The sequence below is a fragment of the Intestinimonas sp. UBA1698 genome (assembly GCF_002320075.1).
Lineage (GTDB): Bacteria > Bacillota > Clostridia > Oscillospirales > Oscillospiraceae > Intestinimonas > Intestinimonas massiliensis.
Genome location: NZ_DCJO01000041.1, coordinates 18,595 through 74,857, shown reverse-complemented (window position 1 = coordinate 74,857; position 56,263 = coordinate 18,595). Strand labels below are relative to the sequence as shown.

Genomic DNA, 56,263 nt, shown 5'->3' with positions numbered 1-56,263 from the left:
CCCAGCAGATGGCCCAGCCTCATCAGGGGCTTCCGGAACACCTTGGTGATGACGAAGACCAGCGGGAAGGCGCCCGCCAGCACGATGGCGATGCCGCCCACGGTGGCATAGCCCTCCTCGATGGGGTTCATGCCGGGGATGAGGGTGATGCCGGTGAGGGCCTCTACGATGGCGGCGGCCAGGCCCACGGTGATGACGATGATGACGAACCTGCCAAAGACCTGGAAGCCCTTCACCATTCCGTTGGGAATAAAGGCCAGGCCCAACGCGATGAGGACGGCGATGAGGACGATGGGGATCAGGTTTTTCAACACCATCATCAGGGGGAAGCCCGCCGCGATGCCGCCCACCAGGCCGCCGATGGGGATGGTGATGACCCCGGCCAGCACGCCCCTTGCCAAGAACTCTTGGTCCTCCGGCCGGATGATGCCCAGGGCCACGGGGATGGTGAATACCACCGTGGGCCCCAGCATGGAGCCCACGATCAGGCCGCCGAACTGGCCCGCCTCGGGGGTGAGGGCAAGCTCCTTGGCTAGGGGCGCTCCCCCCATGTCGTTGGCCAGGATGGTCCCGGCGAACATGGCCGGGTCGGCCCCCAGGAAGGAGTAGAGGGGCACCACCACCGGCCGCAGGAGCCCGGCCAGCACCGGCGCCAGACAGATGATGCCGATCATGGACAGGGCCAGCGACCCCATGGCGATGATGCCCTCTTCAAATTTTTCCCCCAGGCCGAAGCGGTTGCCGATGATCCGGTCCACCGCTCCCAGGGCCATGAAGAGGACCATGATATAGACGATAATTTCATTGACGGACAAAGGATTGCCCCCTTTGGATTTGGTTTTTGGGCGGGCCCAACCCGCCCGGCGCCGGCGGGCGGCCGCTACCGCTCCACGTGGTCCACGATCCCCACGATGGCGGCGTCCACGGGCACATGGGCTCCGGCGGCCACCCGGGCCCCGCCGCCGGATACCACCAGCACCTGGTCGCCGGGCCCGGCCCCGGCCTGATCGGCGCACACCAGGGGCGGACCCTGGTGCCCCTCCGGAGCCACCAGCAGGAAAGCCTGCCCGGTGAGGCTCTGGAGCTTTTTGGTGCACCACACATTACCAATGACGGTCCCTAATAACACAGACGCCCATCTCCCGCAGCTCCCGTTCCAGAGCCACAAATTTCTGAAAGACCCCCATGGGGGCCGTCTTCTTGTACTGCTTGTACTCCAGTCCGGACTCCAGGACCCGGACCTTCCGGCCGGAGAGAAGGGCCTCCAGCACCTGTTTTTCCTCCCGCTCCAGGGCCAGGCCCAGGGCGAGTATGCCCATCTGCTCCACGGGCAGCCGGGTGATGACCAGCTCACTGCCCCGCTCCTCCACCGTCATTTCACGATCATCCCCCGGTCGCCCTTTCGGAAGCCGCAGGCGTTGGCCTCGTCATAGTCCAGGTGGACCACGGTGGTAAACTTGTCGCTGACCCGGACCTCGGTGTCCCCGAAGACCAGCGGCCGGGCGGTGAAGGTGCGGAAGCTGACGTTCTGCTTGTCGGCCACGCCGAACAGGGCGGCGTCCGCCGGGGTCATGTGGATGTGGCGCTTGGCCACGATGAGCCCCCGCTGGAGCCGCAGCTCTCGGTCCCCGTGGCGCACGGTGATGCCGGGGGTGTCCCGGATGTCGCCGGAGATGCGCACCGGGGGCGCCACCCCCAGGGCCACCGCGTCGGTGAGGGACAGCTCCACCTGGCTCTCGCCCCGCTCGGGGCCCAGGATGACCACGTTCTGGAAGCTCCCCTTGGGGCCCGTCAGGGTCACCCGCTCGGCGCAGGCGAACTGTCCGGGCTGGCTCAGGTCCTTAACCCGGTTGAGCCGGTAGCCCACGCCGAACAGCGCGTCCACATCCGCCCGGGACAGATGGACATGACGGCCTGAGGCCTCGATTTCGATGGTGACCCGGCGGACGATCTCCTCCGCCAGCCGCTCCATGCCCACGGTATTGACGCTGTGCATCTGTTCACCCGCTCTCTCTGGGATACTTTCCCGCCTTTAATTTGATCATCATAATCCACATCAGGGAGGACAGCCGGTTGAGCCCCAGCAGGATATCCTCCCGGGTCACCGCCCCGTTCTCGTCCCGGAAGGCCTTATAGGCCGCCAGCTCGGTCTGCCGCACCACGGTGCGCAGCTTGTTCACCGCCAGGATGGCGGCTCCGTCGGTCCAGTGCACCAGGAAGTGGGGCTGGCCGAAGTATTTTTCCGGGTAGTGGGACTGCTCCCGCAGCTCCTCCGGCCCCAGGGAGCACACTCGCACCTCCCCCACCGGCTCGGAGAGCACATCGAAGCGGATGAAGCGCCGGACGAAGCCCAGCACCTCCTCCAGCTCTCCGCACAGGGTCCGGTATCCCTCCTGGGCGGCGGCCTGCTGGGCCAGAGTGATCTCAGCCTCCAGCAGGTCGATGTACCCCCGGAACGCGATGCGGGGGTGGTCCTTGAAGACCAGCACGTTGCCCCGGAGGTGGGTCATATGCTCCGGCTTGTGGTCCAGGGCGGCTCCGAACAGGGTCTGATACCGGGCCCGATCCCCCGCGGGAGCGGAGGTCTCGCCCTCCGCCGCCCGCCCCTGGGGATAGACCACCTCCACCCGGTGCTCCCGGAGCCAGCTCCGGGCGGAGGGGGTCAGCACGTCGTCCCGGGAGACCACCACGGGGCCCCGGGTCCCGCCGTTGGACATCTGCCGGACGACCTCTTCCGTCAGCAGGGCCATGGCTTATCCCTGATTGTACTCGCCGCTGCGGTGGGGCAGGATGCCGTCCACCTCGGCGTGGGGCCGGGGGATGACGTGTACGGAGATGAGCTCGCCCACCTTCTCGGCGGCGGCGGCTCCGGCGTCGGTGGCGGCCTTGACGGCCCCCACGTCGCCCCGGACCATGACGGTGACCAGGCCGCCGCCCACCTGCTCCTTGCCTACCAACTGGACGTTGGCGGCCTTGACCATGGCGTCGGCGGCCTCGATGGCCCCCACCAGTCCTCTCGTCTCCACCATGCCCAGCGCGTTTGTGTTTGCCATTTTTGTACTCCTCCTCATATCGTTGTCCGCCCGCCGCTCCCCTTCTGCTTTTGGGGCGGGGGCCTCGGTCTTTTTGGTTCGGCCGGCGGCCGCAGCCGGGGCCTTGGCCTTTCTTTTGGGCTCCGGCGCGCCCGCGTTCATGCCCGACCCGGCGCCCTTATGCCCGCCGGGCGGCGCCGCCATGGCCGTGGGCATGTGGGGGATGCCCCCCACGGTCCCAGCCGGCTCGCCGTTGGCGGCGTAGACGGTGTGCTCCTTGTCGTCCTCCATCCCCTCCGGCTTTTCGGCCATTAGGGAGTTGGACAGGGCCTGCACCTCCTGCAGGAGGGCCTCATGGGGATTCAGCAGGACGCCGTCGGCGTTGACCTCGCTCATACGTTCAGCCTCCTCATGATCTGCCGGACCAGCTCATCCAGGGTGCCCGCATCCACCTGCCAGCCGCCCGGAGCGGTGTTCTCCCAGGGGGAAGAGGCGTTCCCGGCCCGGATGTCCTCCAGCTCCCGGACGCCCCAGGCCACCCGCTTGATGTTGATGAGGTCCAGGGGACCAATGTTGTTGGAGCTGGAGGAGCCGCCCACCGCGCCGCAGCCCAGGGTGAGGGCGGGGAACAGACAGGTGCTGGCCCCGATGCCGCCCAGGGCGGCGGGGGTGTTCACCAGCACCCGGCTGGCGGGGACGGCGGCGGCGAAGCGCTTGACCACGCTCTCGTCCTGGGCGTGGATGGAGAAGGTATGCCCCGCCCCCTCCCACTCCAGGATCTCCACGCAGCGGCGGAGGACGGATTCCTCGTCGGGCTCCACGTAGTAGGCCAGGATGAGGCCCAGCTTCTCGTTGGAGTAGGGGTAGCCCCGGCCCACGCCGGTCTCCCGGGCCACCAGGACCCGGGCGGAGGCGGGCACATGGGTGAGCCCGGCCAGCTTGGCCACGGTCTCCACGCTTTTGCCCACGATGGCGGGGTTCATGGTGCCGTTGGAGCGCAGGATGAACTGGGACAGGCGGGCGTGCTCCTCGTCGCTGAGGAGATAGGCCCCCTGGGTTTTCAGCTCGGCGGTGACGGCGCTCTCCATCTCCCGGGCCACGATGACGGACTGCTCGCTGGCGCAGATGGTGCCGTTGTCGAAGGTCTTGGAGTCCAGGATGCGCTTGACCGCCAAGCGCACGTCGGCGGTGCGGTGGATATAGGCCGGGCCGTTGCCAGCGCCCACGCCGATGGCTGGGGTTCCGGAGGAATAGGCCGCCTTGACCATGGCCCCGCCGCCGGTGGCCAGGATGAGCCGGGTGTTGTCGTGGCGCATCAGCTCGTTGGTGGCCTCCAGGGTGGGGGTGGAGATGCACCCCACGGCCCCGGCGGGGGCTCCGGCGGCCTCCGCCGCCCTGCGCACCACGTTCACCGTCTCCAGAATGCAGTTCACAGCGCTGGGATGGGGGGAAAAGACGATGGGGTTGCCCGCTTTCATGCAGATCATGGTCTTGTAGATGACGGTGGAGGTGGGGTTGGTGGAGGGCACCAGCCCGGCCACCACGCCCGTGGGCACGCCGATGTCGATGGTCTTTTTCACATGGTCCCGGGCCAGGATGCCGTGGGTCTTCTCGTCCTTGATGGCGTCATAGAGGGTGAGGGCGGCAAAGCGGTTTTTGAGCTCCTTGTCCGCCTTGATGCCGAAGCCGGTCTCCTCCACCGCCATGTCGGCCAGCCTTCGGGCCTGTTCGGCGGCGGCGGCGGAGACGGCCGCTGTTATTTTGTCTAATTGCTCCTGTGTCATACCTGCCAGGATGCGCTGGGCCTCCCGGGCTTGCTTCAGCAGGTCCCGGACCTCCTGGATGGAGCGCAGATCCTTGTCCAAATGCTCCGTCTCCTTTCTCATACTTCGCGGGGCCGGGCCGCCACCGCTTTGACCGCCTCGGCAAACGCCTCGCAGGCGGCCTTGCAGGCGCTTTGGGTCCCGGTGAGGAGCCCGCCGCCGAAGTTGGTCTCGCTGGGTGGCTCGAAGAGGGCCACAAGCTCCACGTCGGCGGCCTTCATGGCCTCGTCCAGGCCCACCACCGCCTCCAGGGGCGGGGCGATGAGGTAGGCCAGGGCCTCCCCCTCCCGCACACCGGAGGTCTTGGACAGGTAGGTGCCCGTGCGGGACACGGTGTGGGCGAAGTAGACGATGGAATCGTCCTCGTTGGCGGAGCGGAAGCCCACGCCGCTGTCCATGAATTCCACCGCCGCCCGCAGGCCGGAGCTGACCTCCGCCGGGTTGGGTCCGGCCAGGATGCCGATGACCTCGCCGGCCAGCTTGGTGTTGGCGTTGGCCGCCCCGGCGTAGAGGCTCCGGCCGTAGACCACCTCCACGGCGGCGGCCTTGGTGGCCTCGTCCAGGGCGCAGTAGGTGACGTCGTCGCTGTCGGCGGTGAGGATGCCGATGGAGCGGTAGCGCTCCGGCAGCTCCAGCTTCCTGGCCAGGGTCTCGGACACGTTAGCGATGGTGTGGGTGGCCAGCACATTGCATTTCAAGAGATCTCCCGTCATGCGCCCCTCCCCCTTTCCATCTGCGCCAGCGCCACGCCGGAGGCTTTTTTCTCCAGCATGGTGTGGATGAGTTCGGCGATGTGGGCCCCGGCCTCCACGGCGGTGGTGCCCTGCCGGTGGATGTTGGAGATGACCGTCCGCTGGGACTCGGGCACTCCGATGCGCGCGGCGTAGGTGAGATAGGCGGACATGCTCTCGGCGGTGACCAGGCCCGGCCGCTCGCCCACCAGCATGCAGACCACCTGGGCGCCGGTGAGCTCCCCGATGTGGTCGGAGGCTCCCACCCGGCAGTATTTGACGAAGAGGGCGGGTCCGGGGTCGATGCCGAAGGTCTTCAGGCCCGCCCGGATGGCCTCCAGGCAGTCGGCGGCGTTGGCCTCGATGGCGGCGGAGGACAGCCCGTCCCCCACCACCAGAGCCACCTTGGGGTTCTGGCCCAGGGTCTTTTGGATGACGTCCTGGTTGGCCTCGTCGAACCGGCGGCCCTTGTCGGGCCGGGTCAGGTATTCGTCCTTGTCCTTGCACAGGGTCTGGACGAAGACGTAGCGGTTGCGCTGGACGAAGTCCTCGTCCACCAGGGAGAACACCGAGTCCTGGGCGGCGGCGTGGTCGGCCCGCATGCGCAGCATGGTCTCGGTTTTGTACCGGGCTCCGGCCCGGCCGAAGCCCAGCCGGGCGGGGGTCTTGGCCTTTAGGTCCAGGAAGGCGGGGCCGTTCTGGGGGTGCTCCACCAGATAGAGCTTCCGCAGGTCCACCTCGGTGATGTCGGGGAGGCTCTCCCCGGTCCCGGCGGCCGGAGCGTCCTCCAGGGGCTTGTAATCGGCGGCCTTGACCTGGGGCGTGGGGGCCTGACCCATCAGGTCGGCCACCATGCGCTCCACCAGGGCCCGCAGTTCTGTTTCATTCAACGTGTGAAACCTCCTTTACGCCAGTAAGATCGAGCCGTCTCCCGCCAGAGCGGTGAGGGCTCCGTTCTCCACAAAGCCCATCTGCTCCAGCCACTGCTGGAAGGGCTTGATGGCGGTGAGCCCGAACAGCTCCCGCAGGGCCGCCGTCTCGTGATACCCGGTGGTCTGGTAGTTGAGCATCACGTCGTCGCCGTGGGGGATGCCCATGAAGTAGTTGCACCCGGCGGTGGTCAGCAGGACGGCCAGGTCCTCGATGTCGGACTGGTCGGACTTCATGTGGTTGGTGTAGCAGGCGTCGCACCCCATGGGGATGCCGGTGAGCTTGCCCATGAAGTGGTCCTCCAGGCCCGCCCGGATGACCTGCTTGGAGTTGTAAAGATACTCCGGCCCGATGAAGCCCACCACCGTGTTCACCAGGAAGGGCTGATACCGCTTGGCAAAGCCGTAGCACCGGGCCTCCATGGTCACCTGGTCCCAGTCGTTGTGGGCCTCGGAGGAGAGCTCGGAGCCCTGGCCGGTCTCAAAATACAGCACGTTGGGGCCAGTGGCGGTGCCCTCCCGGAGCGCCAGGTCCCGGGCCTCGGCGAGGGTCTCGGCGGTGAAGCCAAAGGCCTCGTTGCCCTTCTGCGATCCGGCGATGGACTGGAAGATGAGGTCGGCGGGGGCCCCCTTGCGGATGCACTCCATCTGGGTGGTGACGTGGGCCAGCACGCAGGTCTGGGTGGGGATGGCCCAGCGGGTCTTGATGTCGTGGAAGCGCTCCAGCACCCGGGTGACGCTCTCCACGCTGTCGTCCACCGGGTTCAGGCCCAGCACCGCGTCCCCGATGCCGAAGGAGAGGCCCTCGAGCAGGGAGGCCATGATGCCGTCCGGGTCGTCGGTGGGGTGGTTGGGCTGGAGCCGGGCGGACAGGGTACCGGGCTCGCCGATGGTGGTGTTGCAGGTGGCGGTGACCCGGATCTTTTTGGCGGCGTAGATGAGGTCCAGGTTGCTCATCAGCTTGGCCACGGCGGCCACCATCTCGCTGGTGAGGCCCCGGGAGATGCGCCGGATGGCGGCCCCGTCGTGCTTTTCGTCCAGAATCCACTCCCGCAGCTCGGACACCGACCAGTTCTTGATTTCTCCATAAATTTTCTCGTTCACGTCGTCCTGGATGATGCGGGTGACCTCGTCGGTCTCGTAGGGGACGGCGGGGGAATTGCGCAGGTCGGCCAGGGTCAGGTTGGCCAGCACCACCTTGGCGGCCACCCGCTCCTCGGCGTTCTCGGCGGCGATGCCCGCCAGCCGGTCGCCCGACTTCTCCTCATTGGCCTTGGCCATGACCTCACGGACCGACTTGAAGTCATAGACGTGGCCCAGCAGCTTGGTTTTTAAGATCAATTGTGTCAGCTCCTCCAGTTTTTACTTCTTTTCAAAGGCTAAGGTCTTGACCACCACCGGCAGGACGGTCCCCCCGGCCACGGGGGCGCCGATGTCGATGTAATCTCCGTTGCTCACACCGACGCCGTCCAGGCACAGCAGGGGGCCCGGCAGCCGGGGGGCCAGGGCCTGGCCCAGCACCTTGGCCAGGTCGGCCTCCACCGCCACGACGGGAAAAAAGCCTTGGTCCAGAAGGGGTTCCAGCCCTTTTTGGATGTGCTCGGCCAGCTCCTGCACCCGGCGGTAGGGCGGGGAGTTCTCCCCGGCAAAGGCCAGGGCCACCTGCGTGAGCCCCCCCTCGTCGGCGTACCAGCCCAGCTTGGAGCGGATGGCGGCGGCCAGATCCCCCCGCTCCTCCTCCGGCTCCAGCCGGAGAACCGGCAGGTTTTTCAGCGGGAACTCCACCCCGCGGTAGAAGATGGTGGAGCCGGACACCTCCATGGAGTGGGCCCCCGCTCCCACCACCGTGGCCCGGATGGTCTCCGCCCCCTGGATGGGGGCCACGCCCTTGGCCTGCAGAGCCTTGCGGATGGTTTGCCCCAGCAGGGGCCCCATGTCGCCGTAGGCCAGCTCGTCCGCCGGAGGCGAAAACAGGCAGTCGGCCACGCCGCCGGAGAAGGAGAGCGCCGCGCCCCGGGCCCGCATGGGGGACACCCCGGCGGTGGTGTAGAATTCCAGCAGAGGTCCGGGGGGCTCCAGCCCCGCCGCCTGCAAAAGGGCGGCCGTCATCTCCTCCGCCACGGGGGCCAAAAGGGCCGAAGAGGCCTCCGCGCCCCGTACAACTCCGGGAAAACGCCCCTCCAGTTTGGGGGAAAGATAGGTGATTTTTTCTGTTTTCGGCTCGATTTTTACCAATCTTCCGCCGATATCGAGACACGAGGTTGCACACAGCCGTCCACGGTTGTACAGGGCCAGGTTGGAGGTGCCGCCGCCGATGTCATAGTGTAATACCTGGGTATGATTCTCCTTTGAGTATTCATCCGCCCCGGCCCCCCGGGCGGCCAGGATGGACTCCAGGTCGGGGCCGGCGGTAGCCACCACGAAGTCCCCGGCAAATTCCGAGAGCGCGGCGAGGACCTCCCGGGCGTTCTCCTTCCGGGCGGTCTCGCCGGTGATGATGACCGCCCCGGTCTGGACCTGGTCCCTCCGGAGCCCCGCCCGGCGGTACTCCTCCGCCACGATGTCCCGGACGCCCCGGGCGTCGATGACCGTGTCGGACAGCAGGGGGGTAAAGTGGATGCCGCTGCGGTAGACGATCTCCTTGTCCGTGATGGCGATGCGGGGCACCGAGAAGGGGTTGGCCCGGTTCTCCAGGGTCAGGTCGGAGACCACCAGTTGAGTCGTACTTGTTCCTATATCAATACCCACGGATTTCAGCGTCTCCGTCATACCAGCGCCTCCATCATGGCCTCCACGTCGGCCGCGGCGACCGGCCTGGGGTTGCCGGGCAGGCACACATCGGACAGGGCGGCGGCGGACAGGGCGGGCAGGGCGGCCTTCAGCTCCGCCGGGGGCAGGTCCAGCCGGGCGGGGATACCCAGGCCGGTGCGCAGGCGGACCAGAGCGGCGGACAGAGCCCGTGGGTTGGCGGCCAGGCCGCACCGGCGGGCCAGGCGGGCGTATTTCTCCGCCGCCCGGGCGTCGGCGGCGTTGAAGGCGACGACCTGGGGCAGCAGCAGAGCGTTGAGCCGGCCGTGGGCCACGTGAAAGCGGCCCCCCAGGGCGTGGGCCATGGAGTGGCAGACCCCCAGCCCGGCGGCGTTGAAGGCCACCCCCGCCATACAGGAGGCGTAGAGCATCTCCGCCTTGGCCGCCCGGTCCCCCTGGTAAGCCCTGGGGAGGGCCCGCCAGGCCAGAGCGAAGGCCGACTCGGCCAGGGCGTCGGTGAAGGGATTGGCCCCCACGGCGGCGGCGGCCTCGGCGGCGTGGGTGAGCACGTCCATGCCGGTGTCGGCGGTCACCTTGGGGGGCACCCCGTCCAGGAAGGCGGGCTCCAAAATGGCCCCCTCCGGCAGAAGGCCGTCCTCCACCAGCGGGTATTTCACCCCCTGGTCGGTGTCGGTAAGGACCGCGAAGGAGGTGACCTCGCTGCCGGTGCCCGCGGTGGTGGGGATACAGTAGAGCGGCAGGTCCCGGTCGCCGGAAAACCAGCACATGGCCTTGGCGCAGTCCATGGGGGAGCCGCCGCCGAAGGCCACCACCGCCTCGGGCCGGAAGGTCCGCACGGCCCGCACCCCCTCCGCCACCAGGCGCAGGGAGGGGTCGGGCTCCACCCGGTCGAACACCGACACCTCGCCGGTGAGCCTGGCCTTCACCCGGTCCAGCAGGCCGGAGGAGGCCAGAAAAGCGTCGGTGACGATGAGCACCCGCTTCCCCGCCAGAGCCGACAGGGCCTCCAGCGGCTCGGGGCCAAAATAGAGCTTGGGCTTGATCCAAAAGGTTTCCATGGCATTCCCCTGCTTTTTCCTTGATGGGCTTAGTATGGCAAGGAAGGGAAAAAATATAGCCGGAGCGGAAAATTTTCCGCTCCGGCCATTTCCTCTAATAGACGATTCCGGTACTGTCCATCAGACTGCGCATCAGACGGGCCCCCACCCGGAGGCCGGAACAAAAGCCCACCCGCTGGTGGTCGGCGCCCAGAGCCCCGGCGGCCCGGCGGATGGGTTCGGCGGCCGGCTCCCCCAGGCCGGCCAGGCTGGCCTCCAGGCGGCCATAGGCGCGGTCCAAAAGCTGTTTTTCCGTCTCGCTGCGGGACAGGGCCTCCGGTCCCGGCGCGCCCCCGCTCATCAGGTACTCCCCCAGATACTTCAGCTCTGTGCGTTTTAACATGTCCTCATTGTAACCCACGGCTCTTCCCCCTTATAAAAATTTATGAATTGTTCATAATATACCTGTTGTTTTTAATCCAAAATTTATTATTTTCTATTTTAAACTTTATGGTTGTATATGTCAAGGTAAAATTAACTCTTTCGCGTATTTTTGAGTTGCTAGAATTTATTTTTGAAATATAATAGTTGAAAAAAGGAGTGGTGCCCCCATGAGTATGGCCATGAAAGTGCGTATGCTGCTGGCCGCCAGAGACATCAGCATGACCGAGCTGGGGAAACGGCTGGAGCCGCCCACCACCGGCCAGAATATCAGTGCCAAACTTCGGCGGGACAACTTTTCGGAAAAAGAGCTGGCCGCCATCGCAAAGGCCTGCGACGCCGAATTCGAGGGCTCTTTCATCCTGAACGATTCCAAAAAAGTGATTTAACGCCTCCGGAGCACTCGGAGGGGACGCGAGAGGCAAAAACCCCGCGGCCATTCGGAAGAACGGCCGCGGGGTTCCCTTTTCTGTTTTCACTTTACGGCGGGGAACTCCAGCGTCAGGGTGGTGCCCTGACCGGGTTCGCTCTCCAGGGTGACGGCGCCGCCGTAGAGCTGGGTGATGTGCTTGACGATGGCCAGCCCCAGACCGGTCCCCCCCGTCTTGCGGGCGCGGCCCTTATCCACCCGATAAAACCGCTCGAACACCCGCTCCTGGGCCTCCTTGGGGATGCCGATACCGGTGTCCGCCACGGTGATGAATACCCTGCCGTCGGTCTGGCGGACCCCTACGTCCACCCGGCCGCCGGGCTCGTTGTACTTGATGCCGTTCTCCATCAGGTTGGTCAGCAGCTCCCGCAGGCGGCCGGGCGCCATGGCCACCTGGGTCTCCACCCCGGCCAGGGACACCGTCACCCCCGCCCGCTCGGCCATGGGCTTCAAAAACTCCCGGGCCTCCCCCGCCACGGCCAGCACCGACGCCCGGTCGTCCGGCTGGGGCATTGCCACCGACTCCAGCTCAGACAGCTTGAGCACGTCGTTGATCAGCTCCACCAGCCGGTCCACCTCCACGCCGATCATGGTGATGAACCGCTTCTGGTCCTCCGGGTCCTTCACCATGCCGGAGGAGAGCATGTCGGTAAAGCCCTTGATACTGGTCAGGGGGGTCTTGAGCTCATGAGAGACATTGGCGGCAAACTCCGAGCGGACGGTCTGGAGCTTCTCCCCCTCCTGATCGAGCTCCTCCTGCTTCAATTCCAGGGGCTGCGCCGTACTGATGGCCAGCTTGCGGGCCAGCAGCAGGGTGAGGACCAGGGCCACCGCCGCCGCCGCCAAAAAGCCCGCCACTCCCTGGAGCACCAGGGCGTTCACCGACGAGATGGGCATGGAAACCCGGCCGATGTTGCCGTCGGTGAAGCGGCGGGCCTCATAGAGCATGGTGGTGCGGGTGGTGTCCGAGGGCCGGATGGCCTCCCCGCTCCCCTTCGCCAGCGCGTCCTGGAACTCCGGCCGGTCGGCGTGGCTGGCGGTCACCTCCCCCCAGGTGTCGGACAGCACCGAGCCGTCCGGGGCGATGATGGTCAGGCGCTTATCCGGCGCCGCCACGGCAAACTGGGCCGACCAGGCCGCCGCGTCGGTATAGTAGCTCTGGGCGTCCATCAGGTTCAGCAGCTCCACCAGCGTCTGGCGGGCGGCGGTCAGCTCCCGGTTCCGGTACGCCCACACGCCGAACACGCTGGACAGGGCGATGCCCAGGGCGGCGATCAGAAAAATGTAGGTGGTCAGGCGTTTTTTCATGGCGGCTCCCCCTTACGGCATCTTATAGCCCACGCCGCGGACCGTCTGTATGTACCCCTCGCCCAGCTTCTGGCGCAGGGTCTTGACGTGCATGTCCACGGTGCGGGTCTCCCCGGCAAAATCGTAGTCCCAGACGGCGTGGAGGATGTCGTCCCGGGTCAGGACGGTCCCCCGGTTCTCACACAAGAGCTTCAAAAGCTCAAATTCCTTATAGGTCAGCTCCACCGGAATGCCGTCCCGGCGGACCTCCCGGGCGGCGGGGTCGATCTCCAGCCCGTCGCACTTCAGAATGGCCGGGGTCTGGGGCCGACCCGTCCGGCGGAGCACCGCCTTCACCCGGGCCTGGAGCTCCATGATGCCGAAGGGCTTCACCACATAGTCGTCCGCCCCCTGCTCCAAGCCCTTCACCCGGTCCAGCTCGGCGGTGCGGGCGGTGAGCATGATGACGGGAATATGGGCCGTATCCGGCGCCCCCCGCAGACGGCGCAGAATCTCCAGCCCGTCCATCCCCGGCAGCATGATGTCCAGGATGTAGAGGTCGGGCTGCACGTCGTGGACCGCCTGAAAGTAGTCCTCCCCGGATTCAAAGTCCTCCACTCCGTACCCCACCGAGTGAAAATAATAGCGGAGCATTTCGCGGATGCTCTCGTCATCCTCGATGATCGTAATCAGGTCCGGCACGCGGCATCTTCCTTTCCATATGGCTTTATCCCCCGGGGAAGCCCCGGGGGACACGCAATGCGCTGGGGGTGCGGCCTCAGAGCTGGCCCGTCACGCAGAAGATCGCCCACTGGGCGATGTTCACCGCGTGGTCCGCGATGCGCTCCAGGTACTTGGCGATGATGATGAAGTCGATGGACAGGTCGGCCTCGTCCCGGTTGGCCGCCACCTGGTCGATGAGCTCGCCCTTCACCTGCCGGAACAGATCGTCCACCTCGTCGTCCAGGTTGATCACCGCGTGGGCCGTCTCCACGTCCCGGCCGGTATAGGCCGAAATGGCCTGGCGGACCATCAGTCCTGCCTTGCAGGCCATGACCCCGATGTCCTGAGGCACCTTCACCTCCCCGTGATTGCTCAGCAGCAGGGAGATCTCCGCGATGTTGGCCGCCTGGTCCCCGATGCGCTGCAGGTCGGTGACCATCTTCATGGCCGCCGAGATGGCCCGCAGGTCCCGGGCCACCGGCTGCTGCCGCAGCAGCAGGTTCAGGCAGCGGTTCTCAATGTCCCGCTCCATCTGGTCCAGGGAGGCCGTCATGTCGATGGCCGCCTTGGCCGTCTGCTCGTCGTCGGTGGACAGGCTCTCCGTGACCACGTCGATGGCGTCCTGGGCCTGACGGGCCATGGCCGTCAGCTCCTCGTTGAGCTCCAGCAGCTCCGCGTCAAATGTCTTGCGCATGGTGACCCTCCTTTAACCAAACCGGCCGGTGATGTAATCCTCCGTCCGCTTGTCCCGGGGCACGGAGAAGATCTGGGTGGTATCCCCATACTCAATGAGCTCGCCCAGCAGGAAGAAGGCGCACTTGTCCGAGATGCGGGTGGCCTGCTGCATGTTGTGGGTCACAATCACTATTGTATAGGAATTTTTCAAATCTGCAATCAAATCTTCAATCTTTGACGTAGAAATTGGGTCCAGGGCCGAGGTGGCCTCGTCCATCAGCAGAACGTCCGGCTCCACCGCCAGAGCTCGGGCGATGCAGATGCGCTGCTGCTGGCCGCCGGACAGGCCCAGCGCCGACTTCTTCAGCCGGTCCTTTACCTCGTCCCAGATGGCCGCCCCCCGCAGCGATTTTTCCACGATCTCATCCAGCTTGGCCTTGCTCTTGATGCCGTGGGTCCGGGGGCCGTAGGCGATGTTGTCGTAAATGGACATGGGGAAAGGATTGGGCTTCTGGAACACCATGCCGATCTGACGGCGGATCCAGGTCACGTCCACGTCCGGGGCGTAGATGTTCCTGCCCCGGTACTCCACCCGGCCCCGGATCGTCACGCCGGGCACCAGGTCGTTCATCCGGTCCAGGGTCTTCAAAAAGGTGGACTTGCCGCAGCCCGAGGGGCCGATCAGGGCGGTGACCTGCTTTTCCGGGATATCCATATTCACCGATTTCAACGCCTGGTTCTCTCCGTAAAAGAGGTCCAGGTCCTTGGCGGAGAGGATGGGAGTCTGGTTCATAGCTGCCGCTCCTTCTTACTTTTTGAGCTTTTTGCCCACCAGCTTGGCGCACAGGTTGATGAGCAGAGTGATGATCATCAGGATGGCCCCGATGGCAAAGGCGATGTCAAACTGGGCCCGCTCCTTGGCAAAGACGTACAGGGCCACGGTGAGGGTGGCGCCGGAGCTCTGGGTCAGGCCCAGCCAGGTCTGGGCCAGGCTGGCGCCCAAGTCGCCGTTCCAGACGAAAAAGCGGTTGAGCGTGGTGGACATGCCGGCGGTGAACATCAGCACCGCCGACTCCCCCACGATGCGCCCCACCGCCAGGATGCAGCCGGTGACGATGCCGTCGATGGAGTTGGGCAGCACCACGGTGCGGATCATGTGCCACTTGCCCGAGCCCAGGCCCAGCGAACCCTCCCGGTAGGACTGGGGCACCGTCTTGAGCGACTCCTGTGTGGTGCGGATAATGGTGGGCAGAGTCAGGATGACCAGAGTCAGGGAGGCCGCCAGCAGAGTCTTGCCCAGGCTCATAAACTGACTGAAGATCAGCACCCCCACCATGGCATAGATGATGGAGGGGATGCCCGCCAGGGTCTCGGTGGCAAACTCGATGGCCGCGACCAGCCGGCGGTTGGAGGCGTACTCCGTCAGGTAGACCGCCGCCCCCACGCCCAGCGGCAGCACCACCAGCATGGTCACCACCACCACGTACACCGTGTTCAAAATGCTGGGCAGGATGCCGGTGGTGTCGTTGAGGATGCTCTCCTGGGTGGAGACCAGCTCCCAGGTGATGTGGGGCAGGCCCCGGTAAAAGATGTAGCCGATCAAAAACAGCAGCAGGGCGCAGGTCAGCCCCGCGCACAGGTACAGCAGCCCCCGGAGGGTCCGGTCATAGACCCGGCGGCTGAGAGAGAGGGGATGTTGCTCTTTCACGGTATCCCTCCGTTCGGCAGTTTTGGGCCTGACGCCTTCCTTGACTTCGTCCATAGCTTACCCCTCCTTCTCCCGTTTTAAGACCAGATTGAGCAGGATATTGATGAGCATGATGAACAGGAACAGCACCAGGCCGATGGAAAACAGGGCCTGCCGCTGCAGGCCGGAGGAATAGGACATCTCGCTGGCCACGGCGGTGGTGAGAAACTTGACGCTTTTGAGCAAAGAGGGCATATTGGCCACGTTGCCCGCCACCATCAGGATGGCCATGGCCTCGCCGATGGCCCGGCCGATGCCCAGCACCACCGAGGCGGCGATGCCGCTTTTGGCCGCCGGGACGGAGACCCGGAAATAGGTCTCGATCTCGGTGGCGCCCAGGGCCAGGGATGCCTCCTCATACTCCCTGGGCACCGCCTTGAGGGCGGTCTCGGACACCGAGATGATGGAGGGCAGGATCATCACGGCCAGCACGATGATGGCGGCCAGCAGGCTGTCGCCGGCGGGCAGGCCGAACAGGTTGCGAATGGCGGGCAGCAGCACCACCATGCCCACCAGGCCGTAGACCAGGGAGGGGATGCCCGCCAGCAGGTCCACCGCCGGGCGGACCACCGCCGCCACCTTGGGGGGCGCCACCTTCGCCAAAAACACCGCCGTCATAAAGCCGATGGGCACTCCGATGAGAATGGCCCCGGCCGTGCCGTAGATGGAGGTGAGGATGAAGGGTAGGATGCCGAACTGCGGGTCGGTCTTGTTGGTGGAATCCCACGTCTTGCCAAACAGGAAATCCACCAGGCCGATTTCCCGGATGGCGGGCAGCCCGGAGAGGATCAGATAGACCGTGATCAGCAGCACAAAGGCCACCGCGATGAAGCCGCAGACAAAAAAGAGGGTGTGCATGGCCGTCTCCGCAGGGCTCATGCGACGAGTCAGTTTCAACGGGATCAACCTTTCCATTCCACTCTGGAATCTCTTTGATAGGGCGGAAACCCAAGACACGCACCGGGCCGGCGCGCGCCTTGAGTATCCGTTTCGATTGCGCTTGTTTACGTCGCGGGGGGCACCGCGCCGGCCTTCACGATCAGTTCGGCCACATCGCCGCTCATAGCGTAGTCCAGGAAGGCCTGGGCCGCGTCGGAGAGCTGGGCGCCGTCCTTGGTGACGATGAGGAAGGGGCGCTGGATGGCGTAGGTGCCGTCCTGGACCGTGGCCTCGGTGCACTCCACGCCCCCCACGTTCACCGCCTTGACGGTGTCGTTCAGAGCGGACAGGGAGGCGTAGCCGATGGCGTTGGGGTTGGAGGCCACGTTGCCGATGACATCGCCGGTGGAGGAGTACTCGTTGGTGTACTTGCAGGCATCCGTCACGCCCACGATCTCCTCAAAGGCGCCGCGGGTACCGGAGCCGGCCTCACGACCGATGACCGCGATGGGGCCGGCCGCGCCGCCCAGCTCGGACCAGTCGGCGATCTCGCCGGTGTAGATCTTGGCGATCTGCTCCACCGTCAGGTCGGCCACGGTGTTGGCGGGGTTGACCACGATGGCCACGCCGTCCAGGGCCACCACATGGGCCACGGCGCCGTTGGCGGCCTCTTCGTCCTTCAGCTCACGGGAGGACAGGCCCAGATCGCAGGTGCCGTCGATGGCGGACTGGATGCCGGTGCCGGAACCGGAGCCGTTGTAGTTGATGGTGACGCCGCCGTTGTCCTGCATGAAGGACTCGGACAGGACCTTGACCACCTTCTCCATGGAGGTGGAGCCGTCGGTGTTGACCACGCCGGACAGCGCGGCGGGAGCCTGGGAAGCCTCCTGAGAGGGGCTGGCGGGGACGGAGGCGGAGGGAGAGGCGGAACCGCCGGCGTTGCTGCTGGAGCAGCCGGCAAAGAGGCCCAAGCACAGGGCCAGGGAGCAAATCAAGGCAAGACTCTTTTTCATTTTGTTTTCATTCTCCAATCCAAATATGGTTTCTCGGAACGATTTACAGTATACAGGGCTTTTGTAAAGTTGTCCTTCAGCTCTTCGTAAAGTCTGTGTAAAGCATAGTCTGCCCCCTTTGTAAAGAAAAACGCCCCTCCGCCATGCGGAAGGACGCTTTACAATTTCTTTTTTCGTTTTACAAACCCAGCCAGCGCCGCAGATCAGGCAGATCCGGGGCGATATGGACGCTGGGGTAGGGGACGAAGGCGGCCGCCGGCGTGGTGCCGTTGAGGACGGCGCAGAAGTCCGTCCCCGCGGCCTGGGCGGTCTGGGCGTCGATGACCGTGTCGCCGCAGTACAGCGCCTGCCGGGCCGTCAGACCCAGCCGGGCCAGGCCGGCGGTCAGGCCCTCCGGGTCGGGCTTGGGGCGGCTCACCCGGTCCCCGCCGATGACGAAGGAAAACATCTGATCCAGGCCGTGCCGGGCAAAGATGCGCTCCAGGGTGTCGGTGTGCTTGGTGCTCACCACTGCCGTGGCCACCCCCGCCGCCCGCAGGGCGGACAACAGCTCCCCCGCCCCGGGGAACAGGCTCACCTGGCCCTTGGCCTGCAGCTCCCGGGCCACCGCCCGGAAGTGCTGGTAAAAGGTCTGCCGGCGCGCCTCGCTCTCGTCCCCCGTCAGCAGGGTATAGGCGTCCGTCACCTGCATTCCCACGGTGCGGCGGACGGCCTCCCGGTCGGGCTCCGGCAGGCCCAGCGCGGCAAAGCCCGCGGCAAAGCCGGCAACGATGGCGTCGGTGGCGTCTCCCAGGGTATAGTCAAAATCGAACAGAACGGCCGGATAGACCATTGGAACCCTCTCCTCTCCATGGAAACGCGGGGCCGCCCCGCGGCGCCCCGCATCCGTGTTCACTCGTACTGCTTTCGTCCGGTGGTGCTGGGGATGCCCAGCTCGTCCCGGTATTTGGCCACCGTGCGCCGGGAGAGCTCACAGCCCTCCCGGGCCATCCGCTCACACAGCTTTTGGTCCGACAGCGGCTTGTGCTTGTCCTCCCCGCCGATCAGCTTTTTCAGCAGAGCCTTGGCAAAGTCGGGGGAGGAGGCGTTCTCCTCCGTGCCCGGTCGGGCCGCCGGCGCGCCCAGGCTGCGGGAAAAGAAGTAGCTCAGAGGGTAGACCCCGCTGGCACACTGGAGATACTTGTCCCGCACCGTCCGGCTGACGGTGGACTCGTGGACCCCCACCTTCTGGGCGATGTCCGCCAGGCACATGGGCTTCAGATGGCCGGGGCCCCGGCGGAAAAATTCCTCCTGGAGCTCCAGGATGCACTCAGCGCACCGCAGAAGGGTGGAGCGCCGCTGCTCGATGCTGTGGACCACCCACTTGGCCTGCCGCACCTTGCCCATCAGATAGTCCTTGACCTCGTTGTCCTCGGTGCTCTTGAGCATCCGGCAGTAATAGCCGCTGATGTTCAGGTCGGGGAAAAAGTAGTCGTTGGTGAGTAGCTCAAAGTGGTCGGGAAAGTTGACCACAAAGAGGTCGGGGTTAATGTAGACCAGGTTCTCCCGGGCGGCAAAGCCGCCGCCCGGCCGGGGGTTCAGCGTGCGAATCAGATCGCAGGCCGTCCGCACCTCCTCCTGGCAGACCCCAAGGCTCTTGGCGATGAGACCGTAGCGGCTCTTGCTCAGGGGGTCCAGGTAATCCCGCGCAATCCGGATGGCCAGCTCGCTGTCCTCATGCCGGCGCTGCAATTGCAGCACCAGGCACTCCGACAGATTCCGGGCCCCCACGCCCGCGGGCTCCAGGGATTGCACCGCCGCCAGAGCCTTCTCTACCTCCTCCACCGGCTTGCCCAGCTCCTCCGCCAGATCCTCCACGCTCTCGTCCAGCCAGCCGTTCTGGTTCAGGCTCTCCACCAAAAAGCGCCCCACCGGGAGCAGCTCCGGTTCCAGATCCATCACCTCCAGTTGGGACAGCACATAGAGATACAGGTTCTCCTCCCGCTCGTCTACGGTGCCGTAATTGGAGATCGGGTCCTTCTCGTCGTCCTCGGTGTCCTGCTGGTGATAGTAGCGGTTCTGCGCGTCGGTGGACTCCAGCCACTCCAGCTTCCGCTGCAGCACCGCCGTGTCGTCCCCCTTGCCGTATTTCTCCTCCATCTCCAGTACCGGATTCTCCTGGACCTGATCCTGGATGTACTCCAGCAGCTCCTGAGAACCCATCTGGAGGATTTCCATGGACTGCATCATCTGGGGCGAAAGAGTTTGTGTCTGCTTCATCGACATGCTCAGTTCCATGTTGCTTCCTCCATTCCACAGGTTTCATTCGACTGTTTTCTATCCTTCTAATTGTACCACAGCCGGAGTCAAAATACAACGGAAACCGGGCCGCCCGGCGGCACTCTTATCGGTAGAAAATGCGGTTCGAACCGCAGAACGGCCCGAAAAAGCCCCCGGTCCGGGCGGTCCGGACCGGGGGCAAAGCCCTATTCCTCTTCCAAAAACGCCTTTGCGCCGTAGCGCAGGCAGCGCCGGAGCCGGGCCTCTCCACGCTTGATCGTCCGGGAGACGGTGGACTTGTCCACCCCCAGCTTTTCCCCGATCTCCCGCATGTTGAGGCCCTGGCCGTAGTAGAGCAGCAGGAACTCCCGCTGCCGGGCCGTTACGTCCTCCCGAAGGGCCCGGACCAGGTTCCGCTTCACCCGGTCGAGCTGCGCGCTGTTGTCGGAGGCCATACTGCGGGCGTAGACCGCCATATCCGCCGCATAGGCCCGCCCCCGCCTATAACGTGTATCTGGCATTGCGGCGATACCCCCTCTCGTAATACCGTTCGGTCAGCACGGCCAGGTCCCTGGCCTCCCGCCACATGGCGGTGAGCATATGGATGCGCTCCGCCATGCGGCAGCGCTCCTCCTCCGGCAGGTCCGGAAAACGGGCCTCCAGCTCCCGAATGCGTCCTTTCAGGACCTGGGCATGGGCCCGGTATTCGCTTGATAATTCCAACAGGGTCATTCTTTTTTCTCTGATGCCTCCCTAGGTCTCCGTTCCCAGGCGCACCCGGCGCACAGCGGCCCCGCCGCCGTCGGCACCGCCCGGTCCCAGCGGTAGAGCTCCCCGCCGCACCGGCAGCACCACGCCTTCGGCGCCTCCCGCTGCACATCCCGCAGCGGGTCCGTCCGTATCCTCCCGCTCCTCGTAACTGCCTCCCCAAAAGAAAATCTGCATTTTCGGATTTTTCTGGTTGACAACCAAACTCCTTTCTGGTACAATAACCGTTGCTGTGGACGAGCTAAGTGCTGGTGTAGCTCAGTTGGTAGAGCAGCTGATTTGTAATCAGCAGGTCGGGGGTTCGAGTCCGTCCACCAGCTCCATCGTCACGGGACGCAAACTGAATATGGAGGAGTTCCCGAGTGGCCAAAGGGGACAGACTGTAAATCTGCTGCTTAACGCTTCGGTGGTTCGAATCCACCCTCCTCCACCACGTCGGAGCAAGCTTACCGCTTGCTCCGACCTTTTTTGTCAAGCTTCGCCTCCCTTTTTTCCATCCCACAGAGAAAGCAGGAAGCCCACATGTCGGAGACCCTTTTCTTCGTTTTGGAACTGATCGGCACCATCGCCTTTGCAGCATCCGGTGCGATGGTCGGCCTGAAAAAGGGCATGGATATCTTTGGCGTCGCCATCCTCGGTCTGTGTACCGCCGTCGGCGGCGGCGTGATCCGGGACCTGGTCCTGGGGATCACGCCCCCGGTCACCTTTCAGGACCCGGTCTACGCCCTGATTGCCATCGCCACCTCCATCGCCGTCTTTCTCCCCGCCGTCCGGAGCCGCCTGGAGCGGGGGAGCCGTCTGTACGACGTGGTCATGCTGCTGATGGACTCCATCGGACTGGGCGTATTCACCGTGGTCGGCGTTCAGAGCGCCTACAGCGTATCCAGCTCCTACAGCATCTTCCTGCTGGCCTTCGTGGGCGTGATCACCGGCGTGGGCGGCGGCGTGCTCCGTGACGTGCTGTCCGGCGACACCCCCTACATCTTCGTCAAGCACTTCTACGCCTGTGCCTCCCTCATCGGGGCGCTGCTCTGCTCCCTGGCCTGGATGCCGCTGGGCAGTACGGCCGCCACTCTTTTGGGCGCGGCGGCGGTGGTGGCCCTGCGCCTGTGCGCAGCCTACTTCCGCTGGAACCTGCCCAAAGCCAGCCCAAGCCCCGGCGGGGCGCGGCGCTGATGCCACGCTCCCTGTCCCGTCTATCACCATCCACTGGAGGAATGCATCGTGCACCGCAAAGGCATCTTCTGTACCGCGCTCTCCGCCCTGCTCTTCGGCGTCACCCCGCTGCTGGGCCGTCTGACCTACGGCATGGGCAGCAACGCCCTTACCCTCACCTTCTATCGCAACGCGCTGGTCATCCTCCCTATCTTCCTCCTGCTGCGCCTCCGCAAGATCTCCCTGCGTATCTCCCCCCGGCAGCTCGCCACGGTCCTGGCGGTGGGCATCCTGGGACGGGGCTTCACCACCCTCATGCTCTACGACTCCTACCGCTTCGTGGGCATCGGCATCGCCACCACCCTCCACTTCCTCTATCCCGTCTTTGTGGCCGTCCTGTGCCGGGTCGTCTTTCACGACCGGCTGGGCCGGGTCCGCCTGGCCGCCCTGGTCCTGGCCGGCATCGGCGTGCTCTGCTTTCTGGAGCGGGACAGCGGCCCCGTCTCCGGCGCCGGCCTCGCCCTGGCCACCATCTCCGGCTTTACCTACGCCTGCTACATGGTGTGCACCGAAAAAACCGTCATCCGGGAGATGGACCCCCTTGTGGTCTCCTTCTACATGGCCATCGGCGTGTCCTGCGCCATGCTGGCCGTCCACATCCCCACCCGCCAGATCGTCTTCGCCCTGCCGCCCAAGGCCATGCTGCTCACCCTCCTGGTCGCCCTGTGCACCTCCTTCCTGGGCGTGGTCCTGTTCCAGATCGGCATCTGCTACCTCAGCGCCACCACCGCCGCCATTTTCTCCCTGCTGGAGCCCATCGCCAGCAACCTGTGCGGCATCCTGGTCCTGTCCGAGCCCGTCACCCCCGCCAAGGCTCTGGGCAGCCTCATCATTCTGGCCGCCGTGTTCCTCATGGCCCGGTTCAAGCCCGCGGAGGCCGCCGATCCGGCCGCCGTTGAATAGAACTCATGTTCTATTGCATGCCCATCATAGCACCTTTTTTCCGCCCGCGTCAATACAACTAAGGAATTTTATCGAACTTTCGTTCTATAAAAAGTCCCAGACATGGGACAGCAGCACGCACAAGGCCGCCGTCTGGAGGACTCCAGACGGCGGCCTTGTGCAATCTCATTTTTCAGAACTCGGCGTTGCCCACCGTGCGCGGGTGGGGCAGAACGTCGCGGATGTTGCCCACGCCGGTGAGGTACATCACCATGCGCTCGAAGCCCAGGCCGAAGCCGGCGTGCCTGCATCCGCCGTAGCGGCGCAGATCCAGGTACCACCAGTAGTCCTGGGGGGCCATGCCCAGCTCCCGGATGCGGCGCTCCAGGACGTCCAGCCGCTCCTCGCGCTGGGACCCGCCGATGATCTCGCCGATGCCCGGCACCAGGCAGTCGGCGGCCGCCACGGTCCTGCCGTCGTCGTTCAGGCGCATATAGAAGGCCTTGATCTCCTGGGGATAGTCGGTGACGAACACCGGCTTTTGAAAGACCTGCTCGGTGAGGTACCGCTCGTGCTCGGTCTGGAGGTCGCAGCCCCAGTCCACCGGATAGTCAAACTTGTGGCCCGACTGCTTCAGCAGCTCGATGGCCTCGGTGTAGCTCACCCGGCCGAAGTCGGAGGAGGCCACATGCTCCAGCCGCTCTTTCAGGCCCTTATCCACAAAGGAGTTGAAGAAGTTGATCTCGTCGGGGCACTTCTCCAGCACCGTGCGGATGATAAACTTGATCATGGCCTCGGCCACGTCCATGTCGCCGGCCAGGTCGCAGAAGGCCATCTCCGGCTCGATCATCCAGAACTCGGCGGCGTGGCGGGTGGTGTTGGACTTCTCCGCCCGGAAGGTGGGGCCGAAGGTATACACGTCCCCAAAGGCCATGGCAAAGTTCTCCGCGTTGAGCTGGCCGGACACCGTCAGGTTGGCCGGCTTGCCGAAGAAGTCCTGGGTGTAGTCCACGGCCCCGTCCCCGGTCTTGGGCACGTTGTCCAGATCCAGGGTGGTCACCCGGAACATCTCGCCCGCCCCCTCGCAGTCGGAGGCGGTGATGATGGGGGTGTGGACATAGACGAAGCCCCGCTCCTGGAAGAAGGTGTGGATGGCGTGGGCCGCCACGCTCCGCACCCGGAAGGTGGCCGAAAACAGGTTGGTCCGGGGCCGCAGATGCTGGATCGTGCGCAGGTACTCCACGCTGTGGCGCTTCTTCTGCAAAGGGTACTCCGGAGCGGAGGGGCCCTCTACCGTGATGGAGGTGGCCTTCACCTCCAGGGGCTGCTTGGCCCCGGGCGTCAGGACCACCGTGCCGGCCACCGTCAGGGCGGCGCCCACGTTCTGCCCGGCGATCTCCTTATAGTTGGACAGGGTGGCGGCCTCCATCACCACCTGGAGGTTTTTGAAGCAGGAGCCGTCGTTGAGCTCGATGAAGCCGAAGGTCTTCATGTCCCGGATGGTGCGGGCCCAGCCGGAAATCCGGACCTCCCGGCTGCCGAAGTGCTCCTGATCGGCAAAAATCTGGGCAATCTTTGTGCGTTCCATGGGTTTACTTCCTCTCTCTACGTCGTTGTAGGGTTCCACAGTACCCTATATTATAAGGACTCCTGCGGGATTTTACAAGGGTTTGTGAGGCGGAATGACCCCAGGGCCCACTTTCCTTGCTTTACCGCCGGGTCGTCACCCAGAATACCCACAGCGCCGACAGCCCTGCGGCGGCGGCATAGAGGCCCGTCCAGCCCAGCCAGGCCGACAGGCCGTAAAACGCCACGGCGGCGGGAGCGGCGAAGGGCAGGGCCAGGGCGCCCAGCCAGGTCCGCCCCAGCAGTCCCATGACGGCGGAGAAAAAATGGATGGCCCCCGCCGCCAGGGAGACCGTCCGGAGCCGGCTGTCCTCCCCCGCCAGAAAGGTAAACACCGCCCAGAACACCACATAGCACCCGGTGCCCAGCACGTTGACCGGCCCCGCCGGGCCGCCATACCAGGCGCCCGCCCAGTTGCACGCCGCGGTCAGGGCCAACGCGCCCAGGACCCCGCCCAGCCAGAGCCCCCGCTTCATCGCGCCCCTCCTCTCTCCTCCCCGCGCCGCCGCCACCGCCGCACCACGGCGGCCAGCAGATTGGCCCCCAGGGCCAGCAGGGCATAGACAACCCCCTGCTGCCAATCATAGGGCACATGGGGCCAGAGCAGATTGGGCAGGAAGCTCACAAACGCGGTCAGGGGCACCAGAGGGCACAGCCCCCGGGCCAGGCCGGAGGCCCAGCCCGTCAGCAAAGCCACGAAGGGGTAGGCCAGCCAGGGCAGGAGCAGCGCCCGCAGCAGGGGCACGTCAGGGGCGTCCAGCACCTCCGCCAGCGGGCGCAGCAGCAGGAAGAATCCGGCCAGCAGCAGGGCGTAAGGCAGGCTCTCCCGCCCGTTGAGGCGGGACGGCGACGGCGCAGGCAGGTCCAAGGCGGAACGCAGGTCGTCCAGCTCGGCTCGCCAGCCCAGCCACCGTACCAGCCAAACCGTCAGATAGAGGAAGGTATAGAGCCCCAGAAGCAGCAGAACGGCCGCCGGGCTGGGCCCGACCAGCTCCAGCAGCCAGCCCAGCAGGAGCACCAGCCCTCCCGTAACGGCAAAGTGGAGCAAGGACCGGGCGGCCAGGGCGGGGCCATAGTCGTCGAAGGGCAGGGTGGCCACCCCCACCGAAGCGCCCAGAGCAAAGGTGACGGCGCACTGGGCCGCCAGGGCCAGGCCCTCGGAGCCGAAAAAGGCCGCCGCGCCGTGGGTGACCCACTGGAGATGGCGGTAGTCCGGCCGGCCGCCGAACAGGGTGATGCTGCCGATGCAGACGACCCCCGCCGCCATGAGGGTCAGCCCCACAAATCCGCCGATGAGGATGCGCTTTCTCCACTGTTTCTGTACGTCCGTCATGCTCTTCTCCCCCTCCCCAGGCCCAGGGCCTGCTTGATCTTGGGCACATACCGCCGGGAGACCCAGCACACCGCCGCGCCCCCCGCCAGCGTCATTTTAATGGTTCCCGCCAGGGACAGGTCCAGAGCGGTCACCTGCTTCAAATTGACGATCTCCGAGTGGGAGATGCGGACGAAGACCCCGGGGTCCAGCCGCTCCTCCAGCTCGTAGAGCCGCAGCTTCACCAGATACTCCCCCGCCGGGCTCTGGGCGTAGACCCCCTTGTTGGCGGCGTAGCACCGCAGCAGGTCCCCCGGCTCCAGGGGGATCGCCTCCTCCCCCCGCCAGCCCGTCAGGCCCCGGGGCTCCAGGCTCCGGACCAGGGCCCGGACCTCCTCGGTGAGGGCGGGGGCCGTGACGGTGACCGTGGGCTCGGCCCGCGCCGGGTCGATCTTTATTTCCACCTTCAAGTCTTCGCCCCCCTTCCCCTTCAGTATAGGGCATAAAAGGGCCGTCTGTCCACTGGTCCGGGACAGACGGCCTTATTTTATGGATATTCGGTCAGGAAATGGCCTCGCTCCCCACGGTGTAGGTCCAGGTCCCGTCGTCGGCCTGGACGGCGGTGCAGTCCTGGAAGAAGTAGGCCCCCAGCCCGGAGCGCCACTTCTGGGCGTCGAAGGCGGTGAGCACCGGGGGGCTCCCTTCGGCGATGTCGGGCAGGCTCCACGCCGCATCCTCATTGGTGCGGATGGAAAACAGCGCCCCGTCCTCCCAGTGGTAGAAGGCGGCCCCCTCCGGCGCGCCGTCCCCCTCCAGAGGCTGGGCGGTGAAATAGCCCTGCTCCTTCAACTCATCCCAGGTCCCCTCCACCGACGTCAGACCGTGGGCATTGCCGAAGGCCCAGGCCACGGCGGACTTTTCGCTCTCGGACAGGTCGGTAACCGAGCTGAGGTCCACACCCAGCTCCGTGATATCCCCGTTGAGGCCCTCATCCACCGCCCACAGGTCCTCCAGCACCTGGAGATAGAGTCCGCAGCGGTCGTCCCGCTCCGTCCTGGTATGCTCCACTGCGGAGACGTTGCCAAACTGGGCGGGGAAGGTCTCCAGCAGCAGGTCGTAATACACGTTGATGAGTTCTCCGTTCTCCACCGGCCGGTCCAGCGGCAGGTCCTTCGTGTTCAGAACGCAGACCTCACCGGACGTCCCACCGTTGGCCGCCAGCACCAGCTCCCCGGTCTCCGCGCCGGAGACCACCCGGAAGGTGGCAAACCAGGGCGCCGAATCCACCGGGCCTGTGGCCCCGGCCTCCGGGGACTCTGTCGGCTCCGGTGTGGGAGCGGAAAAACCCGCCCCCGGGGCGGCGCAGCCCGCCAGCAGGGCAAGGCCCAACAGCAGGGCCGTCCGCGTGGCTTTTTTCATAGTCGCAGACCTCCTTTTTCTTTCTTCAGACGCTGCCGGGTCTTTTTTGTTCCCTCCGGGCAAAATACCCTTGACTTTTTGAAAAAAGCAGGTAAACTAATCATGTGATTACTTGTATAAATAATTGCTTAGGAGGTGTCCCCATGACCCAGCGGGAAGCCCAGATCCTCCAGTGGATTCAGGAAAATCCCCTGATCTCCCAGCAGGAGCTGGCCGACCGGGCGGGCATCACCCGCTCGTCGGTGGCCGTCCACATCTCCAATCTGATGAAAAAGGGCTACATCGACGGCAAGGGCTACATCGTCCGCACCGCCCCCTACGCGGTGGTGGTGGGCGGGGTGAACATGGACATCGGCGGCACCCCCCTGGCCCCCCTGGTCCGGCAGGACTCCAACCCCGGCCGGGTGCGGATGAGCCTGGGCGGCGTGGGCCGCAACATCGCCCACAACATGGCCCTGCTGGGGCTGGACGTACGCATGATCACCGCCCTGGGGGACGACGTATATGCTCAGAAAATCACCACCTCCTGCATCGAGCTGGGCATTGACCTGGCCCACAGCCTGCAGGTGCCCGGCGCTTCCACCTCCACCTACCTCTTCCTCACCGACGAAAAGGGGGATATGGAGCTGGCCGTGTCCGACATGGAGATCTACGACCACCTGACCCCCCAATTCCTGGCCGGCAAGGAGCCGCTTCTGAACAACGCCCGGCTGGTCATCTGCGACACCAACATCCCCGAGCCGACCCTGGCTTGGATCGCGTCACACTGCAAGGCCCCCGTGTTCGTGGACCCAGTGTCCACCGCCAAGGCCGTCAAGGTCAAGCCGGTCCTGGGCCGGCTCCACACCCTCAAGCCCAACCGCATCGAGGCCGAGCTGCTCTCCGGCGTGGCCATCACCGGCGACGAAAGCCTGGCCCGCTGCGCCGACGTGCTGCTGTCCACCGGGCTTCACCGGGTGTTCATCTCCCTGGGGGGTGACGGGGTGTACGCCGCCGACTACCAGGGCGGGCGGATTAAGGTCCCCTGCGGGACAGCCAAGATGGTCAACACCACCGGCTGCGGCGACGCCTTCATGGCCGCCCTGGCCTGGGGCTGGCTGGAGGGGCTGGGGCTGGAGGAGGCCGCCCGGGCCGGTCTGGCTGCCTCCGCCATCGCCATGGAGGGGGCGGAGACCATCAACCCCGCCCTAAACGCCTGCGCCGTCCGGGCCCGCGCCGGGCTCTGAACCGATCCCATCCATCTTAATTTGTATTTTATCATTTTGGAGGTAATCAATAATGTCTCTCAACTCGTATCTGGACGTCTCCCCCGAGGTGGCCGCCGCCCTCGCCGCCGGTAAGCCCGTGGTGGCCCTGGAGTCCACCATCATCTCCCACGGCATGCCCTACCCTCAGAACGTGGAGACCGCCCTCCAGGTGGAGTCCATCATCCGGGACAACGGCGCCGTGCCCGCCACCATCGCCATCCTGGGCGGACGCCTGAAGGCCGGTCTGTCCCACGACGAGATCGAGTACCTGGGCAAAAAGGGCCAGGCCGTCAACAAGGCCAGCCGCCGGGACCTGGCGGTGCTGGTGGCCCGGGGCGAGGACGGCGCCACCACCGTCACCACCACCATGATCATTGCCCACATGGCGGGCATCCAGGTCTTTGCCACCGGCGGCATCGGCGGCGTCCACCGGGGCGCTGAGACCACCATGGACATCTCCGCCGACCTGGAGGAGCTGGCCCAGACGCCCGTCATGGTGGTGTGCGCCGGCGCCAAGTCCATCCTGGACCTGGGACTGACCCTGGAATACCTGGAGACCCACGGCGTTCCCGTCATCGGCTACGGCACCAAGGAGCTGCCCGCCTTCTACACCCGCAAGAGCGGCTTTTCCGTGGACTACGAGCTGGACTCCCCCGCCGAGCTGGCCGCCGCCTTTCACGCCAGCCAGGGGATGGGCCTTAAGGGCGGCATGCTGGTCACCAACCCCATCCCCGAGGAGTACTCCATGGACCACGCGGTCATCAGCGCCGCCATTGAACAGGCCGTGGCCATGGCCAAGGAGCAGGGCATCCACGGCAAGGCCACCACTCCCTTCCTGCTGGCCACCATCAAGGATCTCACCGGCGGCGACAGTCTGGCTTCCAACATCCAGCTCGTCTTCCACAACGCCCGCCTGGCCGCGCAGACCGCCGCCGAGCTGTGCAGACTCTAAGCATGGACAAACGGCTCCCTTTATGCTAGAATGAGCTCATCAGCCTACGGCGAAGGGAGCGACGGCAATGGCGCGCAGGAAAAAAGGCAAGGACCCGGCTCAGGAAGGTCCGTACAACCCCTACTTCGGGAAGGTCAAGGACGATTCCAACATGGCCAAAAAGCCTGTCTGGACCTGGGCCCTGGCCATTCCCGGCCTGGTGTTGGGGGTCTTCATCGGTATGGGCACCCACGAGCCGGTCCTGGGTCCCGTCTTCGGCGCTATTATGGGCATTGCCATCGGCTCGCTCATCGACAAGCGTCGGGAGCACAAAGAGGAACAATAAAGGCAGGGGACCATGGTCCCCTGCCTTTATTGTTTTTATACAAAATAGCTTTGCTTGAGAATATCTTGTATCGTGAAAGGGGTCGTTATTATGTGTATCTGGCATCTCTATGTCTCCGGTATCCGCTGCGCCGACCTGCGGTTCACGCCCGGCGGGGTGCTCCACGCTCCCCTGGACCCCGAGACCGCCGTCCTTGCCCCCTTCCAGCCCCTCTCCGCCGAGGCGGCGGCCGGCTATCTGGCCCTGACCCACTTCGACCTGGAGGCCCTGGCCGGGCGCATGGCGGAATACGAGCGGCTCTTCCCCGGCCCCCCGGAGGTGGAGACCTCCTGGGGCGCCCGCTACCGCAGCGACGACGGTGTGCGCTGGGCTCAGCGGGAGATCAAATACCCCTGGAACGTCACCGTCTCCGGTGGAAGGCTGGCGGCCTTCACCTGCCCCAGCCGGGAGCGGGTCCACGTGCTGGTCCGGGAGGGCTGCGAGGACGCCACCGTTCTGGCCCGGTGGCGGGCCTACCGCCCCGAGCCCATCCTCCCGGTCCGGCGGGTGGAAAACCTGGAGGTGCCCATGCGGGACGGGGTGGCTTTGTCCACCTCCCTGCTGCTGCCCCGGACGGACCGGCCCGTGCCCGCCGTGCTGGTGCGCACCCCCTACGGCAAGGAGGACGAGCTGGACAACTACATGCGATACGCCTACCGGGGCTACGCCGTGGTGCTCCAGGACGTGCGGGGCCGAAACAAGAGCGGCGGGGCATGGATTCCCAACCACTTTGAGACCGAGGACGGCGACGACACCCTCAACTGGATCGCCGCCCAGAATTGGTGCGACGGCAGCGTGGGCATGGTGGGCGGCTCCTACCTGGGCTATGTCCAGTGGGCGGCCGCCGCATCCCGGAATCCCCACCTGAAGGCCCTCATCAGCGTGGTCTGCGCCGGCAGCGCCTTCCACGACCTGCCCCGGAAGGGGGGCTCCCTGGTGTCCGGGATGCTGGCCTGGGCCTTCTCCGTCTCGCAGCAGCAGTTCGACGGCACCAAGATGGAGCGGGACGACTGGGATGAGGTGCTGGACATCCGGCCCCTGGCCGACCTGCCTCGGAAGGCGCTGGGCTATGACATCCCCTTCTTCCACCAGTGGCTGGCCCACCCGGACAACGACGACTTCTGGCGCTCCGGGGACTGGGCGGAGCGGGGGGCCGGCGTGGACGTGCCCGCCCTCATCGTCTCCGGCTGGTTTGACGACAACGGCGCCGGCACCACCGAGGCCCTGGACCTGACGGCGGACTACCCCGACGGGCGGCGCAAGATCATCCTGGGGCCCTGGCCCCACAGCGGCAACGCCCGCTACGACCTCCATGGGCTGGCGCTGGGCAACGGCGCGCTGCGCGACGACATCGACCTCATCTTCCTCCAGTGGTTCGACCACCACCTTCTGGGGGCGGACAACGGCGCCGAGGCCATGCCCACGGTGCGCTACTACACCATCGGCGAGGAGAAGTGGAAGACCGCCGGAAACTGGCCGGTGCCCGGGGGCCGAACGGTCTTCTTCTACCTGACTCCCGGAGGCGGGCTGTCGGACGCGCTGCCGGAGGAGCAGGGCTGCGACAGCTACACCTACGACCCGGCCGACCCGGCCGAGCACATCATTGACCTGTCGGAAAACGAGCTGGGGGTGCCCGAGGACTACACCCTGGTGGAGCAGCGGCCCGATGTACTGTCCTACACCACGCCGGCGCTCACCCAGCCCCTGGTGCTCACCGGGGACTTCACCGTGGAGCTCTACGTCTCCTCCGACGCGCCGGACACCGATTTCATCGTCCGCATCACCGACGTGGACGAGCACGGCCGGTCCAGGAAGCTGGCCGACGGGGTGCTCTCCGCCCGCTACCGCGACGGGTTCGGGGCCCCCAAGCTCATGGAGCCGGGGCGGGTCTACAAGCTGTCTATCCGCACCTCCAAGCTCTCCGCCGCCTTCCAGCCGGGCCATCGGCTGCGGCTCACCGTCACCTCGGGCGCCAGGAACTTCCTCTTTCCCAACCGCAACACCGGCGCCGGCTTTGACGGCACAGAGGTCCGCCCGGCGGAAAACAGCATCCACTTCGGCGGCATCTGCCCCTCTCGAGTCATCGCCTGGCAGGAAACGCAGCCGTAACGCCAAAGACCTGGCGGACTCTCCAGTCCGCCCGGTCTTTTTTATTTGCTCAGGACAAACAGGTTGGTGTCGCTGACGAAATTCGCCGCGCTGTAAAGGACCAGCACCTGGTCGATCTCGTTTTCCGCGAGATATCCGCTGAGAGGGGTCTTGTTGTACCGGGGGTCCACCAGGTGGATCTCGGAGAAGTGGGCGGTGAGGAAGGGGACCAGGCTGTCGGTGTAGGAGTCCCGGACGATGAGCAGCTTGGGAGCGTCGGTGTGCTCCGTCCGCACCACCGCCAGGGATTGGTTGCCCCCCATGAAAAAGGCGTACTGGTCCTTTTCCTCCAGCTTCGACCAGTCGTAGAGGCTCCCCGTCTGGGGCTCCGCTCCAAGCCAGGAGGTCACCTCCACCCCGTCCTCCGGCACGTACTGGTCGATGACGTCCGGCGTCATCCACCGCACGCCGGAGGAGGAAAAGGTGGTGCCGTTGAAGTCGGTGGAGACCGTGGTCTTTTCATAGGCGCTCAGGGGCACCGGGTCCAGTCCCATGGCCTCCGTCAGGGCGGCGTAGCCGTAATAGGCCCCCAGGCTGGTCCAGTGGTGGTCCAGCCGGTAGTAGATGTCCTCCCCGGCATGGGCCAGCAGAGCCCCCTGGACATCCACCCATCGGGCCCGGGAGGCAGCCGCCGCCTCCCGGAGGATGGCGCTCTCGTCGGCGTTGGGAGCCCCCTCCGGCAGCCGGTCCGCCCACACCGAAACCTTACCGGGGATCAGGGCAAAGTACACCGGAATGTCCACATGTTCCACCAATTTGTTCACATAATTCAGATTATCCGTCACCCTTCGGGCATCCGGCCGGTCAAACCGGGGGATCAGGGTCTCCTTTTTACAGAGATAGATCCCGTTGTTCTCCCCCTTGCCCGAGAGCTTTTCCGCCGCCGCCTTGGCGGCGATCCAGCCGTCCCGGCCCACAAACTGGTCGGTGACATAGCGCTCGAAGTCCGACATGAATTTGCCGCTGAAAAAGTCCCCGGTCCCGGCTGCGCTCCAGCTCAGGGTGAAGTCCCGTCTGTCCAGGGTGGGCCGCTGGGCCAGATAGCGGTTCTCCATGGGGGAAAACTCCCGGTCCGGCGTCAGGGCGTTGGCCACGGCAAAGGCGCCCAGAAAGGCGCAGAACAGCACGGTGATAAAGACAGCGTATTTTTTTGACATGCTTCTCGCCTCCTCAGAACCGGAAATACAGGAAGGGGTTGTAGGTGGCGTCCACCAGATAGGCGGTGGACAGCAGCAGACCCGCCAGCAGCAGCACCGGCAGCGCCGCCTGGACGGCCCGCGCGGGAGCCCTGTGCCACAGGCGGCGGGCCAGGGGGGTGGAGGCCAGGCAGGCCAGGACCAGCACCGGCAGGTAGGAGCGCAGATAGTAGAAGAAGGCCCCATCGGTCAGGCTCCGCCCCGCCAGGCCGAACATCACCGCCAGGTAGGCGCCCAATTGGCCAAAGTCCTCCAGGGCGAAGATGGCCCAGCTCACCGCCACCAAGAGCAAGGTATAGGCGTGCCGGAAACAGGCGGGCCAGCGGTCGATCCACCGCTTCAGAAACAGCTTTTCCAGCATAAGGAGCACCCCGAAATAGAGGCCCCACAGCAGGAAGTTCCAGCTCGCCCCGTGCCAGATGCCGGTCAGGCCCCACACCACCAGCAGGTTGAAGCACAGCCGGCCCCGGGAGACCCGGTTGCCCCCCAGGGGGATGTAGACGTACTCCCGGAACCAGGTGCCCAGGGAGATGTGCCACCGCCGCCAGAACTCGGTGATGCTTCGGGAGATATAGGGGTAGTCAAAGTTGGGCTTGAACTCGAAGCCCAGCATCCGGCCCAGGCCGATGGCCATGTCGGAGTAGCCGGAGAAGTCAAAGTAGATTTGCAGGGAGAACGCCGCCACCCCCAGCCAGGCCCCCAGGACGGTGAGCCCGGCGGCGGGGACGGCCTTGTAGGCATCCCACAGCATCCCCAGGTTGTTGGCCAGCAGCACCTTCTTGGCCATACCCACCACAAAGACCTGCACGCCGGAGGCAAACTTCTCCGCCGTGTGGTCCCGGTGGTCCAACTGCGCGTCCAGGTCCTTGTACTGGATGATAGGGCCGGCAATGAGCTGGGGAAAAAGCGTAACGAAGGTGCCGAAGCTGATCACGCTGCGCTGCACTGGCGCGTCCCCCCGGTATACGTCGATGGTATAGCTCATGGTCTGGAAGGTGTAGAAGGAGATGCCGATGGGCAGGCTCAGACCCAGCCGGGGCATAAAGTCCAGCCCCACGGCGGCCAGGCTCTCGGCCAGGAAGTCCCAATACTTGAAGAAAAACAGCAGGGCCAGGTTGAAGAGCACCGAGGAGCACACCGCCGCCCGGGCCCGGCCGTCCCGCCCCCGCCGTTTGGCCTTCTCCACCAGCATCCCATGGGTGTAGTCAATGGCGATGGAGAGAAACATGATGAGGATATAGACCGGCTCCCCCCAGCCATAGAAGATCAGATTGAAGACCAGCAGGACCGCGTTGCGCCACCGCAGAGGCGTCATATAGTAAACCAGCAGAACTGCGGGCAGATAGAAAAACAGAAACAGCGGGCTGGAAAAGACCAACAGGCTCACCTCACGTCACGGAATGGCGGAAAAGGGCCGGCCCACAGGCCGGCCTTTTGGTATTATACCCGCTTTTCCTTACTTTGTATAGTCGTCGAAGATCTCTACCGCCTGGTCGGCGTTCTCGGTGATGCAGAAGAGGATGTAATTGCCGTTGACCACCAGCTTGTAGTCCTCCACCAGCTCCACCAGCGAGGGGTAGAGGAAGCCGCCGGCTAGGGCCTCCTGCCGGGCCTGGAGCGCGGCCTTGACGGCATCCATCTTGCCGTCCTTCACCTTGGCAATGAAAAACTCGGTGATATGAGCGCTCATCATGGGCAGCTTGCAGACGTAATCCTCCAGGTCCGCCGGGTCGATGCCGTAGGTGCTCTTCAGGTCGTCGCCGGTCAGGTCCATGGAGGAGGGCAGCACGTCGGCCAAATCGGCGGCGATCTGCTCCCACACCTGGGTGACCACAGAGCTGGTGTCCGGGCTCTCGGAGGGGGTGGGGACGGGCGTGGCCTCAGGGCTGGCCTGGGGCTTTTGAGAGGGGGCGGCATTGGGCTTCTCCGAAGGCTTGGGGCTCTGGGAGGGCTTGGCGGCCCCGGGGGTGCTTTCGGGGGCGGCGCCGGGCGTCTCGGTGGGCTCGGTTTCAGGCGTCTCGGTGGGCAGGACCGGCGTCTCGGTGGGCTCCGCCGGCTGGGTGGGCGTGACCATCGGGGTGGTCTCGGGAGGCTGGGAGGACTCGCTGCCCTTGGGGGCGCAACCGGCCAGCAGGGTCAGGGAGAGGGTCCCCGCCAGCAGCAGGGAGAGGATACGCTGATTCATAAGAGTGCTTGGCTCCTTTCGGTTTTGGGTGATACGCTGTCTTGGACGATGGAGCGGCGCAAAAGGTTCCCGATCTGCGTCGATTTTTACAAAAAAGGGCCCCGCGCCAAGGCGCGGGGCCCTTTCGATGCTTTTGCGGTGCGGGCGCTTAGTTCTCCTCTTCCTTCTTGCGGCCGATGCAGAAGGCCAGGCCGGCCGCGGACAGGGAGGCGGACAGGGCCATCAGGCCCAGCGTGACAGAGGGGTCCACAGGAGCGGCCACGGTGCCGGTCTGGGGCAGGTTGCCCATGGGTGTGCCCTCATCCACAATCTCGGTCGCGCCGCCGTCGGGGCCCGGGTCCGCCGGAGAGGGCTGATTGGGGCTCTCCGTCTCGCCGCCGGGGGTGGGCTGGGGGTCCACCGGGTCGGAGCCGCCGGGGGTGGGCTGGTCGGGAATCTCGGTCGCAGCGGTGTAGTAGACATCAATGATGACGTTGGACTGGATGTTCCGGCCGGTGGGCTCACCGTCCACGCGAACCCGCTCGTAGCCCTCGATGCTCTTTTCGGTCTGCTCGGTCACATCCCAGGAGTTGCCCTCTCGGATCTTCTCGGAGCGGTACTGGGTGGCCAGCACTCGATCCGTACCCTCCTCCAGGTAGTTGACGATGACCCGGTAGTAATCCTTTCCGCTGGGGCCCGGATCCGGCTCGGGATCGGGGGTGGTCTTCTCGCGGTAGTAGGTCAGCTCCAGAGTCTCCACCACGGAGGAATCGTCCAGCACGAAGGAGAAGTTCTTCTGGCCCTCCTGGTAGAGCGCGCCGTTGAGCTTGGCGCTGCCCAGCACGTACTCGTAGTCGCTGTGGCCGCCGTAGGTGGTATAGTCGCCGGAGGCGATCCGGATGGTCTCGTTGGCGTCGCCGCGGCCGCCGGCCACCTGCACGTCGGTGACGGTGGTGGTCGTGCCGTTCACCTTGGAGATATAGGTGGCCTTGACCAGATAGCTGTAATACTCGTTGTCCTTCCAGGTGTTCACCACATCCCGGGTGCCGTCCTCGTTGGTCTTGTACTCCACCTGGTAGGTGTCCTTGCGATCCTTGCCGTCGCTCTTCACGGTGTAGATGATGGTACCGTTCTCCAGGACGCCCTTCTCTTTCAGGGTGTAGTCGATGAGCGCGCCACTGCCCTCACCCGCGTCGTTCCGATCGTACTTGGGCAGGCCGGTGAAGGTATAGCTCCAGTCGGGCGCGGCGGGAGCGCTCTCCACGGGCTCGGAGGTGGAAGGAGCGGACTCTGCCGGCGCGTCGGCGGCGGTCCTGGGCAGGTCCACGGAGTCCACCAGCACAGTGCCGTTGCTCTTATAGAGCTCGATGGTCACCCGTTCCGGCGCGACCCAGTTCTCAGGGGTGTTCTCCCACTTCTTCTCACCGGAAATGGAGATGGTCTTTTGCTGAATGGTGTTGGTCACGGTAAGGCCGTTCACGGACGCGGTGTAGCGCTCGCCCTCCACGGCGGCGGGCAGGCAGCCGTCCTCATCCAGGCCGTTTTCCCGGACGGTGTAGCGGTAGGCGTTCCGGCCGTCGTCATACTTGGGCAGGCCGTTGAAGGTGTGGCTCCAGGTGTCGCCGTTCACGTTGGTATCGGGCTCATTCGGGCCCAGAGTCACGGTCTCATACTCGCTGCCATTGCGCAGCAGGGTCAGGCTGACGGTGGCGGGGCGGGTGCCGGCGGCGTTGGAGCCATCCTTCCACACCTTGTTGATGGTGACGTCGGAGTAATCCTGGGGCTTGGTGTTGGTGATGGTGTAGTTGTCGCCGTAGGTCACGTCGTAGGTGAGGGTGCTGTCGCCCACGGTGTAGGTGACGCTGCCCTTGGTCTGACCCTCGGGGAGCTCCACCCAGGTTCCGTCGGGCGCGACCTCGCGGACGGTGTAGGCGATGGCGGTATTGTAAGCGCTGTACTTGGGCAAGGTGGCGCCGCCGTCGCTCACGCCGAAGGTAAAGGCCCACTCGCTGCTGCCTTCCACGGCGCTGACGGTCTGACGGCCTACCTCGACGCCGTCGGCCAGAAGGGCCACGGTGACAGAGGCGGGACGAACGGCGCTGCTGCCGTCCACCCAGACCTTCTTGCCGGAGACAGAGGTAAACTCCTGCTGGAAGGTGTTGGTCAGGTCATAGGCGCCCTGGGCGTTCCTGGTGCCGCCGGTGGTCTCGTAGCCGCTTACCGTGTCGGTCACCTTGTACTGGATCTCGCGGACGCCCCCGTCGTCATAGGCGTACCGGTCCAGGCCGGTGAAGGTGTAGGTCCAGCCGCCCTCGGCGGTGGCGGTGGCAGTCTTGCCGGTCACATTTGCAAACACGTTGGCTTCGGCCGCATCGGACTGGAGCTGGATGGTGGTGCTGGTGGGGTGGTGGATGCCGTCGGCAGGCAGCCAGCTCTTGGTGCCGGACACGGTGACGCCCTCGTCGCCGCTCTGCTGCTTCACGGTGTTGGTGACGGTGTAGCCGGTTTCCATGCTGCCCGCGATGACAGGGGTCTGATAGCCGGTGACGGTGTCCTCCGCCACGGTGTACTGGATCCGGCCGCCGTCGCGGTACTTGGTCAGGTCGGTGAAGGTGTAGGTGTTGACCAGGACGCCCTGCTCATCCGCCCGGGGCAGGTCGATGCTGTCCACCACGGTGGAACCGTCCATCAGCTTGATGGTGGCCTTGGGGCGGTCGGCGTTGGTGCGGGTGTCCTTCCAGATCTTCTCCACGCTGACAGCGGTGGTGTCGCCGTTCAGGGTGTTCTTCACGGGGAAGTGGATGGTGGCGTCGTCCACTTCTTCGGCCTGCCCCACGGTGGCGTCGTAGTGGGCGGGCTCGGCTTCCACCACGGTGTAGCCGATGGCCGCGCCGGTGGCGTCGTACTTGGGGAAGGTGCCGTCAAAGCGCCCGGTGGTGGAGTCCTCCCAGTAGGTGTGGATCTTCCCTTCGACTTCCTCCGTCTCGGCGTTCAGGACCAGGGTCGCAAGGGCCTCATCCTTGTCCGCGCCGTAGAGGGAGAAGGTCAGACTGTCGGGCCGCTCGTCTTCAAAGCCCTCGTCGTCCCAGGTCTTGGTGACGCTGATGGTCATCTCGACCTGAGTCAGCTTGTTGGTCAGGTTATACTGGCCGTCCTCGCCCTTGTATGCGATGGCGGGGTCATAGCCCTCGGCGTCGTCGGTGACGTAATATTCAATCTCGGCGCCGGTGCCCTCCCACAGGCCGGTGGTCTCGTTGTAGGTGAGGTCGTACTTGGGCAGACCGGTGAAGGAGTAGGTCCAGTCATAGGTCTCTGTCTCGGCGTTCCAGCCGATGGTCCGGGTGTCCTGCGCCGTATTGGAGCCGGTCTTCCACAGGCTGACCGCTACGTTCTGGGGCCGGGCGCCGCTGTTGCCGTCCACCCAGGCCTTGGAGCCTTCCACGGCGACGGTGGTCTGATTGACCACGTTCTGGATGGTGTAGCTGCCATCATCGTTCTTCACGATATGGGCGGAGTAGCCGGCGTTCGGCGCAATGGTCTCGGTGATGGAATAGGTGTACCGGTCGCCGTTCTCGGCATACACGGGGACCTTCTCAAAGGTGCCGGACAGCTTGGTGCCAGACAGGGTCAGGGTCTGGAAGGGACTGCCGTCCCGGAGCAGGTTGACGGTGACCGCGCCCTTCATGCTGTCGGGGGTCAGCCACTGCTTCTCCACGGGGATGGACATCTCGTTCTGAATCTCGTTGGTGATGATGTTGTTCACGTCATTGTAGGTGACCAGATAGTCCTTGCCGTTGATGGTGGATACCTGGTTGCCCTCGGCCACGGCGCCGTTCACGTACTCGCGGACCACATAGTTATAGGCCTCGCCGGTCAGGGTGTCACGGACGGGGACGTTCCAGGTGTGGGTCCAGCCGACGGCGGCGGTGAGGGTGACCGGATCGCTGGTGGCTGTCCGTTCACCGTTCTGGTACTGCTCATAGACCACCTGGACAGCGGTCTGGAGGCCGTCGGGGGTGGCGCCCCACTGCTTGGTGACGGTCAGATCCCGGGCGCCGGGGAGATAGGTGTTCTCCAGCTTCAGGTCCGTGGGGTTCTTCTGGCCGTTGACATAGACAGCGCCGCCGGAGACCTTTACCGTGACGGCACCGATGCTGGCGGGGTCGTGGGGATCGCCTTCGGGCAGGGTCTCGGTCAGGGTGTACGTATGGCCGGAGGGGATGTCGGTGAAGGACACCGTGCCGGTATCGGAAGAGGCCGCGATCTTGGTGTGGGCGGGGTCCTTGCAGTCACAGGTCAGGGTGAAGGTCACGCCGGGCAGGGCGGCCTGGGTGTTTTTGTCCACCTTGGTGAAGCGCAGAGCGCCGAAGTTGCCCTTGACCGTGGGTACCGGGAAGTCCACGGTTTTCAGATGGGTCTCGGCGGTCTCGCCCTCGCCGATGCTGGGCCACTCGCCCTGATCGTTGGTCAGCATGAACTTCAGCGTGGCGGCGGTATTGGTCGGATAGGCGGTGGTGCTGCCGTCCGTATTGTCCAGACGGACGCGGTACTTCATGGTATAGCCATAGGTAGAAGGCTCGCTGGAGCCGGCGGGCTTGATCGTGGTGATGGCCGGATCATAACCGGAGGCCAGCACGTTCCACTGGAAGGACTCTCCGTCCTCGGCAGGGGTCACGGTGTTGGTAAAGGTTCCGGTGGTGGTCTCCCCCAGATAGGTGATGTTGGCGCCCATCTGGTCCTCCACCCGCCACGCCTGAGCCGCCAGGCGGATGGTACTGCCGATGGCCTCAAAGGCATCAAACAGGGTCTGGTTGTCATCGGCCTCATAGGCGTTGGTGGAGAAGCTGCCCAGCCACTGGCAGATGGTCAGGTTCTTCCATGTGGTGCCCGCCACGGGGCTGTCAATGCCGCTCACGCTGCCAAAGGGCTTATCCCCGGCCACGTCTTTGCCGTATGCAATGGAGAACAGCTTGGAAGCACTGGCAAGGCCCTTGATGGCCGAAGCCACGCCGGCCACGTCACGGACATCATTGGTGGTGGTGTAGCTGCCACCGCCCTTGGTGCCGTCGATGCGTTTCGTATCGGATTGGTCTTTATTTACATGGAAAGTGGGGGCTCCGTCCGTCAGCAGCACGGTATAGAGGTACTCCATCCCGTTCAAAGGCTGACCATTTTTCAAACCATCCTGCAGCAGGTTCCGGGCCAGCATCAGGCCGCCCTCGATGTTAGTGCCGCCCTTGCCGTCGCCGTTGCCCACCCGGATTCCACTGTCCAGCCCGGTGCCGATGATGTTCTTCAGCGCGGTGATATTGGCGGCGCCGTTGGCAGCATCGTTGACATCATACCACTGAGAGGTATAGGTCTTGGCATCGCTGCCGAACGCGATGATCTGCACCAGACGCTTGTCGCCCTCCTGAGCGCCGGTCTGGGTGGCGAAGGTGTCGATGAAATCCTTGGCCGCCTTCTTCGCCTGGGTCAGACGAGCCTCATAAACGCAGTCAGGGGTCACGGTATAGTGATTCTCCGCCGTTCCCCAGCAACCGTCTACGTCACAAGTACCGTTAGGTCCTCCCATAAAACCGCCGTGTTTATCTATGAATGCATGGCGGCCATCACACAACCAGGAACCGCAGTTGCAGCGGTTCGGCGTATGGTTAGCATGGTCCTGCTCCTTGCCGCACTTGGCGCAGTCGTCCATACTGTTGGACACGTCCAGCACCAGCACCACGGCGCTGTCGGGGGTCTTGCCGGGGATGGTGGTCAGGTCCTCGGTGGTCTTGACCTGGAGCGTGATCTCAAACTCATTCTCCACCTGGGTCCCGGCCACACTCTTGGTAATCTCCAGGATGGCGTCGCCGGCCTCTTTTGTGGTCTCGGCCACGCCGTTGCCGTCCTTCTTGAAGTACCGCGTGCCGCCCGCATCCACAATCTGGGCGGTACTGTCGTACTCGTCCTCCACCCGGGCCGCAAAGGCGGCGGCGGGCAGGAGGCCCAACACCATCACCAGCGATAGCGCTAGGGCCAGGGTCCTCTTCATTCTCTTTGCCATCATGTTTCATTCTCCTTCTTAAAAAGAGTGGAACATTGTGGCGGCCGGACGAGCCTGGCGGCACAGCCGCTTTAGCCTCCTGGCTTTGCGTCCCGGCCTTTCGGCCGGTTTGCCTCTGCACGTGTTCTGCTTTCTCGGGTTCGCTGCGTCTGTCTGCCAGACTTGGAAAAGGGCGCTCCTCTTTCTCAGTTCTCCCGGCCCGGCGCATCCCCCTCCTCTTCCTGCTCCAGCAGGGTACTGTCGATCAGGCGGATGAGCTCCAACGCGCTGCGGAAGGGCTCCGTCCTCCGGCCGTCCGTCCAGGTGACCGTCCCCTGCCAGGTGGCGTTCTGCGTATTGAGGATGCGCACCACGAAGGTCTCCCTCTCGCCTGTGGATTGCTTCACCAGCAATCACCTCCATCCATATGAGAGGCTCTGCGTGTTCTATGCACCAAGTCTAACTCAGAAAAGATACATTTCGGTCACATTTCAAATATTGCTGAAAAAAGAATCGGACTCCTGTAGCAGAAGTCCGGTTCGTTCTACATCCCGTCCACGTGGCTCTTGATGCGCTGGGTGATCATATCCAGCGCCACCAGGTTGTGGCCTCCGTCCAGCACCACAATGTCCGCATACTGGCGGCTGGGCTGGACAAACTGCTGGTGCATGGGCTTGACCGTATTCAAATACTGGCTGATGACCGAGTCCAGGCTCCGGCCCCGCTCCTTCACGTCCCGCAGAATGCGCCGCAGGATTCGCACGTCGGCGTCGGTGTCCACAAAGATCTTGATGTCCATCAGGTCCCGCAGCTCCTTGGGGTGGAAGATCAAAATGCCCTCCACGATGACCACCTTGGTGGGCCGCACCTCCACCGTGTCCTTGGAGCGGTTGTGAATGGTATAGTCGTACACCGGGCAGTGGATGGTCTGGCCTGCGCACAGCGTCTTCAGATCCTCCACCATGAGGTCGGTATCGAAGGCGTCCGGGTGGTCGTAGTTGAGCTTGCAGCGCTCCTCATAGGGCATATTGGGATGGGCCTTATAATAGTTGTCGTGGTAGACCACGCTGACGTTTTCCCCAAAGTGGTCCTTGAGATGCTGGGTCAGGGTGGTCTTGCCCGAGCCGGTCCCGCCGGCGATGCCGATGATCATGGTGTCCATGCGTCCCGCCTCCTCGTTTTTCCCAATTATAAAGGATACAGACGGCTTTGACAATCCCTCTTGCGTCCCTCCGCCGGACGGGATACAATAGCCCTACGGAAAGGGGGGGCACCCATGGAGCTCAACGAGGCCGCCCGCGCCGCCTTCAACGCCATGCGGGAGGGCATCACCATCATCGACACCGACGGGATCATCGTCTTCGGCAACACGGCCTACCGGGAATTTCTCAACAAGGAGGCCGGAGGCGATATCGGCCCCATCGAGGGCTACCGGCTCCGGGACCTGCGGCCCGGCGCCCGCCTGCCCGATGTGCTGGAGAAGGGCGAGCCCATCCTCCATCTGACCCGGCAGGAGGTGGAGGACTTCTACTTTGTCAACCTGTACCCCATCTACCGGGACGGGGTGCTTCTGGGCGGCCTATCGGTGGTCACCTTCCTGGACGACGCCTACCGGGCCCGGGAAGAGCTGGAGGCCATGGAGGCCCGGAGCAAGCAGGTCCTCCACCGCATCAACAAGGCCAACGGCGCCCGGTATACCTTCGACGACATCGTGGCCGAGAGCCCGGCGGGAGCCCAGACCAAGGCCCTGGCGGAAAAGATCGCCGCCACCGACGCTACCGTGCTGCTGGAGTCGGAGAGCGGCACCGGAAAGGAGCTCTACGCCCAGGCCATCCACAACGCCAGTCTCCGGCGGGAGGGGGTCTTTGTGGCCATCAACTGTGCTAACTTCAATCCCAACATGCTGGAGTCCGAGCTGTTCGGCTACGTGGAGGGGGCCTTCACCGGGGCAAAAAAGGGCGGCAAGCTGGGGCTCTTCGAGGCCGCCGCCGGCGGCACCCTCTTCCTGGACGAGATCTCCGAGATGGACCTGGGCCTCCAGGCCAAGCTGCTCCGGGTGCTTCAGGAGCGCCGCATCCGTCCGGTGGGCGGCGTCAAGGAGATCGACGTGGATGTGCGGGTGATCGCCGCGTGCAACGCCGGCCTGCCGGACTATGTGGATCAGGGCAAGTTTCGAAAGGATCTCTATTACCGCCTCAACACCTTTCCCATCCACATTCCGCCCCTTCGGGAGCGGACCGGCGACATCCCCGCCCTGGCCGCCGCCATTCTGGACCAGCTCTCCCACAAGCTGCGCCGCCCCTTTACCCTCACCGACGAGGCCGTGCGCCTCCTCCAGGCGCATAGCTGGCCCGGCAACGTGCGGGAGCTGCGCAACGTGCTGGAGTTCTCCGCCTACCTCACCCCCTCCGGCATCATTACCTGCGAGGCCTTCCCCGCCGACCTGCGCCGCCCCGCGGAGCACGACGCCGCCCTCCCTCTGGTCCAAAGGGTCCGGGCCTTTGAAAAGCGGGAGATCCAGCGGCTGCTGGCCCGGAACGGCGCCAGTCTGGAGGGCAAGAAAAAAACGGCCGCCCAGTTGGGCATCTCTCTGGCCAGCCTATACAACAAGCTGAACGCGCCTGACTTCTAGTTTTTTAGAAATCAGTTCCAGCATTTTAGAATTTCGCCATTTGCAACGGCTTGGACCCCCATTCGTCCCGCAAAACATGTCGGATTTCTAATATTTTAGAATTGCGGTGCGGCCAATTGGCCGCGCTCCGCCCCGTTCCCAAAACCCGCGGCGCCTTGTCCCCCAGGCGCCGCGGGGCTTTTTTATTTTTTTCTCAAGTTTTGGCACGCCCCTTGCTTTGTTAACTAAGCGCAAGCGAGAAGCCCCACAGATCGCGCTGCAAAAACGAGGAGGTATTTGCATGTTAGCAGCACTTGGTTTCATCACAGTCATCGTCATGCTCGTCCTGATCATGACCAAGAAAGCGTCTCCCCTGGTCGCCCTCATCGCGGTCCCCGTCATCACCGGCATCCTGGCCTGCTTCTTCATCGCAGTGGTCCCGGAGGGCGCCCCGGAGGGGACCGCCGGCGTCGTCAACTTCATGGCCAACTTTAAGTCCCTGGGCAAGATGATCACCGGCTCGTCCGGCATCGGCTCCGTGGCCGCCACCGGCGTCATGTTCATCTTCTCCATCCTGTTCTTCGGCATCCTCACCGACGCCGGCACCTTCCGCCCCATCATCGGCGGCATCACCAGGATGATGGGCACCGACCCCGTGAAGATCGCCATCGGCACCGCCATCCTGGCCATGTGCGTCCATCTGGACGGCTCCGGCGCCGTCACCTTCCTGATCTGCGTGCCCCCGCTGGTGCCCCTGTATGACGCCGTGGGCATGAAGCGCACCACCCTGGCCACCATCGTCGCCATGGCCGCCGGCACCATGAATATCCTGCCCTGGGGCGGCCCCACCATCCGCGCCGCCACCGCTCTGAGCGTGGACGTGGTCAAGGAGCTGTTCATGCCCGTTCTCCCCGCCGTCATCGTGGGCCTGATCTGCGTGGTGGTATTCGCCGCCCTGCTGGGCAAGAAGGAGAAAGCCCGCATCGGCTCCGTGGCCCTGGGCAATGCCGAAGTCACTATGGCCGAGCTCTCCGATGAGCAGAAGGCCCTGCTGCGGCCCCATCTCTTCCCCATCAACCTGGCCCTCATCATCCTGGCCATCCTCTCCCTGCTGTTCTCCGGCTTTGCCCCCGCCGTGGTCTTCATGGTCTTCTACGTGCTGGCTACCGTCATCAACTACCCCAACGTGAAGGACTCCAAGGCCCGGGTGGACGCCCACGCCAAGGAGTGCTTGATGATGTGCTCCGTCCTCTTCGCCGCCGGCTGCTTTACCGGCATCATGAAGGGCACCGGCATGATTACCGAGATGGCCGGCGCGCTCACCGCCCTCATCCCCGCCTCTCTGGGCCGGTTCTTCCCCATCATTGTGGGTATCATCTCCATGCCCGCCTCCCTGCTGTTTGACCCCGATTCCTTCTATTACGGCGTGCTGCCCGTGCTGGCGCAGACCGCCGAGGGCTTCGGCGTGGCCGGCGTCAACGTGGGCCAGGCCGCCATTCTGGGCCAGATGACCACCGGCTTCCCTGTCTCCCCCCTCACCGCCTCCACCTTCCTGCTGGTAGGCCTGGCCGGCGTGGACCTGGGCGAGCATCAGAAAAAGACCATTCCCATGGTGTGGGCCATCTCCCTCATCATGCTGGTGGTGGGCGTCATCACCGGCGGCATCTCCATCTGAACCACACCTACCTTTTAACTGCTAGAAAGGAAGTCGTACTATGAAAACCATCCGTATCGGCAGCGGCGCAGGCTACGCCGGCGACCGCCTGGAGCCCTCCCTGGAACTCATTGAGAAGGGCAATCTGGACTACATCAGCTACGAGTGCCTGGCCGAGCGCACCATCGCCATCGGCCAGCAGGCCAAGCTGAAGGACCCCACCAAGGGCTATAACGGGCTGCTGGAGCACCGCATGGAAAAGGCCCTCCCTCTGGCCTGGGAGCACAAGGTGAAGATCATCACCAACATGGGCTCCGCCAACCCCCAGGCCGCCGCCAAAAAATGCGTGGAGATCGCCCGCAAGCACGGCCTCACCGGCATGAAGATCGCCTGTGTCACCGGCGACGATCTGCTGCCCGTCATCGACAAGTACAGGGACACCGAGGTCTGGGAGACCCACGAGCCCCTGTCCAAGCTGCCCGGCGAGATTGTCTCCGCCAACGCCTACATGGGCGTGGAGGGCATTCTGAAGGCCCTGGATCTGGGCGCCGACGTGGTCATCACCGGCCGTGTCTCCGACCCCGCCATCTTCATGGCCCCCCTCATCCACGAGTTCGGCTGGTCCCTGGAGGACTGGGACAAGCTGGGCAAGGGCACCATGGCGGGCCACCTGCTGGAGTGCGGCGGCCAGGTTACCGGCGGCTACTTCGCTGAGCCGGGCAAGAAGGACGTGCCCGGCGTGGGCCACCTGGGCTTCCCCATCATCGAGGTGGCTGAGGACGGCTCCTTCTTTGTCACCAAGGTCCCCGAGGCCGGCGGCATGGTGACCGTAGAGACCTGCTCCGAGCAGATCGTCTATGAGATCCACGACCCCGAGAACTACTTCACCCCCGACGTGGTGGCCGACTTCAAGCAGGTCAAGTTTACCGAGGTGGCCAAGGACAAGGTACAGGTGGAGGGCGCCACCGGCAAGCCCAAGACCGAGACCTTCAAGTGCTCCATCGGCTACCGCGACTGCTTCATCGGCGACGGCGAGATTTCCTACGGCGGACCCGGCTGCGTCGCCCGCGCCAAGCTGGCCCTGGACATCGTCAAGGAGCGGCTGGAGCTGGTGGCCCCCCACACCTTCGACGAGCTCAAGTTTGACCTCATCGGCTGCAACAGCCTGTACTGGAACCCCGACTACCAGTACAACGAGGAGCCCAGCGAGGTCCGGGTCCGGGTGGCCGGCCGGGCCAAGACCAAGGCGGACGCCGACATCATCGCCAACGAGGTGGAGGCTCTCTACACCAACGGCCCCGCCGGCGGCTGCGGCGCCGTGAAGCGCACCCGCGACATCGTATCCGTGGCCTCCATCCTGGTCAGCCGCTACGACGTCAAGCCGGAAGCCGAAATTTTTGAAGTCTGATTTTAGGGACAGAAAGGAAGTATCCGCCATGAAACTCTGGGATATCGCACACTCCCGCACCGGCGACAAGGGCAACATCTCCAACGTGTCCCTCATCGCTTACGACGCCAAGGACTTTGCGCTGCTCAAGGAGAAGGTCACCGCCGAAAAGGTGAAGGAACACTTCAAGGGTATCGTCAAGGGCGAGGTGGTCCGCTACGAGCTGCCCAACATCCACGCCCTCAACTTCGTCATGTACGCCGCCCTGGGCGGCGGCGTCACCCGCTCCCTGTCCGTGGATATGCACGGCAAGGGTCTGAGCTCCTACCTGCTGGATATGGACATCTAAGTCCTTCCAATACCCTCCGAATCCCCAACGCGAATTCTGCTTTTCCCACCCCGGACTTTTACGGAAGTCCGGGGCCTTTTTTCCGCTTGGCGGGGCAAAAGCCCGGTTTTTGCATATACTAGCGGTGTAAACCCGAAAGGAGAACTGCGTATGTGCGGAATTGCCGGATTCATCCACTTTGAGCGGGACAATGGCCGTCCGGAATGGGCGGCCATTGCCCATTCCATGGGAGAGACGCTGCACCACCGGGGCCCCGACGACAGGGGGGAGTGGACCTGCCCCGCCGGGGCGCTGGTCCACCGGCGGCTGGCGGTCATCGACCCGGACCGGGGCAGACAGCCCATGACCCGGTCCCGGGAGGGACAGGACTACGTTATCGTCTACAACGGTGAGCTCTACAACACCGGCGCGCTGCGCCGGGACCTGGAGGGGCGGGGCCACGCTTTTGAGACCGCCTCCGACACCGAGGTGCTCCTCGCCGCCTATCTGGAATACGGCGAGGCGGTGGGGACCCGGCTGGAGGGCATCTACGCCTTCGTGATCTGGGACGGGGCCCGAAAGCAGTTTTTCGCCTGCCGGGACCGCTTCGGGGTGAAGCCCTTCTTCTACGCCTGGGCCGACGACGGGGCCTTTGTCTTCGGCTCCGAGCTCAAGGCGCTGTTCGCCTATCCCGGTCTCACCCCCCGGGTGGACGCCGCCGGGTGGTGCGAGGTGCTGGGTATCGGCCCCGCCCGGACTGCCGGGGTAGGGGTGTTCGCCGGGGTGGAGGAGCTCCGGCCCGCCCACCAGATGGTCATCGGCCCGGCCGGGGCCCGGCAGGAGCGTTACTGGTCCCTGGTCAGCCGCCCCCACACCGACTCCTATGAGGACACGGTGGTCCGGGTCCGGGAGCTGGTCACCGGCGCCGTCACCCGGCAGTTGGTCTCCGACGTGCCCCTGTGCACCTTCCTGTCCGGCGGGCTGGACTCCAGCGTCATCACCGCCGTAGCCGCCCGGGACTACCAGCGCCGGGGCCTGCCCGCCCTGGAGACCTACTCCTTCGACTACGCCGACAACCAAAAGTACTTCCGGCCCTCCTCCTTCCAGCCCGACGCCGACTGGCCCTGGGTGGAGCGCATGGTGGAGGCCTTTCACACCCGGCACACCGTACTCACCTGCCCCATCCCCGATCTGGCCGCCCTGCTGGACCAGGCTATGCGGGCCAAGGACCTGCCCGGCATGGCCGACGTGGACGCCTCCCTGCTTTATTTCTGCCGCCAGGTGGCCCAAAAACATGTGGTAGCCCTGTCCGGGGAGTGCGCCGACGAGGTGTTCGGGGGCTACCCCTGGTTCGAGCGGCCCGAGATGCTCCACGCCTCCACCTTCCCCTGGAGCCGGGACCTGGACGCCCGCAGGGAGGTCTTTGACCCGCGGCTGTGGAAGCGGCTGGGAGTGGAGGATTACGTGCAGTACCGCTACACCCAGTCGGTGGCCCAGACCCCCCGGCTGGAGGGGGAGGACCCGGAAAACGCCCGGCGGCGGGAGGTGGCCTGGCTCAACCTCAACTGGTTCATGTCCACCCTGCTGGACCGCAAGGACCGCATGAGCATGTGGTCGGGCCTGGAGGTGCGGGTCCCCTTCTGCGACCACCACCTGGTGGAGTACGTCTGGAACATCCCCTGGTGCATGAAGGCCATGAACGGCCGGCGCAAGCAGGTGCTGCGGGACGCGGCGGAGGGTCTGCTCCCCGAGGACGTGCGCACCCGGCCCAAGAGCCCCTATCCCAAGACCCACAACCCCCTCTACGAGGAGCTGGTCCGGGCCCGGGTGGCCGAGATCCTGGCCGACCCGGCAGCTCCCCTGCACGCTCTGGTGGACGAGAACGCCCTGCGGGCGGGGATGCTGGTCTCCGCCGGGGACTACGGCCGGCCCTGGTTCGGCCAGCTCATGGCCGGGCCCCAGATGCTGGCCTACCTGGTGCAGCTCAACGCCTGGATGGTCCGGTTCGGGCTGACGGTGTAGCACCCCGGCGGCGGGGAGGGCGCCGCCGGAAAAACTTTATCTTTTCTTCACTCCTTCTCAAGGAAAATTTACCTCCTTCGTGGTAGCCTGATAGCAACACGAAGGAGGCTTTTTCTTATGGAACCCATCCTATCCGTCTCACATCTGCAAAAGGTCTACGGTGACCGGGGCAGCCACACCCGGGCCCTGGACGACCTCAGCTTCGACGTGCTCCCCGGCGAGTTCGTGGGCGTTATGGGCGCGTCCGGCTCGGGCAAGACCACCCTTTTGAACTGTGTGTCCACCATCGACCGTCCCTCTTCCGGCACCATCACCGTGGACGGCACCGACGTCACCGCCCTCCGGGGCAAGGCCCTCTCCCGCTTCCGCCGGGAGCGGCTGGGCTTCGTCTTCCAGGACTGCAACCTGCTGGACACCCTCACCGCCTTTGAGAACATCGCCCTGGCCCTCACCATCCTGGGCACGCCCGCCGGGGAGATCGACCGCCGGGTCCGAGACACCGCCGGGCTGCTGGGGCTGGAGCGGGTGCTGGAAAAGTACCCCTACCAGCTCTCCGGCGGCGAGCAGCAGCGGGTGGCCGCCGCCCGGGCCATCATCACCGCCCCCGCCCTCGTCCTAGCCGACGAGCCCACCGGCGCGCTGGACTCCAAGTCCGCCGGGCAGCTTCTGGGCCAGCTCTCCCAGCTCAACCGGGATCAGGGGGCCACCATCGTCATGGTCACCCACGACGCCTTTACCGCCTCCTGGTGTCATCGCATCCTCTTCATCAAGGACGGCCGGCTCTGGCACGAGCTGCGGCGGGACGGGGAGGACCGGCGGCGGTTCTTCCAGGACATCATCGGCGTGGTCAGCCGGCTGGGAGGTGACGCGGCCGATGTTCTTTAAGCTGGCGCGGAAAAACGTCACCCGCAGTCTCAAGGACTACTCGGTGTACTTTCTCACCCTCACCCTGGGAGTGAGCCTCTTCTATGTGTTCAATTCCCTGGAGGGGCAGTGGGCGATGCAGATGCTGGCCAAAAGCGCCCACTATATGGTGGAATCCATCCTCATCTTCATGAACATCTTTTCCGCCTTCGTCTCGGTGGTGCTGGCCTGCCTGGTGCTTTACGCCAACACCTTTTTGATGAAGCGCCGCAAGCGGGAGCTGGGCACCTACTTCTTGCTGGGTCTGCCCGCAGGCAGGGTCTCCCTGCTGCTGGTGCTGGAGACCCTGCTCATCGGTCTGATGGCCCTGGCCACCGGACTGGTGCTGGGGGTCCTGCTGGCCCAGGGCCTGGGGCTGCTCACCATCGCCATGTTCTCCGCCTACCCTGCCGGGGAGCAGTTCGCTCTGGTCCTCTCCGTCAAGGCCATCGGCAAGACGGTGCTCTACTTCGGCGTCATCTTCCTGGTGGTCATGATTCTGACCGGGGTGTCGGTCTCCCGGGCCAAGCTCATCGACCTGATGCAGGGAGCCCGGAAAAACGAGGAGATGAAGGAGCGACCCCTGTGGACCAGCGTCCTCACCTTCCTGGCCGGGGTGGCTCTGCTGGTCGTCGCCTACGCCATGCTCCTCATCCGGGGCATGCTGTATATCGACCCGCTGTTCTTCCTCATGCTGGCCCTGGGCACTCTGGGGACCCTGCTGTTTTTCCGGTCCTTGTCCGGCTTCCTGCTGCGGGTGGTGAAGGGGCACAAGAAGCTTTATTACAGGGGCCTCAACATGTTTGTGCTGCGGCAGTTCAACTCCCGCATCCACACCACCTACCTGTCCATGACGGTGATCTGCCTGCTCCTGCTGCTGGCCATCGGCGTCACCGCCTGCTGTGTGGGCCTCAACGACACCATCGAGCAGAATACCTCCTCCGCCGCCCCCTACGATGTCACCATCCAGAATTACAGCGGGGACACCACCGTGGCGGACCTCCCCGCCCGGTTGGCAGAGTCCGGCTTTGACCCCGCTCTGCTGGGGGAGCAGCACGACTTTCTCTTCTACTACAACGACCCCGCCGTCACCGGCATCCCCGCGGACGACGCCTATGCCGTGGTGCTGCTCTCCGACTACAACGCGCTGATGGCCCTCCAGGGCGGGCAGGCCCTGGCCGGGGACGGTCTGCCCCTTGTGACCGATCAGGCCATCGTGACCGGCTACAGCGGTATGAACCGCTATCTTGTGGCCCCCGACAGTTGGGCGGAGGCGCTCCAGGTCCGGCGGCAGGTCTTCTGCGCCAACTACCGGGGCGACAAGCAGACCGCCGAGGACGCCCTTGCCGCCGCCTACAGCTCCCCCGCCTTTTCCGACGGGCTCACGCTGTCTCTGGACACTCGCATCGGAATCTACACGGAGAATATGGGCAGCAAGATCCTGGTGCTGTTCATGGGACTCTATCTGGGCATGGTCTTTCTCCTCACCGCCGCGGCGGTGCTGGCCCTCCAGCAGCTCAGCCAGGCGGCGGACAACGTGCCCCGCTATCAGATTCTCTCCCGCCTGGGCGTCCCGGAGCGGATGCGGGACCGCTCGGTACTCACCCAGGTAGCCCTGTCCTTCTTCCTCCCGCTGGCCCTGGCGGTGGTCCACTCCATCGTGGGCATGACGGCGGCCAACGCCGTGATCTCCGTCGTGGGGCGGGTGGATTCGGTGCGCAGCAGCCTGGTCACCGCCGGCTTCCTGGTGCTCATCTACGGGGCCTACTTCCTGGCCACCTGCTTCGGCGCCCGCCGCATCGTCAAAGGAAACGGGTAGCCTTCAGCCTCATCCCCCCTGAACGCACGGAGCGGTTGGACGCGCCTCCGGAAAATTTGCTTTTTTCTTTGCAAAGAACCGTCTTTTAAGAAGGGCTTTTGGTATTGCACCCTGTGGTGCTGTATGGAAAGTCCTTCTTTTTTATTTGAATGCGTAGTGAACAAAGCCGAAAGGCTTGCATCCCCAGGGTTTCAGGGCCAATTGGCTTTGTTCCAGTGCAAGGCAGGAACAGGAAACGCCCTCTTTCTTTTTATATTCTTTCGCTGTATCGGCGTGTCACGCGATATAGAACATAAAAAGCGCGTCTCGGCCCAAGGTGCGGGATAACTGTCTGGTCCACCGAATCGGAACCGCAACATCCTCACGGTCTGCTTCTCCGACGGAGATAAACAATTTCTTTATCCGGACGCCTTTGCCAAACACTTGACCCTAAAAAATAACGACATGCAGGATCAAATGAAACGCCTCCTGGCCGCAAGAAAGGCCGCAAGAGAGGCGGAGCGGCAAGCGTTCCAGCAGAAACAGGAGCACAAGAATCTCCTGCGCAATATGAAAATATCCGCAAACTCCCAGGCGGCGTTCCACATCACCGCAGCACAGGAACAGGACGTATTCTCCACATGGACTGTGTTCACCGGCACTTATCTGAGCGGACCTTCCAAAGGAGAGCCCCGGATTCCCGACCGGATGAAGCCGAATTCGCTTTGTCTGCTGACCAAACGTGGGGCTGGGGTGCAGGAGGCAAGCCGCCGCATCATCGGCGCTTTTATGGTCGGGGAGGATTTCTTCGGCGCTGATTGCCGAAGCGGCACAGTCGCCGCCCATCCGGTCCACCGCGTGGCGCTGCGGCCGGAAAAGGGCCTGGCCTTCTGGCCCTATTTTACGCGGGACCCTGAAAAACAGCGCTGGGGAAAAACGGCTCTGAAATGTTTTTCCAACCAAACTGCCGAAAAAATTCTCTTTGATCTGCTGGGTCTGGCAGACACCGCAGAGGAACGCAAGGCCGCCCTGCGGTTCTATCCCTACTTTTGCAGGCTCAACCGAATACCACCCCGAGATGGGAAGGCGGAGGAGCCCTCCCGCGGCTGACCTCAGGGCCTCCGCCCCGGGGCCGCAAGCGCGCGGTTTGCGCGTCCTTTCCGCCGTGCCTGCCGCAAAATAGGGCTTGCATTCGCCGTCGAAATGTGCTATAATAGATTTCACGGTTTGGGATTATTGCGCCCATTTGAATGATGATACGGCCCTTCGGGCCTTTGAAAGGACGATGTATTTATGGGTACTCTGAAGCTCGTGCTCACCGTGGTCGATGTGATCGCCGCCGTTTTCCTCACCGCCGTAATCATGCTCCAGTCCGGCAAGAGCGCCGGTCTGTCCGGAGCCATCGCCGGCGGCGCCGACACCTTCCTGTCCAAGAACAAGGCCAAGAGCTGGGACGCCAAGCTGGCCCGCTGGACCAAGTGGGTGGCCATCGGCTTTATGGTCCTCTCTCTGGTCATCGGTCTGATGCCCAACGCCTGAGCGCATCAAAAACGCCTCTCCCAACGGGAGAGGCGTTTTTCTTTTTCCCATTCCGTGGTATACTACAGCTACCGACGAATAAAGGAGATTTTTTATTTGGAACTGAATGGAACCTACCAGGCCACCGGCAAGGGGTTTGGTTTTCTCATTCCCGAGGACGGGAAGGGCCGGGAGGACGACTGGTTCATCCCGCCCCGCAGCGAGGGCGGGGCCTGGAACGGCGACCGGGTGCTGGCCGTGCCTGTGGAGGACGACCGGGGCGGCCAGCGCCGTACCGCGAAAATCACGGCGGTGGTGGAGCGGGCCAACAAGACGGTCACCGGCGCCATTGAGCGCCAGGGCCGTGAGGTCTGGCTCCGCCCCGGCAGCGACCGTCTCCCCCACCCCATCAAGGTGGTGGGCCGTACCCGCTCGGCCAAGGCCGGGGACAAGGCCGCCGTGGCGGTGACCAGCTACGGAAACAAAAAGCTCCCCCCCATGGGCACGCTGCGGGAGATCTTCGGCAAGGACGGCACCCGCCCGGCCGCGGTGGAGGCCATTCTCTATCAGTACGGCATCGAGCGCGCCTTCCCCGTCTCGGTCCAGACCGCCGCCGAGCTGGCGCCCCGGGAGGTGGCGCCCGCCGACCTGGCCGGCCGCCTGGACCTGCGGGGCAAAACGGTCATCACCATCGACGGGGCCTCCTCCAAGGACTTCGACGACGCCGTCTCCCTGGAGCGGGACGCGCGGGGCCGCTGGGTGCTGGGCGTCCACATCGCGGACGTGTCCCACTACGTGGCCGAGGGCTCTCCGCTGGACCTGGAGGCGTGGAACCGGGGCACCTCGGTCTACTTTGCCGACCAGGTGGTGCCCATGCTGCCCCCGGAGCTGTCCAACGGCATCTGCTCCCTGAACCCCCACGTGGACCGGCTGGCCCTGAGCTGCATCCTGACCATGGGGCCGGATGGGGCGGTTCTGGACCACCGGCTCGTCAAGTCCGTCATCCGCTCCACCGAGCGGATGACCTACGGCGACTGCAACACCCTGCTGGCCGGGCTGGACCCGGAGCTGGAAGCCAAATACGCCCACATCCTGCCCATGCTCCGGGACATGGCGGCTCTGGCCGCCGCTCTGGAGCAGCGCCGCAGGCTCCGGGGCGCGCTGGACCTGGAGAGCCGTGAGTGCCATGTGATCTGTGACGAGCTGGGGGACCCGGTGGACGTCCAGGTCCGGGAGACGGGCGTCTCCGAGGCCCTCATCGAGTCCTTTATGCTCTCGGCCAACGAGTGTGTGGCCGAGCACCTCTTCCAGCTCCACGCCCCGGCGGTATACCGGGTCCACGAAAAGCCCTCGGAGGACAAGGTCGCCACTCTGCGGAGCATGCTCGCCCCCCTGGGCTACGACCTGAGAGAGGCCGACCACTTCTCCCTCCAGAAGGTGCTGGAGAAGGCCAGGGACACCCCGCAGGCCCCCGCCATCCACATGATGGTGCTGCGCAGCCTGATGAAGGCCCGGTACGATGTGGAGAATCTGGGGCACTTCGGTCTGGCGGCAAAGTTCTACTGCCACTTCACCTCGCCCATCCGCCGCTACCCCGACCTGATGGTCCACCGCATCCTCACCGCCCTGCTGGACGGGGCGCCGGAGGGCCGGACCCGCGGAAAGGGGGCGGCGGCGGCCCAGCGGGCGGCCCAACAGTCCTCCGACCGGGAGGTGGCCGCCATGAACGCCGAACGGGAGATCGAAAAATGCTACCTGGCGGAGTATATGCACCAGCGCCTGGGAGAGACCTTTTCCGGCGCGGTGTCCGGGGTCACCCGGTTCGGCCTCTTCGTGGCCCTGCCCAACGGGGTGGAAGGGCTTCTCCCCGCCGCCGCCCTGCCCGACGACGACTATACGTACGATGAGGTGCGCATGACCCTGACCGGCTGCCGCACCAAGGCGGTCTGGTCCTTCGGAATGCCCCTGGAGGTGGTCTGCGCCGCCGCCGACCCCGGCTCGGGGCAGATCGACTTTGCGCTCCCGGAGGGGGCCGCACCCGCCCGTCCCGTCGAGGCCCGGCAGGCCCCCGTTAAGCCGTCCAGACGCTCGGCCAAGACGGGGAACAAGCCCGGTTACCGTCCGCCCAAACGGACCAAAGGCAGGAGGAAACGATGACAAATCGGAATTTACTCGCCCTCATATTGCTGATTGTATTCACACTTACCGGCTGTCAGACCGCCGCGGTCCCCGCACCCGCGCCCGAGGCGGCCCCCACCGCCGCCGTGCCCAGCCCGGAATCCACCCCCACGCCGGCGCTCACCCCCGTTCCGGAACCCGACCCCCTTGCGGAGCAGCTCGCCGCCATGACGGTGGAGGAGAAGGTGGGCCAGCTTTTGATCGGGGGCTTTGAGGGCACGGAGATTGGGGACCAGGCAACCCGGCTGGTCCAGGAATATCAGGTGGGCGGGCTCATCCTCTACGGCCGGAACATCGCCGGCGCCGGCCAGCTTGTCACGCTGACCAACGGCCTTAAGGCCCTCAACGGCGATGGCATCCCCCTGTTCCTCTCCATCGACCAGGAGGGCGGCGGTGTGGACCGGATGCCCCCGGAGGTCCGCCGGACTCCCGGGGCCTACTGCGTGGGACAGACCGGCTCGGTCCCCGCCGCTCAGTCCTACGGCGACGTGCTGGCAGCCGAGTGCGCCGCCTTCGGCCTCAATCTAGACTTCGCCCCGGTGCTGGACGTGTGGTCCAATCCCGGCAACACCGTCATCGGGCAGCGGGCCTTCAGCGCCGACGCCCGGACCGTGGCGGGGCTGGGCCCCGCCGCCGCCCGCCGCATGATGGACCAGGGCGTCATCCCCGCGGTCAAGCACTTTCCCGGCCATGGGGACACCGCGGTGGACTCCCACGTGGGTCTGCCGGTGGTGGATAAATCCCCGGAGGAGCTGGAGGAGACCGAGC

At 64.8% G+C, this 56,263-nt stretch carries 54 protein-coding genes, 2 tRNA genes and 1 riboswitch (1 of these 57 cut by a window edge); of the genes, 20 read left to right on the top strand and 36 right to left on the bottom strand.

Annotated features, from left to right (window positions below; genetic code table 11):
- The 13 genes from eutH to B3H64_RS10900 all read right to left on the bottom strand — a co-directional run.
- Positions 1-815: the 5' portion of an ethanolamine utilization protein EutH gene (eutH, locus tag B3H64_RS10960; protein ID WP_286735077.1), read on the bottom strand. The gene continues 271 nt to the left of window position 1, outside the view; 815 of the gene's 1,086 nt are visible here — the first part of the coding sequence; it begins with the start codon at positions 813-815; the stop codon falls past the left edge of the window.
- Positions 816-880: 65 nt separating this feature from the next.
- Complete coding sequence (locus tag B3H64_RS10955) at positions 881-1,129, bottom strand: EutN/CcmL family microcompartment protein (protein WP_050619216.1); 249 nt, start codon at positions 1,127-1,129, stop codon at positions 881-883.
- On the bottom strand, positions 1,104-1,376 hold the full coding sequence (locus B3H64_RS10950) for a hypothetical protein (RefSeq protein ID WP_050619217.1): 273 nt from the start codon (positions 1,374-1,376) through the stop codon (positions 1,104-1,106). The genes B3H64_RS10955 and B3H64_RS10950 overlap by 26 nt, the downstream gene beginning before the upstream one ends.
- A complete protein-coding gene (gene pduL, locus B3H64_RS10945; RefSeq protein WP_238072844.1) occupies positions 1,373-1,996 on the bottom strand; it encodes a phosphate propanoyltransferase in 624 nt (207 codons plus the stop codon). The genes B3H64_RS10950 and pduL overlap by 4 nt, the downstream gene beginning before the upstream one ends.
- 4 nt (positions 1,997-2,000) lie before the next feature.
- Positions 2,001-2,750, bottom strand: a complete 750-nt coding sequence (locus B3H64_RS10940) for an ATP-binding protein (RefSeq protein ID WP_050619219.1) — start codon at positions 2,748-2,750, stop codon at positions 2,001-2,003.
- 3 nt (positions 2,751-2,753) lie between these two features.
- Positions 2,754-3,053, bottom strand: coding sequence for an ethanolamine utilization microcompartment protein EutM (eutM, locus tag B3H64_RS10935; RefSeq protein WP_050619643.1), 300 nt, complete (start codon positions 3,051-3,053; stop codon positions 2,754-2,756).
- A 371-nt stretch (positions 3,054-3,424) separates the two neighbouring features.
- Positions 3,425-4,918 carry an acetaldehyde dehydrogenase (acetylating) gene (locus tag B3H64_RS10930; RefSeq protein WP_094762512.1) on the bottom strand — a complete coding sequence of 498 codons (1,494 nt, stop codon included), beginning with the start codon at positions 4,916-4,918 and terminating at the stop codon, positions 3,425-3,427.
- Positions 4,915-5,568 (bottom strand): ethanolamine utilization microcompartment protein EutL, encoded by a 654-nt coding sequence (eutL, locus tag B3H64_RS10925; RefSeq protein ID WP_050619221.1) that lies wholly within the window; start codon positions 5,566-5,568, stop codon positions 4,915-4,917. The genes B3H64_RS10930 and eutL overlap by 4 nt, the downstream gene beginning before the upstream one ends.
- A complete protein-coding gene (gene eutC, locus B3H64_RS10920) occupies positions 5,565-6,476 on the bottom strand; it encodes an ethanolamine ammonia-lyase subunit EutC (protein ID WP_050619222.1) in 912 nt (303 codons plus the stop codon). Before eutC ends, eutL begins: the two co-directional genes overlap by 4 nt.
- 15 nt (positions 6,477-6,491) lie before the next feature.
- The gene (locus B3H64_RS10915) at positions 6,492-7,856 is read right to left on the bottom strand and encodes an ethanolamine ammonia-lyase subunit EutB (protein ID WP_286735071.1); all 1,365 of its coding nucleotides are present in this window, start codon (positions 7,854-7,856) and stop codon (positions 6,492-6,494) included.
- Between the two features lie 21 nt (positions 7,857-7,877).
- Positions 7,878-9,284 (bottom strand): ethanolamine ammonia-lyase reactivating factor EutA, encoded by a 1,407-nt coding sequence (locus B3H64_RS10910; RefSeq protein ID WP_286735069.1) that lies wholly within the window; start codon positions 9,282-9,284, stop codon positions 7,878-7,880.
- The gene (locus B3H64_RS10905) at positions 9,281-10,342 is read right to left on the bottom strand and encodes an iron-containing alcohol dehydrogenase (protein WP_286735064.1); all 1,062 of its coding nucleotides are present in this window, start codon (positions 10,340-10,342) and stop codon (positions 9,281-9,283) included. The genes B3H64_RS10910 and B3H64_RS10905 overlap by 4 nt, the downstream gene beginning before the upstream one ends.
- Positions 10,343-10,436: 94 nt before the next feature.
- On the bottom strand, positions 10,437-10,724 hold the full coding sequence (locus B3H64_RS10900) for a hypothetical protein (RefSeq protein WP_256303069.1): 288 nt from the start codon (positions 10,722-10,724) through the stop codon (positions 10,437-10,439).
- Between the two features lie 208 nt (positions 10,725-10,932).
- Here B3H64_RS10900 and B3H64_RS10895 point away from each other — a divergent pair, with 208 nt between their 5' ends.
- Positions 10,933-11,151: a transcriptional regulator gene (locus B3H64_RS10895; protein WP_256303068.1), complete on the top strand. Its 219-nt coding sequence runs from the start codon at positions 10,933-10,935 to the stop codon at positions 11,149-11,151.
- Positions 11,152-11,237: 86 nt separating this feature from the next.
- On the opposite strand, the gene B3H64_RS10890 is transcribed toward B3H64_RS10895, so the two are convergent.
- The 12 genes from B3H64_RS10890 to B3H64_RS10835 form a co-directional block, all read right to left on the bottom strand.
- Positions 11,238-12,500: a sensor histidine kinase gene (locus B3H64_RS10890; protein WP_050619228.1), complete on the bottom strand. Its 1,263-nt coding sequence runs from the start codon at positions 12,498-12,500 to the stop codon at positions 11,238-11,240.
- A 12-nt stretch (positions 12,501-12,512) separates the two neighbouring features.
- A complete protein-coding gene (locus B3H64_RS10885) occupies positions 12,513-13,172 on the bottom strand; it encodes a response regulator transcription factor (RefSeq protein ID WP_050619644.1) in 660 nt (219 codons plus the stop codon).
- A gap of 85 nt (positions 13,173-13,257) precedes the next feature.
- Entirely contained in the window at positions 13,258-13,896 is a 639-nt protein-coding gene (gene phoU / locus B3H64_RS10880) for a phosphate signaling complex protein PhoU (protein WP_050619229.1), read from the bottom strand.
- Between the two features lie 12 nt (positions 13,897-13,908).
- Positions 13,909-14,670 carry a phosphate ABC transporter ATP-binding protein PstB gene (pstB, locus tag B3H64_RS10875; RefSeq protein WP_050619230.1) on the bottom strand — a complete coding sequence of 254 codons (762 nt, stop codon included), beginning with the start codon at positions 14,668-14,670 and terminating at the stop codon, positions 13,909-13,911.
- 15 nt (positions 14,671-14,685) lie between these two features.
- Positions 14,686-15,639, bottom strand: coding sequence for a phosphate ABC transporter permease PstA (gene pstA / locus B3H64_RS10870; protein WP_238072837.1), 954 nt, complete (start codon positions 15,637-15,639; stop codon positions 14,686-14,688).
- A gap of 3 nt (positions 15,640-15,642) precedes the next feature.
- Positions 15,643-16,503 carry a phosphate ABC transporter permease subunit PstC gene (pstC, locus tag B3H64_RS10865; RefSeq protein ID WP_050619232.1) on the bottom strand — a complete coding sequence of 287 codons (861 nt, stop codon included), beginning with the start codon at positions 16,501-16,503 and terminating at the stop codon, positions 15,643-15,645.
- 125 nt (positions 16,504-16,628) lie between these two features.
- A complete protein-coding gene (locus B3H64_RS10860) occupies positions 16,629-17,516 on the bottom strand; it encodes a phosphate ABC transporter substrate-binding protein (protein ID WP_286735053.1) in 888 nt (295 codons plus the stop codon).
- 178 nt (positions 17,517-17,694) lie between these two features.
- Positions 17,695-18,348, bottom strand: coding sequence for an HAD family hydrolase (locus B3H64_RS10855; RefSeq protein WP_050619234.1), 654 nt, complete (start codon positions 18,346-18,348; stop codon positions 17,695-17,697).
- 59 nt (positions 18,349-18,407) lie between these two features.
- Entirely contained in the window at positions 18,408-19,793 is a 1,386-nt protein-coding gene (gene rpoN, locus B3H64_RS10850; RefSeq protein WP_050619235.1) for an RNA polymerase factor sigma-54, read from the bottom strand.
- A 188-nt stretch (positions 19,794-19,981) separates the two neighbouring features.
- A complete protein-coding gene (locus B3H64_RS10845) occupies positions 19,982-20,296 on the bottom strand; it encodes a sigma-70 family RNA polymerase sigma factor (protein WP_238072833.1) in 315 nt (104 codons plus the stop codon).
- Complete coding sequence (locus B3H64_RS10840) at positions 20,277-20,507, bottom strand: hypothetical protein (protein ID WP_256303060.1); 231 nt, start codon at positions 20,505-20,507, stop codon at positions 20,277-20,279. The genes B3H64_RS10845 and B3H64_RS10840 overlap by 20 nt, the downstream gene beginning before the upstream one ends.
- 21 nt (positions 20,508-20,528) lie before the next feature.
- A complete protein-coding gene (locus B3H64_RS10835) occupies positions 20,529-20,720 on the bottom strand; it encodes a hypothetical protein (RefSeq protein WP_050619238.1) in 192 nt (63 codons plus the stop codon).
- Between the two features lie 70 nt (positions 20,721-20,790).
- Here B3H64_RS10835 and B3H64_RS10830 point away from each other — a divergent pair.
- From B3H64_RS10830 to B3H64_RS10815, 4 genes are all read left to right on the top strand, one after another.
- Positions 20,791-20,866: transfer RNA gene (locus tag B3H64_RS10830), tRNA-Thr, on the top strand.
- Positions 20,867-20,891: 25 nt separating this feature from the next.
- A tRNA-Tyr gene (locus B3H64_RS10825) sits at positions 20,892-20,976 on the top strand.
- An 89-nt stretch (positions 20,977-21,065) separates the two neighbouring features.
- Complete coding sequence (locus tag B3H64_RS10820; protein ID WP_278895167.1) at positions 21,066-21,719, top strand: trimeric intracellular cation channel family protein; 654 nt, start codon at positions 21,066-21,068, stop codon at positions 21,717-21,719.
- A gap of 48 nt (positions 21,720-21,767) precedes the next feature.
- Positions 21,768-22,661: a DMT family transporter gene (locus B3H64_RS10815; protein ID WP_238072830.1), complete on the top strand. Its 894-nt coding sequence runs from the start codon at positions 21,768-21,770 to the stop codon at positions 22,659-22,661.
- Between the two features lie 172 nt (positions 22,662-22,833).
- Here B3H64_RS10815 and asnS read toward each other — a convergent pair whose 3' ends face one another.
- The 5 genes from asnS to B3H64_RS10790 all read right to left on the bottom strand — a co-directional run bounded on the left by asnS (position 22,834) and on the right by B3H64_RS10790 (position 26,997).
- Positions 22,834-24,228: an asparagine--tRNA ligase gene (asnS, locus tag B3H64_RS10810; RefSeq protein ID WP_286735043.1), complete on the bottom strand. Its 1,395-nt coding sequence runs from the start codon at positions 24,226-24,228 to the stop codon at positions 22,834-22,836.
- A gap of 121 nt (positions 24,229-24,349) precedes the next feature.
- Complete coding sequence (locus tag B3H64_RS10805) at positions 24,350-24,742, bottom strand: hypothetical protein (RefSeq protein ID WP_278895171.1); 393 nt, start codon at positions 24,740-24,742, stop codon at positions 24,350-24,352.
- Positions 24,739-25,599, bottom strand: a complete 861-nt coding sequence (locus B3H64_RS10800) for a DUF3021 family protein (RefSeq protein WP_286735040.1) — start codon at positions 25,597-25,599, stop codon at positions 24,739-24,741. Before B3H64_RS10800 ends, B3H64_RS10805 begins: the two co-directional genes overlap by 4 nt.
- Positions 25,596-26,042 carry a LytTR family DNA-binding domain-containing protein gene (locus B3H64_RS10795; RefSeq protein WP_278895176.1) on the bottom strand — a complete coding sequence of 149 codons (447 nt, stop codon included), beginning with the start codon at positions 26,040-26,042 and terminating at the stop codon, positions 25,596-25,598. The genes B3H64_RS10800 and B3H64_RS10795 overlap by 4 nt, the downstream gene beginning before the upstream one ends.
- A 97-nt stretch (positions 26,043-26,139) precedes the next feature.
- Positions 26,140-26,997, bottom strand: coding sequence for a hypothetical protein (locus tag B3H64_RS10790; RefSeq protein WP_286735037.1), 858 nt, complete (start codon positions 26,995-26,997; stop codon positions 26,140-26,142).
- A 143-nt stretch (positions 26,998-27,140) separates the two neighbouring features.
- On the opposite strand from B3H64_RS10790, the gene B3H64_RS10785 reads away from it, so the two are divergent.
- From B3H64_RS10785 to B3H64_RS10770, 4 genes are all read left to right on the top strand, one after another.
- A complete protein-coding gene (locus B3H64_RS10785; protein ID WP_238072824.1) occupies positions 27,141-28,223 on the top strand; it encodes a PfkB family carbohydrate kinase in 1,083 nt (360 codons plus the stop codon).
- 52 nt (positions 28,224-28,275) lie between these two features.
- A complete protein-coding gene (locus B3H64_RS10780) occupies positions 28,276-29,196 on the top strand; it encodes a pseudouridine-5'-phosphate glycosidase (protein ID WP_050619246.1) in 921 nt (306 codons plus the stop codon).
- 67 nt (positions 29,197-29,263) lie between these two features.
- Positions 29,264-29,521 carry a hypothetical protein gene (locus tag B3H64_RS10775; protein WP_286735032.1) on the top strand — a complete coding sequence of 86 codons (258 nt, stop codon included), beginning with the start codon at positions 29,264-29,266 and terminating at the stop codon, positions 29,519-29,521.
- A gap of 90 nt (positions 29,522-29,611) precedes the next feature.
- Positions 29,612-31,669, top strand: a complete 2,058-nt coding sequence (locus B3H64_RS10770; RefSeq protein WP_286735030.1) for a CocE/NonD family hydrolase — start codon at positions 29,612-29,614, stop codon at positions 31,667-31,669.
- 41 nt (positions 31,670-31,710) lie between these two features.
- On the opposite strand, the gene B3H64_RS10765 is transcribed toward B3H64_RS10770, so the two are convergent.
- The 6 genes from B3H64_RS10765 to udk all read right to left on the bottom strand — a co-directional run bounded on the left by B3H64_RS10765 (position 31,711) and on the right by udk (position 42,258).
- Positions 31,711-32,865, bottom strand: coding sequence for a DHHW family protein (locus B3H64_RS10765; RefSeq protein WP_286735028.1), 1,155 nt, complete (start codon positions 32,863-32,865; stop codon positions 31,711-31,713).
- Positions 32,866-32,878: 13 nt separating this feature from the next.
- Positions 32,879-34,282, bottom strand: a complete 1,404-nt coding sequence (locus tag B3H64_RS10760; RefSeq protein WP_286735026.1) for an MBOAT family O-acyltransferase — start codon at positions 34,280-34,282, stop codon at positions 32,879-32,881.
- Positions 34,283-34,360: 78 nt separating this feature from the next.
- Positions 34,361-35,089, bottom strand: a complete 729-nt coding sequence (locus B3H64_RS10755) for a DUF4358 domain-containing protein (RefSeq protein ID WP_286735025.1) — start codon at positions 35,087-35,089, stop codon at positions 34,361-34,363.
- A gap of 148 nt (positions 35,090-35,237) precedes the next feature.
- Positions 35,238-41,120 carry a Cna B-type domain-containing protein gene (locus B3H64_RS10750; protein ID WP_286735024.1) on the bottom strand — a complete coding sequence of 1,961 codons (5,883 nt, stop codon included), beginning with the start codon at positions 41,118-41,120 and terminating at the stop codon, positions 35,238-35,240.
- Between the two features lie 33 nt (positions 41,121-41,153).
- A riboswitch (cyclic di-GMP riboswitch) is annotated at positions 41,154-41,241 on the bottom strand.
- A gap of 61 nt (positions 41,242-41,302) precedes the next feature.
- Positions 41,303-41,503 (bottom strand): hypothetical protein, encoded by a 201-nt coding sequence (locus B3H64_RS10745; protein ID WP_050619253.1) that lies wholly within the window; start codon positions 41,501-41,503, stop codon positions 41,303-41,305.
- A gap of 137 nt (positions 41,504-41,640) precedes the next feature.
- Positions 41,641-42,258: a uridine kinase gene (udk, locus tag B3H64_RS10740; RefSeq protein ID WP_286735021.1), complete on the bottom strand. Its 618-nt coding sequence runs from the start codon at positions 42,256-42,258 to the stop codon at positions 41,641-41,643.
- Positions 42,259-42,372: 114 nt separating this feature from the next.
- On the opposite strand from udk, the gene B3H64_RS10735 reads away from it, so the two are divergent.
- The 11 genes from B3H64_RS10735 to B3H64_RS10685 all read left to right on the top strand — a co-directional run.
- Complete coding sequence (locus B3H64_RS10735; RefSeq protein ID WP_286735020.1) at positions 42,373-43,728, top strand: sigma-54 interaction domain-containing protein; 1,356 nt, start codon at positions 42,373-42,375, stop codon at positions 43,726-43,728.
- Between the two features lie 106 nt (positions 43,729-43,834).
- Positions 43,835-45,382 carry a CitMHS family transporter gene (locus B3H64_RS10730; RefSeq protein ID WP_349676180.1) on the top strand — a complete coding sequence of 516 codons (1,548 nt, stop codon included), beginning with the start codon at positions 43,835-43,837 and terminating at the stop codon, positions 45,380-45,382.
- 40 nt (positions 45,383-45,422) lie between these two features.
- The gene (locus B3H64_RS10725; RefSeq protein ID WP_050619257.1) at positions 45,423-46,769 is read left to right on the top strand and encodes an acyclic terpene utilization AtuA family protein; all 1,347 of its coding nucleotides are present in this window, start codon (positions 45,423-45,425) and stop codon (positions 46,767-46,769) included.
- 28 nt (positions 46,770-46,797) lie between these two features.
- Positions 46,798-47,097: an AtuA-related protein gene (locus tag B3H64_RS10720; RefSeq protein WP_050619258.1), complete on the top strand. Its 300-nt coding sequence runs from the start codon at positions 46,798-46,800 to the stop codon at positions 47,095-47,097.
- A gap of 150 nt (positions 47,098-47,247) precedes the next feature.
- The gene (gene asnB, locus B3H64_RS10715; protein WP_286735016.1) at positions 47,248-49,098 is read left to right on the top strand and encodes an asparagine synthase (glutamine-hydrolyzing); all 1,851 of its coding nucleotides are present in this window, start codon (positions 47,248-47,250) and stop codon (positions 49,096-49,098) included.
- A gap of 117 nt (positions 49,099-49,215) precedes the next feature.
- Positions 49,216-49,983: an ABC transporter ATP-binding protein gene (locus B3H64_RS10710; RefSeq protein ID WP_286735014.1), complete on the top strand. Its 768-nt coding sequence runs from the start codon at positions 49,216-49,218 to the stop codon at positions 49,981-49,983.
- Positions 49,973-51,820, top strand: a complete 1,848-nt coding sequence (locus B3H64_RS10705) for an FtsX-like permease family protein (RefSeq protein ID WP_286735013.1) — start codon at positions 49,973-49,975, stop codon at positions 51,818-51,820. The genes B3H64_RS10710 and B3H64_RS10705 overlap by 11 nt, the downstream gene beginning before the upstream one ends.
- Positions 51,821-52,276: 456 nt before the next feature.
- Complete coding sequence (locus B3H64_RS10700) at positions 52,277-52,909, top strand: hypothetical protein (RefSeq protein ID WP_286735010.1); 633 nt, start codon at positions 52,277-52,279, stop codon at positions 52,907-52,909.
- 183 nt (positions 52,910-53,092) lie between these two features.
- Positions 53,093-53,338, top strand: a complete 246-nt coding sequence (secG, locus tag B3H64_RS10695; RefSeq protein WP_050619263.1) for a preprotein translocase subunit SecG — start codon at positions 53,093-53,095, stop codon at positions 53,336-53,338.
- Positions 53,339-53,392: 54 nt separating this feature from the next.
- A complete protein-coding gene (rnr, locus tag B3H64_RS10690; protein WP_286735008.1) occupies positions 53,393-55,474 on the top strand; it encodes a ribonuclease R in 2,082 nt (693 codons plus the stop codon).
- The coding region (locus tag B3H64_RS10685; RefSeq protein ID WP_286735005.1) for a glycoside hydrolase family 3 N-terminal domain-containing protein at positions 55,471-56,263 on the top strand (793 nt) is incomplete at its 3' end. The genes rnr and B3H64_RS10685, both read left to right, overlap by 4 nt.

Excerpts from the sequence above, each read along its gene's own strand:
- B3H64_RS10950 (WP_050619217.1), bottom strand. The coding sequence starts at position 1,376 with ATGACGGTGGAGGAGCGGGGCAGTGAGCTGGTCATCACCCGGCTGCCC.
- pduL (WP_238072844.1), bottom strand. The coding sequence starts at position 1,996 with ATGCACAGCGTCAATACCGTGGGCATGGAGCGGCTGGCGGAGGAGATC.
- B3H64_RS10940 (WP_050619219.1), bottom strand. The coding sequence starts at position 2,750 with ATGGCCCTGCTGACGGAAGAGGTCGTCCGGCAGATGTCCAACGGCGGG.
- eutM (WP_050619643.1), bottom strand. The coding sequence starts at position 3,053 with ATGGCAAACACAAACGCGCTGGGCATGGTGGAGACGAGAGGACTGGTG.
- B3H64_RS10930 (WP_094762512.1), bottom strand. The coding sequence starts at position 4,918 with ATGAGAAAGGAGACGGAGCATTTGGACAAGGATCTGCGCTCCATCCAG.
- eutL (WP_050619221.1), bottom strand. The coding sequence starts at position 5,568 with ATGACGGGAGATCTCTTGAAATGCAATGTGCTGGCCACCCACACCATC.
- B3H64_RS10910 (WP_286735069.1), bottom strand. The coding sequence starts at position 9,284 with ATGACGGAGACGCTGAAATCCGTGGGTATTGATATAGGAACAAGTACG.
- B3H64_RS10905 (WP_286735064.1), bottom strand. The coding sequence starts at position 10,342 with ATGGAAACCTTTTGGATCAAGCCCAAGCTCTATTTTGGCCCCGAGCCG.
- B3H64_RS10900 (WP_256303069.1), bottom strand. The coding sequence starts at position 10,724 with ATGTTAAAACGCACAGAGCTGAAGTATCTGGGGGAGTACCTGATGAGC.
- B3H64_RS10895 (WP_256303068.1), top strand. The coding sequence starts at position 10,933 with ATGAGTATGGCCATGAAAGTGCGTATGCTGCTGGCCGCCAGAGACATC.
- B3H64_RS10890 (WP_050619228.1), bottom strand. The coding sequence starts at position 12,500 with ATGAAAAAACGCCTGACCACCTACATTTTTCTGATCGCCGCCCTGGGC.
- phoU (WP_050619229.1), bottom strand. The coding sequence starts at position 13,896 with ATGCGCAAGACATTTGACGCGGAGCTGCTGGAGCTCAACGAGGAGCTG.
- pstB (WP_050619230.1), bottom strand. The coding sequence starts at position 14,670 with ATGAACCAGACTCCCATCCTCTCCGCCAAGGACCTGGACCTCTTTTAC.
- pstA (WP_238072837.1), bottom strand. The coding sequence starts at position 15,639 with ATGGACGAAGTCAAGGAAGGCGTCAGGCCCAAAACTGCCGAACGGAGG.
- pstC (WP_050619232.1), bottom strand. The coding sequence starts at position 16,503 with ATGAGCCCTGCGGAGACGGCCATGCACACCCTCTTTTTTGTCTGCGGC.
- B3H64_RS10860 (WP_286735053.1), bottom strand. The coding sequence starts at position 17,516 with ATGAAAAAGAGTCTTGCCTTGATTTGCTCCCTGGCCCTGTGCTTGGGC.
- B3H64_RS10855 (WP_050619234.1), bottom strand. The coding sequence starts at position 18,348 with ATGGTCTATCCGGCCGTTCTGTTCGATTTTGACTATACCCTGGGAGAC.
- rpoN (WP_050619235.1), bottom strand. The coding sequence starts at position 19,793 with ATGGAACTGAGCATGTCGATGAAGCAGACACAAACTCTTTCGCCCCAG.
- B3H64_RS10845 (WP_238072833.1), bottom strand. The coding sequence starts at position 20,296 with ATGCCAGATACACGTTATAGGCGGGGGCGGGCCTATGCGGCGGATATG.
- B3H64_RS10840 (WP_256303060.1), bottom strand. The coding sequence starts at position 20,507 with ATGACCCTGTTGGAATTATCAAGCGAATACCGGGCCCATGCCCAGGTC.
- B3H64_RS10835 (WP_050619238.1), bottom strand. The coding sequence starts at position 20,720 with ATGCAGATTTTCTTTTGGGGAGGCAGTTACGAGGAGCGGGAGGATACG.
- B3H64_RS10820 (WP_278895167.1), top strand. The coding sequence starts at position 21,066 with ATGTCGGAGACCCTTTTCTTCGTTTTGGAACTGATCGGCACCATCGCC.
- asnS (WP_286735043.1), bottom strand. The coding sequence starts at position 24,228 with ATGGAACGCACAAAGATTGCCCAGATTTTTGCCGATCAGGAGCACTTC.
- B3H64_RS10805 (WP_278895171.1), bottom strand. The coding sequence starts at position 24,742 with ATGAAGCGGGGGCTCTGGCTGGGCGGGGTCCTGGGCGCGTTGGCCCTG.
- B3H64_RS10800 (WP_286735040.1), bottom strand. The coding sequence starts at position 25,599 with ATGACGGACGTACAGAAACAGTGGAGAAAGCGCATCCTCATCGGCGGA.
- B3H64_RS10790 (WP_286735037.1), bottom strand. The coding sequence starts at position 26,997 with ATGAAAAAAGCCACGCGGACGGCCCTGCTGTTGGGCCTTGCCCTGCTG.
- B3H64_RS10785 (WP_238072824.1), top strand. The coding sequence starts at position 27,141 with ATGACCCAGCGGGAAGCCCAGATCCTCCAGTGGATTCAGGAAAATCCC.
- B3H64_RS10780 (WP_050619246.1), top strand. The coding sequence starts at position 28,276 with ATGTCTCTCAACTCGTATCTGGACGTCTCCCCCGAGGTGGCCGCCGCC.
- B3H64_RS10775 (WP_286735032.1), top strand. The coding sequence starts at position 29,264 with ATGGCGCGCAGGAAAAAAGGCAAGGACCCGGCTCAGGAAGGTCCGTAC.
- B3H64_RS10770 (WP_286735030.1), top strand. The coding sequence starts at position 29,612 with ATGTGTATCTGGCATCTCTATGTCTCCGGTATCCGCTGCGCCGACCTG.
- B3H64_RS10765 (WP_286735028.1), bottom strand. The coding sequence starts at position 32,865 with ATGTCAAAAAAATACGCTGTCTTTATCACCGTGCTGTTCTGCGCCTTT.
- B3H64_RS10755 (WP_286735025.1), bottom strand. The coding sequence starts at position 35,089 with ATGAATCAGCGTATCCTCTCCCTGCTGCTGGCGGGGACCCTCTCCCTG.
- B3H64_RS10750 (WP_286735024.1), bottom strand. The coding sequence starts at position 41,120 with ATGATGGCAAAGAGAATGAAGAGGACCCTGGCCCTAGCGCTATCGCTG.
- udk (WP_286735021.1), bottom strand. The coding sequence starts at position 42,258 with ATGGACACCATGATCATCGGCATCGCCGGCGGGACCGGCTCGGGCAAG.
- B3H64_RS10735 (WP_286735020.1), top strand. The coding sequence starts at position 42,373 with ATGGAGCTCAACGAGGCCGCCCGCGCCGCCTTCAACGCCATGCGGGAG.
- B3H64_RS10725 (WP_050619257.1), top strand. The coding sequence starts at position 45,423 with ATGAAAACCATCCGTATCGGCAGCGGCGCAGGCTACGCCGGCGACCGC.
- B3H64_RS10720 (WP_050619258.1), top strand. The coding sequence starts at position 46,798 with ATGAAACTCTGGGATATCGCACACTCCCGCACCGGCGACAAGGGCAAC.
- asnB (WP_286735016.1), top strand. The coding sequence starts at position 47,248 with ATGTGCGGAATTGCCGGATTCATCCACTTTGAGCGGGACAATGGCCGT.
- B3H64_RS10710 (WP_286735014.1), top strand. The coding sequence starts at position 49,216 with ATGGAACCCATCCTATCCGTCTCACATCTGCAAAAGGTCTACGGTGAC.
- B3H64_RS10705 (WP_286735013.1), top strand. The coding sequence starts at position 49,973 with ATGTTCTTTAAGCTGGCGCGGAAAAACGTCACCCGCAGTCTCAAGGAC.
- B3H64_RS10700 (WP_286735010.1), top strand. The coding sequence starts at position 52,277 with ATGAAACGCCTCCTGGCCGCAAGAAAGGCCGCAAGAGAGGCGGAGCGG.
- secG (WP_050619263.1), top strand. The coding sequence starts at position 53,093 with ATGGGTACTCTGAAGCTCGTGCTCACCGTGGTCGATGTGATCGCCGCC.